General features: G+C 69.2%; 39 protein-coding genes and 3 pseudogenes (1 of these 42 running past the window's edge). 11 read left to right on the top strand and 31 right to left on the bottom strand.

Annotated elements, in window-relative coordinates:
* A protein-coding gene (locus IT780_RS28830) for a metallophosphoesterase family protein (protein ID WP_233413693.1) crosses the window boundary here: on the top strand, positions 1 to 1,631 show its 3' portion. It extends 79 nt beyond the left edge of the window; the window shows 1,631 of its 1,710 coding nt (coding positions 80-1,710); its start codon lies off the left edge, out of view; the stop codon is at positions 1,629 to 1,631.
* Between the two features lie 81 nt (positions 1,632 to 1,712).
* Here the strand turns inward: IT780_RS28830 and IT780_RS28825 are convergent, their stop codons facing one another.
* Entirely contained in the window at positions 1,713 to 2,549 is an 837-nt protein-coding gene (locus IT780_RS28825) for a PSP1 domain-containing protein (protein ID WP_199514941.1), read from the bottom strand.
* A gap of 522 nt (positions 2,550 to 3,071) precedes the next feature.
* Here IT780_RS28825 and IT780_RS28820 point away from each other — a divergent pair.
* A complete protein-coding gene (locus tag IT780_RS28820; RefSeq protein WP_199514940.1) occupies positions 3,072 to 4,424 on the top strand; it encodes a hypothetical protein in 1,353 nt (450 codons plus the stop codon).
* Between the two features lie 555 nt (positions 4,425 to 4,979).
* Here IT780_RS28820 and IT780_RS28815 read toward each other — a convergent pair.
* The 5 genes and pseudogenes from IT780_RS28815 to tmk all read right to left on the bottom strand — a co-directional run.
* Positions 4,980 to 5,597, bottom strand: a complete 618-nt coding sequence (locus IT780_RS28815; protein ID WP_199514939.1) for a hypothetical protein — start codon at positions 5,595 to 5,597, stop codon at positions 4,980 to 4,982.
* Positions 5,598 to 5,679: 82 nt separating this feature from the next.
* Entirely contained in the window at positions 5,680 to 5,976 is a 297-nt protein-coding gene (locus tag IT780_RS28810; RefSeq protein ID WP_199514938.1) for a type VII secretion target, read from the bottom strand.
* A 279-nt stretch (positions 5,977 to 6,255) separates the two neighbouring features.
* Positions 6,256 to 6,582 (bottom strand): YbaB/EbfC family nucleoid-associated protein, encoded by a 327-nt coding sequence (locus tag IT780_RS28805; protein ID WP_199514937.1) that lies wholly within the window; start codon positions 6,580 to 6,582, stop codon positions 6,256 to 6,258.
* A 350-nt stretch (positions 6,583 to 6,932) separates the two neighbouring features.
* Positions 6,933 to 8,123, bottom strand: a complete 1,191-nt coding sequence (locus IT780_RS28800) for a DNA polymerase III subunit delta' (RefSeq protein WP_199514936.1) — start codon at positions 8,121 to 8,123, stop codon at positions 6,933 to 6,935.
* A 686-nt stretch (positions 8,124 to 8,809) separates the two neighbouring features.
* Positions 8,810 to 10,903 (bottom strand): annotated as a pseudogene (gene tmk / locus IT780_RS28795) (dTMP kinase); the annotation flags it as partial.
* A 243-nt stretch (positions 10,904 to 11,146) separates the two neighbouring features.
* Here tmk and IT780_RS28790 point away from each other — a divergent pair.
* Positions 11,147 to 12,349, top strand: coding sequence for an amino acid deaminase/aldolase (locus IT780_RS28790; RefSeq protein ID WP_199514935.1), 1,203 nt, complete (start codon positions 11,147 to 11,149; stop codon positions 12,347 to 12,349).
* A gap of 7 nt (positions 12,350 to 12,356) precedes the next feature.
* Here IT780_RS28790 and IT780_RS28785 read toward each other — a convergent pair whose 3' ends face one another.
* Positions 12,357 to 12,986: a TetR/AcrR family transcriptional regulator gene (locus tag IT780_RS28785; protein ID WP_199514934.1), complete on the bottom strand. Its 630-nt coding sequence runs from the start codon at positions 12,984 to 12,986 to the stop codon at positions 12,357 to 12,359.
* Between the two features lie 184 nt (positions 12,987 to 13,170).
* Here IT780_RS28785 and IT780_RS28780 point away from each other — a divergent pair, with 184 nt between their 5' ends.
* Both IT780_RS28780 and IT780_RS28775 read left to right on the top strand, forming a co-directional pair.
* The gene (locus IT780_RS28780; protein ID WP_199514933.1) at positions 13,171 to 14,484 is read left to right on the top strand and encodes a D-arabinono-1,4-lactone oxidase; all 1,314 of its coding nucleotides are present in this window, start codon (positions 13,171 to 13,173) and stop codon (positions 14,482 to 14,484) included.
* 33 nt (positions 14,485 to 14,517) lie between these two features.
* On the top strand, positions 14,518 to 15,216 hold the full coding sequence (locus IT780_RS28775) for a helix-turn-helix transcriptional regulator (protein WP_199514932.1): 699 nt from the start codon (positions 14,518 to 14,520) through the stop codon (positions 15,214 to 15,216).
* Here the strand turns inward: IT780_RS28775 and IT780_RS28770 are convergent.
* From IT780_RS28770 to IT780_RS28740, 7 genes are all read right to left on the bottom strand, one after another.
* Positions 15,198 to 15,575 carry a VOC family protein gene (locus tag IT780_RS28770; RefSeq protein ID WP_199514931.1) on the bottom strand — a complete coding sequence of 126 codons (378 nt, stop codon included), beginning with the start codon at positions 15,573 to 15,575 and terminating at the stop codon, positions 15,198 to 15,200. The genes IT780_RS28775 and IT780_RS28770 overlap by 19 nt on opposite strands.
* Before the next feature lie 108 nt (positions 15,576 to 15,683).
* Entirely contained in the window at positions 15,684 to 18,512 is a 2,829-nt protein-coding gene (topA, locus tag IT780_RS28765) for a type I DNA topoisomerase (protein WP_199514930.1), read from the bottom strand.
* Positions 18,513 to 18,708: 196 nt separating this feature from the next.
* Complete coding sequence (locus IT780_RS43520) at positions 18,709 to 19,617, bottom strand: hypothetical protein (RefSeq protein ID WP_372443814.1); 909 nt, start codon at positions 19,615 to 19,617, stop codon at positions 18,709 to 18,711.
* 25 nt (positions 19,618 to 19,642) lie between these two features.
* Positions 19,643 to 20,173, bottom strand: a complete 531-nt coding sequence (locus tag IT780_RS28755; protein WP_199514929.1) for a hypothetical protein — start codon at positions 20,171 to 20,173, stop codon at positions 19,643 to 19,645.
* Between the two features lie 74 nt (positions 20,174 to 20,247).
* On the bottom strand, positions 20,248 to 22,614 hold the full coding sequence (locus IT780_RS28750; RefSeq protein WP_199514928.1) for a sodium-translocating pyrophosphatase: 2,367 nt from the start codon (positions 22,612 to 22,614) through the stop codon (positions 20,248 to 20,250).
* A gap of 737 nt (positions 22,615 to 23,351) precedes the next feature.
* Entirely contained in the window at positions 23,352 to 23,792 is a 441-nt protein-coding gene (locus IT780_RS28745) for an ATP-binding protein (RefSeq protein WP_199514927.1), read from the bottom strand.
* Positions 23,789 to 24,160 (bottom strand): STAS domain-containing protein, encoded by a 372-nt coding sequence (locus tag IT780_RS28740; RefSeq protein ID WP_199514926.1) that lies wholly within the window; start codon positions 24,158 to 24,160, stop codon positions 23,789 to 23,791. Before IT780_RS28740 ends, IT780_RS28745 begins: the two co-directional genes overlap by 4 nt.
* Before the next feature lie 296 nt (positions 24,161 to 24,456).
* Here IT780_RS28740 and sftH point away from each other — a divergent pair, with 296 nt between their 5' ends.
* Complete coding sequence (gene sftH / locus IT780_RS28735) at positions 24,457 to 26,814, top strand: DEAD/DEAH box helicase (RefSeq protein ID WP_307831449.1); 2,358 nt, start codon at positions 24,457 to 24,459, stop codon at positions 26,812 to 26,814.
* 117 nt (positions 26,815 to 26,931) lie between these two features.
* The gene (locus IT780_RS28730) at positions 26,932 to 28,671 is read left to right on the top strand and encodes a methyl-accepting chemotaxis protein (RefSeq protein ID WP_199514924.1); all 1,740 of its coding nucleotides are present in this window, start codon (positions 26,932 to 26,934) and stop codon (positions 28,669 to 28,671) included.
* Positions 28,672 to 28,678: 7 nt separating this feature from the next.
* On the opposite strand, the gene IT780_RS28725 is transcribed toward IT780_RS28730, so the two are convergent.
* The 11 genes and pseudogenes from IT780_RS28725 to IT780_RS28675 form a co-directional block, all read right to left on the bottom strand.
* Entirely contained in the window at positions 28,679 to 29,044 is a 366-nt protein-coding gene (locus IT780_RS28725) for an Rv3654c family TadE-like protein (RefSeq protein ID WP_199514923.1), read from the bottom strand.
* A complete protein-coding gene (locus tag IT780_RS28720; RefSeq protein WP_199515048.1) occupies positions 29,041 to 29,412 on the bottom strand; it encodes a TadE family type IV pilus minor pilin in 372 nt (123 codons plus the stop codon). The genes IT780_RS28725 and IT780_RS28720 overlap by 4 nt, the downstream gene beginning before the upstream one ends.
* An 83-nt stretch (positions 29,413 to 29,495) precedes the next feature.
* A complete protein-coding gene (locus IT780_RS42840; RefSeq protein WP_307831448.1) occupies positions 29,496 to 29,672 on the bottom strand; it encodes a DUF4244 domain-containing protein in 177 nt (58 codons plus the stop codon).
* A 41-nt stretch (positions 29,673 to 29,713) separates the two neighbouring features.
* Positions 29,714 to 30,367, bottom strand: coding sequence for a type II secretion system F family protein (locus IT780_RS28710; RefSeq protein WP_307831447.1), 654 nt, complete (start codon positions 30,365 to 30,367; stop codon positions 29,714 to 29,716).
* The gene (locus IT780_RS28705) at positions 30,301 to 30,501 is read right to left on the bottom strand and encodes a hypothetical protein (protein ID WP_199514920.1); all 201 of its coding nucleotides are present in this window, start codon (positions 30,499 to 30,501) and stop codon (positions 30,301 to 30,303) included. The genes IT780_RS28710 and IT780_RS28705 overlap by 67 nt, the downstream gene beginning before the upstream one ends.
* Positions 30,498 to 31,244, bottom strand: a complete 747-nt coding sequence (locus tag IT780_RS28700; RefSeq protein WP_233413679.1) for a hypothetical protein — start codon at positions 31,242 to 31,244, stop codon at positions 30,498 to 30,500. Before IT780_RS28700 ends, IT780_RS28705 begins: the two co-directional genes overlap by 4 nt.
* Positions 31,241 to 31,588: pseudogene (locus IT780_RS28695) on the bottom strand (TadA family conjugal transfer-associated ATPase); the annotation flags it as partial. The pseudogene IT780_RS28695 and the gene IT780_RS28700, both read right to left, overlap by 4 nt.
* Positions 31,589 to 31,926: 338 nt before the next feature.
* Entirely contained in the window at positions 31,927 to 33,747 is a 1,821-nt protein-coding gene (locus IT780_RS28690; RefSeq protein ID WP_199514919.1) for a TniQ family protein, read from the bottom strand.
* 79 nt (positions 33,748 to 33,826) lie between these two features.
* The gene (locus tag IT780_RS28685; protein WP_199514918.1) at positions 33,827 to 34,831 is read right to left on the bottom strand and encodes a TniB family NTP-binding protein; all 1,005 of its coding nucleotides are present in this window, start codon (positions 34,829 to 34,831) and stop codon (positions 33,827 to 33,829) included.
* 382 nt (positions 34,832 to 35,213) lie between these two features.
* Positions 35,214 to 38,183, bottom strand: coding sequence for a TnsA-like heteromeric transposase endonuclease subunit (locus tag IT780_RS28680; RefSeq protein ID WP_199514917.1), 2,970 nt, complete (start codon positions 38,181 to 38,183; stop codon positions 35,214 to 35,216).
* Positions 38,180 to 39,883: a TniQ family protein gene (locus tag IT780_RS28675; RefSeq protein ID WP_199514916.1), complete on the bottom strand. Its 1,704-nt coding sequence runs from the start codon at positions 39,881 to 39,883 to the stop codon at positions 38,180 to 38,182. The genes IT780_RS28680 and IT780_RS28675 overlap by 4 nt, the downstream gene beginning before the upstream one ends.
* 928 nt (positions 39,884 to 40,811) lie before the next feature.
* Here IT780_RS28675 and IT780_RS28670 point away from each other — a divergent pair.
* Positions 40,812 to 41,012 (top strand): hypothetical protein, encoded by a 201-nt coding sequence (locus IT780_RS28670; RefSeq protein ID WP_199514915.1) that lies wholly within the window; start codon positions 40,812 to 40,814, stop codon positions 41,010 to 41,012.
* A gap of 535 nt (positions 41,013 to 41,547) precedes the next feature.
* Here the strand turns inward: IT780_RS28670 and IT780_RS28665 are convergent.
* The 5 genes from IT780_RS28665 to IT780_RS28645 form a co-directional block, all read right to left on the bottom strand.
* Entirely contained in the window at positions 41,548 to 43,728 is a 2,181-nt protein-coding gene (locus IT780_RS28665; protein WP_199514914.1) for a protein kinase domain-containing protein, read from the bottom strand.
* Positions 43,729 to 43,754: 26 nt separating this feature from the next.
* Positions 43,755 to 44,543 (bottom strand): hypothetical protein, encoded by a 789-nt coding sequence (locus IT780_RS28660; RefSeq protein WP_199514913.1) that lies wholly within the window; start codon positions 44,541 to 44,543, stop codon positions 43,755 to 43,757.
* 20 nt (positions 44,544 to 44,563) lie between these two features.
* A complete protein-coding gene (locus IT780_RS28655; protein WP_199514912.1) occupies positions 44,564 to 45,403 on the bottom strand; it encodes a vWA domain-containing protein in 840 nt (279 codons plus the stop codon).
* Between the two features lie 137 nt (positions 45,404 to 45,540).
* Positions 45,541 to 46,383 carry a restriction endonuclease gene (locus IT780_RS28650; protein WP_199514911.1) on the bottom strand — a complete coding sequence of 281 codons (843 nt, stop codon included), beginning with the start codon at positions 46,381 to 46,383 and terminating at the stop codon, positions 45,541 to 45,543.
* A gap of 259 nt (positions 46,384 to 46,642) precedes the next feature.
* The gene (locus tag IT780_RS28645) at positions 46,643 to 49,339 is read right to left on the bottom strand and encodes a DEAD/DEAH box helicase (protein ID WP_199514910.1); all 2,697 of its coding nucleotides are present in this window, start codon (positions 49,337 to 49,339) and stop codon (positions 46,643 to 46,645) included.
* Between the two features lie 202 nt (positions 49,340 to 49,541).
* On the opposite strand from IT780_RS28645, the gene IT780_RS28640 reads away from it, so the two are divergent.
* From IT780_RS28640 to IT780_RS28630, 3 genes are read left to right on the top strand one after another with little or no spacing between them, the layout of a single operon-like run.
* The gene (locus IT780_RS28640) at positions 49,542 to 50,750 is read left to right on the top strand and encodes a restriction endonuclease-related protein (protein ID WP_199514909.1); all 1,209 of its coding nucleotides are present in this window, start codon (positions 49,542 to 49,544) and stop codon (positions 50,748 to 50,750) included.
* Positions 50,747 to 54,076 (top strand): pPIWI_RE_Z domain-containing protein, encoded by a 3,330-nt coding sequence (locus tag IT780_RS28635; protein WP_199514908.1) that lies wholly within the window; start codon positions 50,747 to 50,749, stop codon positions 54,074 to 54,076. The genes IT780_RS28640 and IT780_RS28635 overlap by 4 nt, the downstream gene beginning before the upstream one ends.
* Positions 54,076 to 56,736, top strand: coding sequence for a pPIWI_RE module domain-containing protein (locus IT780_RS28630; protein WP_199514907.1), 2,661 nt, complete (start codon positions 54,076 to 54,078; stop codon positions 56,734 to 56,736). The genes IT780_RS28635 and IT780_RS28630 overlap by 1 nt, the downstream gene beginning before the upstream one ends.
* A 178-nt stretch (positions 56,737 to 56,914) precedes the next feature.
* On the opposite strand, the pseudogene IT780_RS42210 reads toward IT780_RS28630, so the two are convergent.
* Positions 56,915 to 57,671, bottom strand: a pseudogene (locus IT780_RS42210) (IS5 family transposase); the annotation flags it as partial.

The raw sequence follows: 57,671 nt of genomic DNA, 5'->3' as shown, positions 1-57,671 counted from the left end.
TGCGGACGCTGCTCGCGGTGCTCTTCGGCGCCTATCTCGACAAGCGCGAGCTGCAGAACGCCATGCCCGGCGACTCCTTCGAGGCGCCGGGCACCGACGGGGAGCTCTGGCTCGACTATGTGGCCGACCTCGGCGACGGGTTCGACGCGACGTATTCGGTGGCCTACCTGCTCGCCCAGCCCGAGCTGGAGGTCGAGGGGCGGCAGCTGCCGCGCGGGCAACTGCTGCTGATGGGTGGCGATCAGGTCTATCCGGTCGCGAGCGGCGACGAGTACGAAAACCGCATGAAGGGGCCGTACCGGGCCGCGCTGCCGGAGCCGCCGGTCGACGGTCCGCGGCCGACGCTGTTCGCGCTGCCCGGCAACCACGACTGGTACGACGGGCTCACCGCTTTCCTGCGGCTGTTCGCCCGCCGGCAGGACGGTCACATCGGCGGATGGCGTACGCAGCAGCGCCGGTCGTATTTCGCGGTACGGCTGCCCTCGAACTGGTGGTTGTTCGCCATCGACGAGCAGTTCGGGGCGTACATCGACGACCCGCAGCTCGTCTACTTCGAGAAGGCCGCGCGGGCGCTCGGGCCCGACGACCGCATCATCCTCATGACGCCGTCACCGACCTGGGTCAAGGCCGCCAAGAGGCCCGAGGCGTACGACGCGGTCGACTACTTCATCCGGACCATCCTCGCGCCCAGCGGCGCCCAGGTGCGCCTTCTCGTCTCCGGCGACCTGCACCACTATGCCCGTTACACCGGCGCCGACCGCGAACTGATCACGTGCGGTGGCGGCGGCGCGTACCTACTGGCCACGCACCAGTTGCCGGGTGCTCTGACCGTACCGCCGAAAGAGACCCTGACCCGAAGCGCGAGCCGCAGCCGAACCTACGACCTGGTGTCCCGTTTCCCCGGCGCGGCGGAGTCGCGCCGCATGAGCTGGGGAGCGTTCCGCCGGATCCCCGCGCGCAACCCCGGCTTCGCCACGATGCTCGGCCTGATCCACACGCTGACGATGCTCGCGATGGCCGGCGCGGCCAGCCAGGGCGGCATCTTCCAGCGCCTGTTCAGCATCCCGCTGGTGTTCATGCTGGTGCTGATCCTGGTCGGCGCGGTCCTCTTCGCCCAGCCGCCCGGTGCGGGACAGCCGGACCACGTCCGGCACTGGATCTTCGGTCTGCTGCACGGCTTCGCCCACATCGCCCTCACCGCCGGGGGCACGTGGGCGTGGCTGCGGCTGCCGTTCCACGACTGGGCCTGGCCGGGGCCGCTCGTCGTCGCCGCGGTGCTCTACGGGCCGGTGATCGCGTTCGTCGCCACCCAGCTCCTCGCGCTGTACCTGGTGATCGCGGGCTTCTTCGACGTCAACGTCAACGAGCTGTTCGCGGGTCAGGGCATCGAGGATTCGAAGAGCTTCCTCCGCATGCACATCGCGGCGGACGGCTCGCTCACGGTGTACCCGATCGGCGTGGACCGCGTCTGCCATCACTGGACGGCCGACCCCGGCGGCGCGCCGGACAGCCCCTGGTTGCAGCCCGCGGACCCACTCGCGGTGAAGCTGATCGAGCCGCCGGTGCTGGTGGACGGCCCTGTCGCGGACGCACCTCAGGTTCCGGCAGGTGAAACGAGGGCCTTGCCGTAGCCGGTGCCGGCTCGGGGACGTCGCCGGCTGCGGCTCCCCGAGGTGCGTGGGCGCGGGTCGGGTCGGGTAGCGCGGGTCGGGTCAGGCGTAGTGCTCGTCGTGGGCCTGGCGGGGGCCGCAGACCGAGGCCCTGCTGCACGAGCAGCGGGAGCCGTCCGCGTCCATGCGCACCACCACGGCGTCCTTCGGCACGCTGTGCGCCACCACGCGCCCGTCGCCCTCCTGGGTGCTGACGCGGCTTCCGACGGCCGGCGCCGAGGCCTGGAACTTCTGGTACAGCGGGTGCTCGTACTTCAGGCAGCACATCAGCCGGCCGCACGCGCCCGAGATGCGCAGGGGGTTGAGCGGCAGATCCTGGTCCTTGGCCATGCGGATCGTGACCGGCTCGAAGTCGGTCAGGAACGTGGCGCAGCACAGGTCGCGGCCGCAGGAGCCGATGCCGCCCTGGACGCGGGCCGAGTCGCGGGCGGAGAGCTGCCGCAGCTCCACGCGGCAATGCAGGGTCGCCCCGAGGTCGCGGACCAGCGACCGGAAATCGACGCGGTGCGGGGCGGTGAAGTAGACGGTGGTGCGGGCGGCACCCGTACCCGCCTGGTCGAGGACGTGGTCGACCGCGACCACCTTCATCGGCAGGTCGTGCTCCTTGATCAGCTTCTTGGCCGCGACCTTCGCCTCGGCCTTTCGTTTTCTCAACAGTTCGTCCCGGCGCAGGTCGCGTTCGTCGGCGAGCCCGGCGACCTTGGGGAAACCGTCGGTGTCCTCGCTGACCCATTGCGCCGCCCAGACGCACTCCGCCACCTCTGGCCCGTCGTCGGTCGGGACCAGGACCCGGTCACCGACCTGCGGGGAGAACTCGCCCGGGTCGAGGTAGTAGAGACGGCCGTACCGGTTGAAGCTGACCGCGCACAGCATGCCCATGGGCCCAGCCTACGGCGACGGACCGGACGTGCGAAATGCCACAGAACGACATAGATCCGCGCAACCCCGCGCATTGAGCCTCGTTGGGCAGTCCCGTAGACGCCGCTCACTGCGGCATCCTTGGGGGAGGACTTCTTCATGACATCCGCCGTGCCCGTACGCGATGATCTTGCACAGCCCGCACCGCTCGCCGGGCATTCCCGGACGTGGATGGCCGAGGCGCCGGCAATCGTGCGATTCGACCGCGGACGCCGGCTCGGCCAGCTCGCCGCCGCGGCGGCCGTGCGGAAGCGGCCGGTCGCGGCGAAAGCGACGTTGAGCAGCGAAGAGCTGGCGGATCGGGCGGTGGACGGCGCTGGGTGCGCGGGTGGCGTCGCTTCCGCAAGCCGCGTGGGCTCAGTGAGCGGCGCGGGCTCCGCAACCGCGGGCTCAGTGAGCAGCGCGGGTTCCGCAACCGGGGGTTCAGTGAGTGGCGCGGCCTCCGTAAGTGGCACGGCATGTGCGGGCGGTGCGGGGACTGCGGTGGGCGTCGGCCGCGGCGGGGCGGGTTCGCGGCAGCGGCGGTTTCTCCTTGCGGCTGGGGCTGTCGGGGCCGTGGGGATGTTGGCGGTTCCACTCCCCGCCGGTGCCGCACCTGCACCCTGTGAGCAGGCCGAGCGTTACTCGGCGCAGTCCGGGAGCCAGATTCTGCGGCTGAACGCGCTGGGGTCCACCGGCGGCCAGGCCAGGTCCGAGGTCCATGTCGGCGACGCGAAGTCAGCCATGGTCGCGCAGGCTCCCATCAGCTCCGCGGCGGTGGCTCGGGTGATCGACGCCGTGGAGGACGAGGGGTCCCAGGAGCTTTCCGGTGCGCTCCAGCAGCAGGCACCGCCCACCAACAAGAGGCCGAACCGCCGCACCACCGGCGCTGCCGACGTCGGCCCGATCAGCCTGGGCGCCGGCACGTTGAGCACTCACGCCCAGTGGGAGGCCGGCATGGCCTGCGGTGTTACGTACGGTGAGGTGACACGGGCGACGGCTCGGCTTCGTGATGCTGGGATCGGTGCCGACGGTGATGCGGCGCTGGTGCGCGTACCCGGCAAGGTGCAGAGCGAGAGCACGACCGAACTGGAGCGGCACGGCGACGCTGCGGCGACCGTGGCCTCGGCCGGCCTCGACGTGGGAACGTTCGAGCTGCTCGACGGTGCGGTGAAGGTGGCCGTACGGAAGGCGCCGTCGCTGCGCGCCAGCATGTCCATCAAGGACGGTGGCGAGGTTCGCTACATTCCGGCCACCGTGGAGGTGTCGGGCGCCGGGTTCAAGACCGAACGGCTCGACACGGCGGGCGACGAAATCGAGATCACCCTGCATGACCCGAAGAAGGGTACGGGTGCCGAGGAGGCCGGGAACGCCGCGCCGGGGTTGCTCGGGGCTCTCGGCAAGACGCGGCTGCTGGGGGATGGGGACGGGGCTTCGCTCCCCGGCGTACCCGAATTGCCCGAGATCGCCGAGCCCAGGACCGAGACCGCGCCGGTCACCGAACCCGGCACCAAGGTCCGGATCTCGCTCGGCGACGTACGCCAGGCCGCCCGCGGCCGCGCCATCGCGGCCCGCGCGGCCGCACTGTCCGTGACGATCACCCAGGCAGCGTCGGACCACCGCACCAAGCCCGCGTACGGCGAGGGCGTGCTCGACTTCGACATGGGCGTCCTCGAAGCCGCGGCCGTGGCACCCGAAACGCCGGGCGCGGTGTCTGGCGCGGAAGCGGCGGGATCCGGCGGCGGCCTGCCCATCACGGGGCCGCGGGTCGACGTGATGGCATTGAGTGGGGTGGCTTTGCTGATCGCGGGTACGGCGGCGCTGATCTTCGGGATGCGGGGACGTCCTCGGCCGTGACGGGGGATGGTCCTGGGCGCTCGGCAGGCGGGTTGCTTGCATGACCTTCGGGATGCGGGGGCGCCGTCGGCCGCGGCGGGGACGGCCCTGGACGCGGCGGGGACAGCCCTGGACGCGGCGGGGACGGTCCTGGGCGCTCGGCAGGCGCCTTGCTTGGATGATCTTCGATATGGGCCGTCGAGCCGACCGGGGGCGACCGACGGCCAAGCCCGGGTACGCCGCTCGTGCCGTCCTGAATCGACCGAGCGGCCCATTCCTCGCCCGGGGAGGCGACAAAGCGGCCCGGGAGGCGTTGAGTGGAACTGAGCCTGCGGGGGGTGCAGGAAAGGCCACGGCGTCGCTCTCGGAACCGGTAACCGAGTGCGGCGCCGTTGCCATGTCCGGGGTTTGATGCGCGCCATCGGACCGCGACCGCCGCCCGGCCTCCCCGCATCCGCGACCGCCCAGCCTCACGGCGACCCCGACGGCGGAGTTCTGCCGCGACCGCCTGGTCTCACGGCGACCCGGATCGCGGGGCCTACCGGGACCGCCTGACCTCACCGGGACCGCCCGGCCTTACTGGACCCTGGTCGTCGGCTCGGCGAGGGCTGCCGTCGTGTGCAGCAGGCCAGCCGCTCGGTCGTATGCATCCGCCACAGTGCGCAGCACCTTCTCCGCCATTGTCGCCGCGGCTGCCATCTCCCTCGGTTCGGTGATGTCCACTTTGTTGCCCGCGAGGACCACTGCCTCGAGTGACCCGAGCGCGTCGGCGAGGACCGCGGCCACCGCCTCACGGGTCTGACGCATCCACGTGACCAGGTCGTCCGCAAGATCAGCGGATGCTTGGAGACGCTCATCGAGGCTGTCGTGGCCGCCGCTCAGATGGGTGGCCGTACGCACGCGCACCCGGTCGTACGCATCGGCAGCTATGCCCGACCACTCCCCCGGCGCCGGCAGCGACCCGGCCAGCACCGCATAGGCGCGCGCGTCCGCACGCAGCTCAGGGGCCGCGTCCGCGAGGTCGGCCGGACGCAGTGCCACGACCGCCCGCACCGCGTCCCCGGGAAGCAATCGTACGCGGCGCAGCTGCGTCCAGACCTCATCGCTGGGCGAGGCACCGGCGCCGGCGATCGTCGCGTCGACCCGGCGCAGGAGCGGCCCGGCCGTCTCGAGCAGTTCGTTCAGCCGATCCATCACGGCACTCGTTTCCCGGCCGCGCTCGCCCGCATCGTCGTGAACGGCCGGAGCATCCCTCTGATGGACACAGACAAGGTCATCAAATCCCCCGGCGTACGCGACGAGCCGCTTCGTCGTCGGTCTCCGCGTAGGTCTTGGCTGTCAGGCGTACGTCGGCAGCGAGGTCCGTCAGGCCTTTCGCCGTATCGGCGGCCTCGCGGGCACGCGCGGCGATCACGGCGGCCCAGCGATCGTGCAACTGCTTGCCCACGCGACCCGGCACGCCCGCGTCGTCCGCCGCGAAGGCGCCCAGGGAGGCGACATGCACGGGCAGCGAGCGGTCCACTGTGGTCAGTGCGTCGGCCGCGGATTCGAGGCGCTCGGCGAGGTGTTCCATCACCGCTCCTCCCGGCGGGGTGCGCAGAGTTCTGTCAGCGAGTGCACCAGTGTTGTCGGGCTGCCCATCAGCTGGCCCTCTGTGAGTTCACCTGTGCTCCCCGCGAGGCCATCGATGTTTGCTGCGGAGCCAGAGATGCTCTCCGCGAAGCCCTCATCGCACTCCCCGGAGCCGTCGACGCTCGCCGCGAGACCCTCATCGCACTCCCCGGAGCCGTCGACGCTCGCCGCGAAGCCCTCATCGCACTCCCCGGAGGCGTCGATGCTCGCCGCGGGACCATCAGTGTTCTCCCAGGGAGCGGAAGGCGCCGAAGATCTCGTCGTGGAGTTTTTCCCTGGCCCATCGGGCCGCTTCGGTAGCGTTCGTGACCACTGCTTGCACCTCTCGCGCCAGGTCTGTCGCGTTCCGGTTCTGCAGGTTGCCGCGGATGCGGACGTCCGTGATGTCGCCCGCCGCGGTGACCAATACTTCAACCGTGTCGTCCGGGGAGTGGACCGAGACGACATGGGCCGCGACCGCCCTGTCGAACTCGGCCCGCAGGACGTCGAGGCGGCGGTAGCGCTTGATCGCCTCATCGATCCACGCCTCGTCGATCTCGCGGGGCATCGTCGGCTCCTTACCGGGCGTACCGCCGTGATTGCGTTCCGGCACCGAACCGTACCCGGTCGGGCATCCGCCGCGCATCCCCTTCGGACGTCCCTTGTGGATAACTGCCCCGGCGTGCCGCAGTTGGCCGCTCTTGTGGATAACCCCGGTTGGGGGCAGCGGCCGTGGAAGACTTCGTGCGGGGACGGGCCTCACGAGGACTGACCGCCCCGGCAGGTGCGTCTGCCAGCCAGCGGCACCGCTGCGCGTAGCCATCACAGCCGACCGATTCGTAAGGACGCCGATGTCAGCCACCAGCAAGAAGCCCTGCACATTCGATGCGCCCCGAGGGACGCCGGCACTGGAGGAGGTCAGCCTCGCCAGAGGTTCAGCATCATCGCCTCCACGGCGATCTTCGGCTTGACGTTCAACTCGATCGCCTCGCGGCAGGCCAGCACCGCTTCGAGCCGTCGCAACGTGCTCTCCGGTGACCACTTGCCGGCGGCCGCCTCGGACTGCGGGGCGGTGTCGGTGTGCACGACGGGCACCGGCGCACGCAGGTTCGTGATGAGGACGTCGCGGTAGAAGCCGGCGAGGTCGACGAGCGCGCGGTCGAGGGCGTCGCGTTGGGAGCGGGTGAGGCGGGACTTCTGGCGCTTCTCGAGTTCCTTGAGCTGGCCGGCCGCTCCGCGCATCGCTCCGGCTGCGCCTCGGCCCGTACCGCCGGCTCCGAGGGCTTGTTCGAGGGCTGCGCGTTCCGTGCTGTCGGTTTCGGTCACGGTGGCCGCGGCTTCGGCCTCCGCGGCCTCGATGAGCGCCGAGGCGGCGTCGAAGCAGGCGCCCACGCCGGTGAGGCGGCGCGGGACGGTCAGGACCGCTTCGCGGCGTTTGCGGGCGTCCGGGTCGCGGGCGAGGCGCTTCGCGCGGCCGACATGGCCCTGCGCTGCTGCGGCGGCCCACGAGGCGACGTCGGGGGCGATGCCGTCGCGGCGTACGAGGACCTCCGCGACCGCCTCGGCCGACGGCTGCCGCAACGGTACGACGCGGCAGCGGGACCGGATCGTCACCGAGATGTCGTCGGGGTGAGTGGAGGGGGTGCAGAGCAGGAACACCGTACGAGGAGGAGGCTCTTCGATGGCCTTGAGCAGCGCGTTGCCGGCCGCTTCCGTCAGGCGGTCAGCGTCCTCGATCACGACCGCCTGCCACCGGCCGCCGGACGGGGCACTGCCGGCGCGCAGCACGAGCGCGCGCATCTCGTTGACGCCGATCGACAGGCCTTCGGGAACGACGTACCGGATGTCGGCGTGGGTGCCGCCGAGGGCCGTGTGGCAGCCGTGACACTCGCCGCAGCCGGCACCGTTGCGTTCGCACTGCAGCGCGGCGGCGAAGGCGCGGGCCGCCACGGACCGACCGGAGCCGGGCGGGCCGGTGAAGATCCACGCGTGCGTCATCGCCCCCGCGGCGACGTCGTCGCCGGCCACGATGCGCGCGGCGGCCGCGGCAGCCCGGCTCAGGGTGACAACGGCTTCGTCCTGCCCCACCAGGTCGGCGAACACGCTCATGGCGTCGATTCTCGCTCGCCCACCGGCGGTCGCCCACCCGCTCCCGGGCCGGCGTCACGGTCCGGGCCGCCGTCGCCGTCGCCATCGCCGTCGGCGTCGGCGTCGCGATCCGACCCGAGGTCGCGGTCCAGGCCGCCATCGGCGTCGGTGTCCCGGTCCGAGCCCGGGTCGCGGTCGCGGTCGCGGTCCAAGCCGGGGTCGCGGTCGCGGTCCGAGGCAGGGTCGCGGTCCGAGGCAGAGTCGCGGTTGGTGCTGGCTGGGGGCTCAGGCCGGGCCGGGGCAACCTCGTCGGCGACGGCGCGATTGCCGGTCATCTCCTCGAGCACCTCGAGCGGCGTCTCCGCATCCGACGTACCCGGATCCGGATCCGAGACGGAGGACCCAGCGAGCGACGAGGCCGCCACCGAGCCAGAGCCGGAGTCGGAGCCGGAGCCGGAGCCGGAGCCGGAGGACGATGAAGCGGACCCAGTCCCGGAGGGAGGGAGTACCTGCGTCGCGTCGGGAGATGCCACCACCTGGGTCGCCTCCGCGGACGGAATGACCTGGGTCGCCTCGGGTGACTCCGGCGGCTGTGGCATCCCCGATGACGGTGAGCCCGCCGGCAGGATCACCGCGGTCTCGTCCGGGCCTCCCACCGACCGCACCACGACCGTCTCCTCGGAATGCCCGCTGCCCAGCGGGTCTCCGGGCATCGGCATCGTCCGGGAAACGTCGCCCTCCGGCATCGCCATGGTCGGCGACGGGTCCGTGCCCGCCCGCATGACCTGGGTTTCGTCCGGGTCCGCTCTTCGTGCCGGTTCGGTGTGGTATTCCTCGCCGTTGAGCAGGGCGTTCACCCGGATCGCGACCGCGCCGGCGATTTCCTCCATCGGGCGGGAGGCGTCCAGGACCAGGTAGCGCTTGGGGTCTGCCGAGGCGAGGTCGAGGAAGGCGTACCGGACCCGTTCATGGAACGCGCGGGATTCGCTTTCGAGGCGGTCGGCGCCTTGGCCTCGGCTGTCGACGCGGCCCAGGCCGACCGTGGGGTCGACGTCGAGGAGGACGACCAGGTCCGGTTTGAGGCCGCCCGTGGCCCAGGATGAGAGCCAGGAGATTTCCTGGACCGGCAGGGTGCGGCCGGCGCCCTGGTAGGCGAGGGAGGAGTCCACGTACCGGTCGCTGATCACGACCGCTCCTCGTTCCAGGGCCGGGCGGACGACCGTGGCCACGTGGTGTGCCCGGTCCGCCGCGTAGAGCAGGGCTTCGGCGCGGGGTGAGGGGGCGTCGGCGTCAGCGCCGTTGGAGAGGACGAGGCTGCGGATTCTCGCGCCCATGTCGGTTGCGCCCGGTTCGCGGGTCACGACCACGTCGTTGCCGGCGGCGCGGAGCGCCTCCGAGAGGCGGGTGACCTGGGTGGACTTTCCCGCACCCTCGCCGCCTTCGAAGACCACGAAGATTCCCGTACGCGTGAAGGGCTCGGCCGGCGACAGCGGGCGCCCGCGGACCGCGCCCCACAGGTCCGCCAGGACCGGGACGCCGTGTTTGTCGTCCATCTGGCGGAACGCGCTGATGCCGGTCCAGACGCCGATGGCTCCCGCGACCAGGAGCAGCACGCGGGTGGACGAGATGTCTACGGAGATGTCGCCGGCGCGGACCGTGCGGCTGCTGCCGAGGCCGACGAGGACGCCGGCGAGGGAGATCGCGAGCAGCAGGACGAGCCGGGCGCCGATCTGGACGACGGCGAACACGCGGCCGCGGACCTCGTCGCCGACCTGGCCGCCGAGGAGGGTGACGCCGGCGAGGAACGCCATGCCCGCGCCCGCGCCCACGAAGAGCGCACCGAACAGGGCCATGGACAGGTGGAACGCCACCGACAGGAAGGCCACCGCGCCGCTGGCGAGCACGATGCTCATGCCGAACCAGCGGCGCCGCGACAGCTCCTTGACGATTGCCGGGCCGAGGCCGATGCCGATCGCGAGGCCGATGAACAGGGTCGCGAACAGCAGGTAGAACGCAGCGTCGCCCGCGCCGAGGGAGGCGGTGAAGAAGCGGGCCGTGCCGACGACGATGCCGGCGCCCGCGAACGCGCCGAAGATGCCGAGCACCAGGCCGCGGACGAACGGGGTGTTGCCGATGTACTTCCAGCCCTCGACGAACTGCCGGAACATGCTCTGCTCGGCGTTCTTCTGCTGGCGTTCCCGCCGGCCGGCGCTGATCTCTTTGATGCCGAAGAACACGACCGCGGCCGTCGCCGCCCGGGACAGCGCGTTGATGTAGAGCGCGATCTGCACCGGGGACGCCCAGGTGGGCAGGCCGCCGATGGGGCCGCGGACCACGCCGTCGAGGGCGGCGAGGACGAGGGCGGCGAGGATCGGGGTGATGCCGTACGTGGTGATCAGCGTGAGCTGGTTCGACGCCTCGAGCCGGCCCTTGGGGATGAGGTTGGGTACCGCGGCCTCCTTGGCCGGGATCCACATCAACGTGATCGTCTCGCCGATGAAGGTGGCGATCACCGTCCAGGTCACCGTGAACGCGCCGGAGTCGCTGATGAGGGCGACGACCGGGATGGACCCGTACACGAAGAAGCGCAGGATGTCGCAGATGACCATGGTGTAGCGCCGGTCGAACCGGTCGGCCATGACGCCGGCGATCGGCCCCAGGACCAGGGCCGGGAGCAGGCGGATCGCGATCGTGCTGCTGAACGCGCTGCCCTGCGCCACGCTGCCGGTGACCTGCTGCGAGGCGAAGAGGGCGGTGGCGAGGATGCCGATCCAGTCGCCGAAGGACGCGACGCTGAGCACGAGCCAGAGCCGCCGGAAGGGGCGGATCAGCAGGACGGCACGCAGCGCCGCGACCCCGGACAGGTCGACGGGGGCGGCCTCCGTCCGTGCCGAGCTCGTTTCGGTGTCGATGGCCCTTACCTCCCGGTCGCTGCTGCCCGAAGCACTCTAACGGGCGGCTGCAGCTCATCGTGGGTGCGCTCGTTCGGGTGGCGCATAAATGAAGGTGTTTCGCATTGCCCGTACAGCGGATAGGTTGCCCCTGTGACCGCCGGACGCGCATTACAGAAACGGCTCGACCAGGCCACCGCCCACCTCGAGACGCCGCTGGCCGCAGTCGACCTGGCGGCCTTCGACGCCAACGCCGCCGCGCTGTCGCTGCGCTCGGCCGGCAAACCGATTCGGGTGGCGAGCAAATCGGTACGCGTCCGCGCTCTGCTCGAACGCGTCCTCCAGCGGCCCGGCTGGTCCGGCGTCATGGCGTACACGCTGCCGGAGGCGATCTGGCTGGTCCGCTCCGGGGTGACCGACGACGTGCTGGTCGCGTACCCGACTGTGGACCGCACCGCGATCGCCGAGCTGACCGCCGACCCGCAGCTGGCCGCCGCCATCACCATCATGGTCGACCACCCGTCCCACCTGGACCTGGTCGACGCGGTGACGGCCCCGGGACGGCGCCCGGACGTACGGCTGTGCCTCGAGCTGGACGCGTCGTGGCGGCCGGCGGGGCCACTGCACGTGGGCGTACGCCGATCCCCCGTGCACTCCGCGGCGCAGGCGGGGGCCCTGGCCCGGCGGGTGGTGGCCCGCCCCGGATTCCGGCTGGTCGCGATGATGGCGTACGAGGCGCACATCGCCGGTGTCGGCGACGCCCCGCCGGGGCAGGCGCTGCGGGCGCGCGCGATCCGGATGATGCAGCGCCGCTCGCTGCCGGAGCTGCTGAAGCGGCGGATGGCCGCCGTCAAGGCGGTCCGGGAGCACGCCGACCTGGAGTTCGTCAACGGCGGCGGCACCGGCAGCATGGCCGCGACCGCCGCCGACCCGTCGGTCACCGAGGTCGCGGCCGGCTCCGGCCTGTTCGGGCCGACGCTTTTCGACGCGTACCGGGCATGGCAGCCCATCCCGGCGGCCTTCTTCGCGCTGTCGGTCGTCCGCCGTCCGGCACCCCGGATCGCCACGGTGCTCGGGGGCGGCTGGATCGCTTCCGGCCCGACCGGGCCGTCGCGCCAGCCGACACCGTGGCTACCGGAGGGTCTGCGGTTCCGGGCCGACGAGGGCGCCGGCGAGGTGCAGACGCCGCTGGTCGGCCCGGCCGCGGACGAGCTGCGGCCCGGTGACCGGGTGTGGTTCCGTCACGCCAAGGCCGGCGAACTGTGTGAGCACGTCAACGAGGTGCAGCTCGTCGACGGTGACACGGCGACGCCGGCCCCGACGTACCGGGGAGAGGGGCATGCCTTCCTGGGGTGAGCAGGCGTCAGGCGGGGACGTGGCGGTGCAGGTATTCGCGGATCAGCGCCTTGGCCTCGGTCAGGACGGCCTCGTCGCCGGTCGGGTCGCGGCGGAACGCGAGCTTGATCAGCGCGTCCGCCGCCTCGACGGCGATCAGCAGCGCGAAGCGCAGCCGGGTGCGGTCCATCAGCTGGAACTGGTCGACGAGCAGCTCGGCGAGCCGGTCGCCGATGACCGCGTTGTTGTCCCGCTCGGCGTCCAGCAGGTGCAGGTCCACCACGTCACCGAAGTGCAACGTACGGAAGCCCGGCACGCTGCGGTGCATGTGGATGTACGCGTCTATGGCCGCGTCCACGCCGTCCCACCAGTGGGCGAACGTCTCGTTGGCGAAGCGCGCCGACAGACTCTGCAGGTACGCGTCCATGTTGCGCATCGCCAGTGCCTGGACGATGGCCCGCTTGTCCGGGAAGAACTGGTAGACCGAGCCGATGGCTACCTCGGCCCGCTCGGCGAGCAGGGTGGTGGTCAGGCCTTCGTACCCGACCTCGTCCACCAGCTCGGCGCAGGCGTCGAGCATGCGCTGGACCCGGGCAACGCTTCTGCCCTGCACCGGGACGCGGCGCAGCGGCCCGGTGGTGACGGTTGGTGTCGACACGCGTCGCCACTCCCTCTCAGCGGTGATAATGAGCACTGTTCGCGACGGCGGATCAAGGGCCGCGGACACCACTCAATCGGAACGTTACTCGGATCAACGAGCGAGACGCATCGACGGGACGCCGAGGACACGCGGTATCCCCGGTTTTGTGCGACTGTCCGCTTGTCGGGAGGACAAGGCCGTTATGACCAGTGACAACGCAGCCCCTGTCGCTTCCCCCCGCTGGCGAAACTGGGGCGGCAACCAACACTCCGTCGCCGCCGACGTCCTGATGCCGGGGTCCGCCGACGAGGTGGCGGCGCTCGTCAAGGAGGCAGCAGCCGCCGGGCGCCGGGTCAAGGCGGTCGGCAGCGGGCACTCGTTCACCAGCATCGCGGTCGCCGACGATCAGCGGATGCTGCTGCACCGGCTGGCCGGCCTCGTGGCCGTCGACGGTGATCTCGTGACGGTCCAGGCCGGCATGCCCCTGCACCGGCTCAACGCCGTGCTGGCCGAGCACGGCCTCGCCATGCCCAACCTCGGCGACATCGACCGGCAGACCGTTGCGGGTGCGATCTCCACGGGTACGCACGGCAGCGGGCAGGCGTACTCGACGCTCGCCTCGGGCGTAGAGGCAGTGACGCTGGTCACTGGATCCGGCGAGGTGCTGCACGTCGACTCGTCGTCCGAGCTGTTCCCGGCGGCCCGGCTGGGCCTCGGCGCGCTCGGCGTGCTGGTCGAGGTGACGCTGCGGTGCGTACCGGCGTTCGTGCTGCTGGCCGACGAGCGGCCCATGCCCCTGCGGGAGGTACTGGCCGGCCTCGACGAGCAGATCGCCACCAACGACCACCTCGAGTTCTACTGGTACCCGTACACCGACCGGGCACAGCTCAAGCGCAACAACAAGGTGCCGGCGTCCGACCGTCCCCTGTCGCCGTTCCGCAGCTGGCTCGACGAGGAGTTCCTGTCCAACACCGTCTTCCAGGGCGCCTGCAAGCTGGGTCAGAAGCTCCCCGCGATCGTCCCGACGGTCAGCGCGGTCGCGGCGCGGGCCCTGACGGCCCGCACCTACACCGACCGGTCGGACCGGGTTTTCTGCACGTCACGCCGCGTCCACTTCGTGGAGATGGAGTACGAGATCCCGCGCGAGTGCCTGTCCGAGGCGCTGTCGGCACTGCCCCGGATCGTCGAGAAGTTGCCGTTCAAGGTGCAGTTCCCGGTCGAGGTGCGGTTCACCGGCCCGGACGACATCTGGCTCTCGCACGGGTACGGGCGGGACTCGGCGTACATCGCGGTGCACCAGTTCTCGGGCAGCCCGTACGAGCCGTACTTCCAGGCGTTCGAGGCGGTGTGCGAGCCGCTGGGCGGCCGGCCGCACTGGGGCAAACTGCATTATCGGAACGCGGATTCGCTGCGGCGCGCGTACCCCCGCTTCGACGACTTCGTAGCGATGCGTGATCGGCTCGATCCGAATCGTGTTTTTGCGAACCCGTACCTGGACCGGGTCCTCGGCGCCTGATTTTCTGTCGTACCCCGCCCCTAAGTTGGGGCCATGAATCGCACCGACCGCCTGTATGCCCTGGTCGAGGAGCTGCGCGCGGTCGCGCCCCGGCCGCGCAGCGCGCGCTGGCTCGCCGGCCGCTTCGAGGTCAGCGCCCGCACGGTCGAGCGTGACATCGGCGCCCTGCAGCAGTCGGGCGTGCCGATCTATGCCGAACCGGGCCGCACGGGCGGTTACTGCCTGGACAAGACGCGCACGCTTCCACCGGTCAACCTGACCCCGGGCGAGGCCGTCGCGATGGCGGTGGCGCTGCACGGGATGCAGGGCACGCCGTTCCGCGCGGCCGCGGGCTCGGCGCTGCGGAAACTGGTCGCGGCGATGCAGGCCGACGATGCCGCGGCTGCCCACGACCTCGCCGGCCGCGTCCATCTGCTCGGTGGACCGGGTCCGGCGACACCGATCCCCCGCCCGGTGAGCGACGCCGTGGCCGCTCGCCGCGTGCTCCGCATCCGGTACGGGGACCGCGAAGGCGCCGCCACCACGCGCGAGGTCGAGCCGCTCGGCTACGTCGGCAAGGAGGCTCACTGGTATCTCGTCGCCTGGTGCCGGATGCGCGATGCGCTGCGGGTGTTCCGCACGGACCGCATCACGTCGGTGGCGGTCACCGCCGAGGTCCCGGCGCCGCGCACGCTGAGCCGGGAAGACCTCGACATTCCGTACGGGCCGGTCCATCAGCTCACATTGGGCTGACCAGGGCTGAAGACCGCGAAGTGGTTGCCGGAGGGGTCGAGCAGATGCGCGAACGTCACACCGATCGGGTTGGTCTGCGGCGCCCGCTGGATCGAGCCGCCCGCCGCCTCGACGCGCCGGCACGCCGCCTCCACGTCGTCCACCAGCACGGTGAACACGGCGTAGTTGGGCATCTCGCCGCGGGTCGCGAAGAGGCCGCCGCGCAGGCTGCCCGTGGTGATCACCTGGTAGGCCGGATCCGTGCTCGCCGCGCCGTCGTGCGCGACGCTCCAGCCGAACACGTCGCCGTAGAAGCGCTCCGCGGCCGCCGGGTCGTCCGTACCGATCTCGAACCAGGCGATGCCGTTGATTCCGGCCATGTCATCCCCCTCAAGGAGTCGTGCCGGGCATCTCCCGGCACGACCACTCTCGAGGGCGGCGGCGACAACCCCCTGTCGGTGTTTCCGCAGGGAATCGCGCCGCGTGGCTCAGTCGGCGGCGGCCGTCGCCTTCGCGGGGGCCGCCTTCTTCGGCGCTGCCTTCTTCGCGGCCGGCGCGGCGTTGGTCGCCTTGCGGGCGGTCGCCTTCTTGGCCGGCGCCTTCTTCGCGGCGGCCTTCTTGGTGGCCGCCTTCTTCGCGGGCTCGGCACCGTCGGCGGCCTTCTTGGCCGGCGCCCTCTTCGCGGCCTTCTTCGGCGCCGGACCCTTCGCGCGCTTCTCGGCGAGCATCTCCGAGGCCTGCTCGACGGTCAGCTCCTCCGGCGTCTGCCCGCGCCGCAGCGACGCGTTGAACTCGCCGTCGGTGACGTAAGGGCCGAATCGGCCCTCCTTGATCACCATGGGCTTCTGGGTGGCCGGGTCGGGGCCGAGCTCGCGCAGCGGCGGCTTGGCCGCCCCGCGCTGGCGGGTCTTCGGGGCCGCCAGCAGGGCCAGCGCCTCGTCCAGCGTGATCGTGAAGAGCTCGTCCTCACGCTGCAGCGACCGCGAGTCGGTGCCGCGCTGCACATACGGGCCGAACTTGCCGTTCTTGGCGACGATCTCCGCGCCCTCGGGGTCCTTGCCGACGACCCGGGGCAGGGTGAGCAGCTGCAGCGCCTGCTCCAGCGTGAGCGTCTCCGGCGACTGGGTGCGGAACAGCGACGACCGCCGTTCCCCGCTCTCCACGTACGGGCCGAAGCGGCCGGACTTGAGCACCACAGACTCACCGCTGGACGGGTCCTCGCCGAGGTTCTTCTCCCCGCCGCCGCCGAGGAACAGTTCCTTGACCTTTTCCGGGGTCAGCTCGTCGGGCGCGACACCGTCCGGGATGGAGACCCGGTCGTTCGGCGACTCCTCGGTGGCCTCCGGGAGCTGGCGCTGCAGGTAGGGGCCGTAACGGCCGACCCGCACGACGATGTGCCGGCCCTCCTCGTCGTCGAAGAGCGGGATCGAGTTGATCGACCGCGCGTCGATGGCGCTGAGGTTGTCGGTGACCAGCTTGCGCAGGCCGCCCGCCTGGGCGATCGAGTCGTCCGGGTCGGCGCTCCGGCTGCCGAAGTAGAACGCGCTGAGGAAGTCCAGCGAGGCGTGGTCGCCCCCGGCGATGCCGTCGAGGTCGTTCTCCATCGCGGCGGTGAAGTTGTAGTCGACCAGCCGCGGGTAGTGCTTCTCCATCAGCCCGATCACGGCGAACGCGATGAACGTCGGGATCAGCGCCTGGCCGCGCTTCTCCACGTACCCGCGATCCTGGATCGTCTGCATGATCGAGGCGTACGTCGACGGGCGGCCGATGCCCAGCTCCTCGAGGGCCTTGACCAGCGACGCCTCGGTGTAGCGGGCCGGCGGGCTGGTGTGGTGGCCCACCGCGGCGAGCTCCTCGGCCGTCAGCGGCTGGTCCTTGACGAGGTTGGGCAGGCGGCGCTCGGCGTCCTCGGCCTCGGCGTTCTCGTCGTCGGACGACTCGACGTAGGCGCGCAGGAAACCCGGGTCGGTGATCGTCTTGCCGGTCGCGGCGAAGTCCGCCTCCTCCTGAGCGGTGGAGACCGCCCGGATGCGCACGGAGATCGAGTTGCCGACCGCGTCGGTCATCTGCGAGGCGACCGTACGCCGCCAGATCAGCTCGTACAGGCGGAACTCTTCGCCGGAGAGCTCGTTGGCCAGCTCGCCGGGAGCCCGGAAGGTGTCGCCGGCGGGGCGGATCGCCTCGTGCGCCTCCTGCGCGTTCTTGACCTTGCCGGTGTAGCGGCGCGGCTCCGGCGGGACGCTGCGCTCTCCGTACAGCTCGGCGATCTGCCGGCGGGCGGCCGCGATGGCCGTCTCCGACAGGTTCACCGAGTCGGTACGCATGTACGTGATGTAGCCGTTCTCGTACAGCCGCTGAGCGGTCCGCATAGTCTGCTGCGACGACATGCGCAGCTTGCGCGCGGCCTCCTGCTGCAGCGTCGAGGTGATGAACGGCGCGTACGGCCGGCGCCGGTACGGCTTCTCCTCGACCCGGGTGACCTGGAACGGCCGGTCCTCGAGCCGGGCGGCGAGCCCGCGGGCACCGTCGCCGTCGAGGTGCACGACCGCCGCGCCGGGCTTGATCCGCCCGGTGGTGGGCTCGAAGTCCTTGCCGGTGGCGATGCGGTCGCCGTTGAGCGCGATCAGCGTCGCCGAGAAGTTGCGCGGCCCCTCGACCTTGCCCTGCACGGCCAGCTGGGCGTTGATGTCCCAGTACTCGGCCGTGCGGAAGGCCATGCGCTGCCGCTCGCGCTCGACCACGATGCGCGTCGCCACGGACTGGACCCGGCCCGCCGACAGCTTCGGCATGACCTTCTTCCACAGCACCGGGCTGACCTCGTAGCCGTACAGCCGGTCGAGGATGCGCCGCGCCTCCTGGGCGTCGACCAGGTCCTTGTCGATCTCGCGCGGGTTGGCGACCGCCGCCTGGATCGCCGGCCGGGTGATCTCGTGGAAGACCATCCGCTTGACCGGGACCTTCGGCTTGATCGTCTCGACCAGGTGCCACGCGATGGCCTCGCCCTCGCGGTCCTCATCGGTGGCGAGGAAGATCTCGTCGACCTCCTTGGCCAGCTGCTTCAGCTTCGCGATCTGCTGGCGGCGGTCGGAGGAGACGACGTACAGGGGGTGGAAGCCGTTGTCGACGTCGACGCCGAGCCGCGCCCACGACTCGCCCTTGTACTTCTCGGGCACCTCGTCGGCGTTCTTCGGCAGGTCACGGACATGGCCGAAGGAGGCCTCGACGAAATAGTCGGGGCCCAGGTAACCGGCGATCGTCTTGGCCTTCGACGGAGACTCGACGATGACCAGACGGATCGTCCTGGCGTTACTCGGCACGGCACTCCCACACTTCGGTTCACTCGGCGGCCCGTCGCGGACGGCGGGCACGCGGACGTTCAACGTAACGCGCCGGACGAGCTGACATTCCCCGGGCAGACAGAAGTCGGATGGTAACGGTCCGGCCACCGCACGCGTCCGACGGCGACACCGTACACCGGGAACATGCCGTCGTGTCGTACACAATCGGGGAAGATCACGCAGCGGCGCTGCCCGGCCACAGTCGCGCCGGGGCCGCGGCGGGCCGTTCGCCGATCAGTTCGGCGAGCCGGGCGAGACGCCTGCGACCTGCGATCACGTACGCCGGACCGGCCTGGATCGTGCCCGCCAGCCCCACCCGGGCGAGAGCGTCATCAATGGCTTTGTCAAGCAACCCGTCGGGATTCAGACCGAGCGCGTACCCCTGCGGCCGGGGTGACCCCGCCGCGGCGACCCAGAGGCGCAGCCTCGGCCCGTTGAGGAACAGCCTGCCGGAGGGCGGCGGCCAGCCGCGGGCAAGACCGTTCAAGCGGCTGCTGTACGCGGTCCGCACCTCGAACGCCACCGGCGGCGCACCCTCGCCGCCCTGTCCGTCCTGTCCGTCCTGTCCGGCCTTGGGAGGTTCGTAAGCGAGCTCTGCGGGCTTCCCTCCCGCGGGCTCCGGCTCCACCACCGTGTCGTCCGCCACCTCCTCGACGGGAAGCTCCTCTACGGCGGGCTCCTCGGGGGCGGGCTCATCGTCGACGGGCTCATCGTCGATCGGCACTGCGATCAAATCCGCCGGCGGCTCGTCGCGCGACCCCTCGGCCACCGGGTGCCAGTTGACCACCAGGCCCCGGGAGACCAGCTCCTCCACCAGCACGTGCACCCGCCAGGCCGCGTCCACCCGGACGGCGACGCGGGCCGTACCGCCCATCCGGCCGAGCGTCCCCGGGCCGGCCAGCAGGCCCGCCAGGTCGGCCAGCGAAGGGTCGACGGCCTCCACCCCGAAGACCGACAGCTGCTTGCCGGAGGGCGCGGTGGTGGTGGCGGCCCGGCGGGACCGGACACGGGCGGGCTCGACCGGCGCGGGCAGCACCTCGCGCGGGATCAGCGGCCACCCGGGCTCGGCCATGATCAGCGGCACTCCGGCTCTGTGCTCTCCGCCATGATCAGCGGCACTCCGGGACTTCGTCGAAGGCTTCCTTGAGCTCGACCGACGAGAGGTTGCTGGTGTCGAGCTCGCTGGCCTTGTACTCGGTGTTCAACGTCTCGACGACCGTGCCGACCTTGGCGTAGAAGTCCTTCGACGGGCTGGTCTGCAGCCCCTCGATGCCCGTCCTGGCCCGGCCGTACGCGTCGCGCATGGCGCTCAGCGACGCCGTGAAGCTCTCCGCCACCTTCTCGCCCTGGTCGACGTCGGGCACGCCGGCCTTCTCCACCCCGGCGCGGGCCCTCTCGCTGGCCGACTCCGCGCCGCCGAAGAGCCGCATCAGGTTCTCCTTCGCCTGGGCGGGCGTCGTCGCGGCGGTCATCTGCTGCTGCGTGCGGGTCGCGAGCGTGCCGATCTCCGTACGCCAGGGGGCGAGCACCTTGCACACCGAGGTGGCCCAGGCGCGCGGCGCGGGACCGCTCGAGCACGCACCCAGCGTCACGACGAGCGAGCAGACGATGAGTAAGAAGGTGGAGCGGGCCGTGCGCATGGATTGCAGCGTACGGCCAACGTACGACGGAGGGCACCCGGCGAGCGCCGAGTGCCCTCCCAGACCGCTTCGGATCAGGCGCTGACCTTCTCCGAGGTGGACGCCGACGCCGGGGCCTCGTCGCCCATCGAGATCGGCTTGCGCTTGCTCCAGACGACCGCCGCCACGATGATCAGCGCTGCCACGACCGAGATCGTCACGCGCAGGGCGGTGTTCTGGTCCGTGCCGACGCTCCAGGCCACGACGGCCGGGGCGATCAGCAGCGACACCAGGTTCATCACCTTCAGCAGCGGGTTGATGGCCGGGCCGGCGGTGTCCTTGAACGGGTCGCCGACGGTGTCGCCGATGACCGTCGCGGCGTGGGCGTCGGAGCCCTTGCCGCCGTACGCGCCGTCCTCGACCAGCTTCTTCGCGTTGTCCCAGGCGCCACCGGAGTTGGCCAGGAACACCGCCATCAGCGTGCCCGCACCGATCGCACCGGCCAGGTACGCCGCCAGCGCCCCGGCGCCCAGGCCGAAGCCCACCGCGATCGGCGCCATGATCGCCAGCAGACCCGGGGTGAGCAGCTCACGCTGCGCGTCGCGGGTGCAGATGTCGACCACCCGGCCGTACTCGGGGCGCTGGGTGCCGTCCATGATGCCGGGGAAGTCGCGGAACTGGCGGCGTACCTCCATCACGACCGCGCCCGCCGAGCGGGAGACGGCGTTGATCGCCAGGCCGGAGAAGAGGAACACGACCGCGGCGCCGATCAGCAGGCCGACCAGGTTGCGCGGGTTGGAGATGTTCAGCAGGCCGAGGATCTCGCCGCCGATCCGGTCGGGGCTGATCCCGGCGTCGGCCAGCGACGACGACAGCGTGTTCGTGTACGAGCCGAACAGCGCCGTGGCGGCGAGGACGGCCGTCGCGATCGCGATGCCCTTGGTGATCGCCTTCGTGGTGTTGCCGACCGCGTCGAGCTCGGTCAGGATCTGCGCGCCGCGCTCGTCCACGTCGCCCGACATCTCGGCGATGCCCTGCGCGTTGTCCGAGATCGGCCCGAAGGTGTCCATCGCGACGATGACGCCGACCGTGGTCAGCAGGCCGGTGCCGGCCAGCGCGACCGCGAAGAGCGACAGCGTGATGGAGGAACCGCCGAGCAGGAACGCACCGTAGACCCCGGCGCCGATGAGCAGGGCCGAGTAGACCGCCGACTCCAGGCCGACGCTGACGCCCGCGAGGACCACGGTGGCCGCACCGGTCTGCGACGACTTGCCGATGTCCTGCACCGGGCGCCGCTGCACCTCGGTGAAGTAGCCGGTCAGGGCCTGGATGGCGGCGGCGAGCACGATGCCGATCACGACCGCGCCGATGGCTACCAGGCGCGGGTTGCGGTCGCTGGCGACGACACCGGCGTCCAGGGAGGCGTCGTTGAACCCGGCGAACGTGGCCGGCAGGTAGATGAAGCTGACGATCGCCACGATGATGGCCGACAGCACGGCCGAGATGTAGAACGCCCGGTTGATGGCGGTCAGGCCGTTGCGGTCCGAGGCGCGCAGCCGCGTGATGAAGACACCGACGATGGCGATGACCACGCCGACCGTCGAGACGATCAGCGGGAAGATCAGGCCGTCCTGGCCGAACGCCGCCTGGCCCAGGATCAGGGCGGCGACGAGCGTGACCGCGTACGACTCGAAGAGGTCGGCCGCCATGCCGGCGCAGTCGCCGACGTTGTCGCCCACGTTGTCCGCGATCGTCGCGGCGTTGCGCGGGTCGTCCTCGGGGATGCCCTGCTCGACCTTGCCGACCAGGTCGGCGCCGACGTCCGCCGCCTTCGTGAAGATGCCGCCGCCGACCCGCATGAACATGGCGAGCAGCGCGGCGCCGAAGCCGAAGCCCTCGAGCACGGTCGGGGCGTCGTCGCGGTAGATGAGCACGACCAGCGCGCCACCGAACAGGCCGAGGCCCACGGTGAGGAAGCCGACCACGCCACCGGTACGGAACGCGATGCCCATCGCCTTCTCGCGGCCGCCGGACTCACCCGCGGCAGCGGCGACGCGCAGGTTCGCCCGCGTCGCCAGCGCCATGCCGGCGCCACCGATGAACGAACTGAACACCGCGCCGACGACGAAGAACAGCGACCGGCCGATCTTCACCGCGGTCTCGTTGTCGCTGTCCCCGTGCACGGGCAGCAGGAACAGCAGCACGACCGCGATGACGACGAAGATCGCCAGGGTCTTGAACTGCCGGAACAGGTACGCGGACGCACCCTCCTGCACAGCGCCCGCGATCTCCTGCATGTTGGTGGTGCCGCGCCCGGCCTTGAGGACCGACTGCACGAACATGGCGGCGAAGGCGAGCGCGACGAGCGCGAACACCACCGCGACGATGACGAACGTGACGTTCGAACCGCTGAGGGACGCCCCGCCGCTCTCCGCGGCGAGGGATATGGAGGTCCCGGACATCAATGTCCTCCTGTACACCGACCGCACCCGGTAGTGGACGAACCGGGCGCATCCCCGCATCCGGGGAGACGACAAACCGGGTCCCGCGGCCGCGGGACCAGGGAGCAGTAGCTGATTACCGGCGTACTGTAGCGGCCAGGGGTGGTGGTGGTCACACCTGGCTCCGGCCGTGTCGTGGTGATGTTTACCGCTGTGTTAGCGGTTGGCGTTCGAACGGGTGACGGCCTAGGCTCCGGGCTCCTAGCTGGGCTTTCCGGGGCCTTGCGCCGAACGGCGTCCTTTTTGCGCTGAGTGGTGTTTGCGCGGGACTCTCGGCGGAGGCTTCCCCTTCGTCCGGCGCCGTTCGCATGGCGTCGTTTCCGGTCGCCCCCCGGCCGGCCCAGGCGCCGGTGTCCATTATGTCCTTCTGGGCCGCGGTCCAGCGGTCCGGCGCGCGGGAGAGCTCGCGGTCCGTCCGTGACCGGCCGGACTTGCCCGGTCTTCGCGGCCGCGCCGACAGCTACGCAGCGCGGGCGGCAATCAAGCCGACGCGGACGGCAGTCAAGCCGACGCGGGCGGCAGTCAGGCCGACGCGGGCGGCGTCAGGCCGACGCGGGCGGCGTCAGGCCGACGCGGGCGGCGTCAGGCGGACGCGGGCAGCGGTCAAGCCGACGCGGGTGGTAGTCAACCGGCGTGGCGGCGTTCAAGCCGACGCCGGCCGCGGTGGAGTCGGCGCGGGTTGGGGTGGGGTGGGGTGGTCAGCGGCGGTGGACCGGCCAGACCATGCGGACCTCGGTGCCCGCGCCCTCCTCGACCGGGCGGACCTGCAGGTCGTCGACGAAGCCGGCGAGCAGCGCGAACCCCACGCCCGTGGTCAGCGCCTCGTCCGTGAGCGACTCGTCCGCCAACTCGTCCGGCGGCAGCTTCGTCAGGCCGATGCTGGCCTCGATCGGCGCGCGGTCGATCACCCGCACCGTGTACGAGTCCGCGTCGGACATCTCGACCATGACGAGGTCGGGCAGGTTGTACTGGTTGTGCAGCGCCACCGCTCGGGTGCAGGCCTCGCCGATCGCCAGGCGTACCTCGTCGAGCAGGTCCTCGGCGACCCCCGCGCGCCGAGCGACCGCCACGCCGACCAGCCGGGCGGTGCGGACGTGCACCGGCGCGGGCGAGAACGACAGCCGTACCGTCGCCATCACGCCGTCGGAGGGGTGTCGTCGCGTTCGCCGGACGCCGTCGAGGTGGCCGCCTCGATGGAGGGGTAGATCGGGAAGACCTGGTCGAGGGCGGTGATCCGGAAAATTTTGAGCAGCGGTTCCTTCGAGCAGACCAGGCCGAAGGTTCCACTGGCGGCGCGTAGCCGCTTGAGTGCGCCGACGAGCACGCCCAGCCCGGTGGAGTCGAGGAAGTCGACCCGGCCGAGGTCCACCACCACGTGACGCGATCCCCCGTCGACCAGCTCGACGAGACGTTCGCGCAGGCGCGGGGCGGTGTAGACGTCGACCTCCCCGCCGACGTCGAGCACCGTGTGCTCGCCGACGGTCCGGCTGGTCAGCGACAGCTCCATCGGTCCTCCTCCCTCCGGGCAAGCCCTCAGGCAGCCGATCTCCCCAGCGAATCTAACCACCGACGGTCATCCCCCGGCGCGCGGCACCCACCGTCGTACCCGTTTGGGGTTCGGGGCATACCGATGTCACAGTGCAGGACGTGAGCTCGACAGCACCGGACATTTCGGCCACTGTTCCGGGCGACCCCGCGGCGGGTCAGGGCAAACCGGCCGTTCCCGCCGCCCGAACCGACGAGCCACCTGCGCACTCCGTCGCCCCGGCGAAACAGGCGGACGTGCCAGCAGCGCGGGGGGACGTGCCGGCAACGCGGGCGGACAGCGGGCAGGGTGGGCTTGCCGCGCTGGGGCCCGCGGAGCTGCTGCACCGGCTTCGGGCGCGGCGGGCGTCCGTCGAGGATTCGCCGATCACGCATGTCGAGCGGGTCGCGGCACGGGCCGGGCGTACGGTGCCGTGGCCGGAGTGGGTGCCGCGTCCGCTGCGGGAGGCGTACGCCTTCGAGCCCTGGGAGCATCAGGCCGCCGCCGCCTCGCTCGCCCACGCGGGGCAGCACGTCGTGCTCGCCACGGGCACGGCCTCCGGCAAGTCCCTCGCGTACCAGATGCCCGCACTGAGCCGGCTGCTCGAGGATCCGCGGGCGACCGTGCTGTATCTCTCGCCGACCAAGGCGCTGGCCGCGGACCAGTTGCGGGCCGTCGCGCGCCTCGGGCTCGACGGCGTACGGCCGGCCACATACGACGGTGACACGCCGCGCGAGGAGCGCGAGTGGATCCGGCAGCACTCCCGTTTCGTGCTGACGAACCCGGACATGCTGCACCACGCCATGCTGCCCGGTCATGCCCGCTGGGCCCCCTTCCTGCGCCGTCTCGCGTACGTCGTGATCGACGAGTGCCACACCTACCGTGGCGTGTTCGGCTCGCACGTGTCGCACGTCCTGCGCCGCCTGCGCCGGTTGGCCGCCCAGTACGGCAGCTCCCCCACGTTCGTCCTCGCGTCCGCCACGTCGGGCGACCCGCAGGACGCGGCGTCGCGCCTCACCGGGCTTCCGGTGATCGCGGTGACCGAGGATGCGTCGCCGCGCGGGGCGGTCACCTTCGCGCTGTGGGAGCCGCCGCTGCTGCCGCACGAGGATCCCGATCTGCCTCCGACGCGACGGTCCGCCCTGAGCGAGACCGCGGATCTGCTCACCGACGCGGTGGTCGCGGGAACCCGTACGCTCGCCTTCGTCCGTTCCCGCCGCGCCGCGGAAGTCGTGGCGACCATGACGCGGCGTTCCCTCGACGAGGCGGTCCCCGGGCTCGGGCGGCGTGTGGCGGCGTACCGGGCGGGTTATCTGCGCGAGGACCGGCGCGCGATCGAGCGGGCGCTGATGTCGGGTGATCTGCTCGCCCTCGCGTCGACGAACGCCCTCGAGCTGGGAGTGGACCTCGTCGGGCTGGACGCGGTGCTGATCTGTGGTTACCCGGGCACCCGCGCGTCGCTGTGGCAGCAGGCCGGTCGCGCGGGCCGGGCCGGCGGGGAGGCGCTCGCGGTTCTCGTGGCCCGCGACGACCCGCTGGACACGTACCTCGTGCACCATCCCGAGGCGCTGTTCGGCCGCCCGGTCGAGGCCACGGTGCTCGACCCGGCCAACCCGTACGTGCTGGGCCCGCAACTGTGCTGCGCGGCCGCGGAGGCCCCGCTGCGCCCGGCGGATCTGGAGATGTTCGGTGGCCGCGCCGCGCGCGACGCGGTGGAGGGTCTGACCCGGACGGGAGGACTGCGCAAACGCCCGACGGGCTGGTACTGGACCCACAAGGGGCGCCCGGAGGTCGACCTGCGCGGCACGGGCGGCGCCCCGGTGGCGGTGGTCGAGTCGGCGACGGGCCGCCTGCTCGGCACGGTCGACCAGGGCTCGTCGCACGTCATGCTCCACCAGGGCGCGGTCTACCTGCATCAAGGTGCCTCCTATGTGGTCGACGACCTGGACCTGGACGACGCGGTGGCGCTCGTCCACGCGGCGGAGCCGGACTGGTCCACCCACGCCCGCGACGTGACGGACCTGTCGGTGGTCTCGGTCCGCGAGTACGTGGACGCCGGCCCGGTCGGCCTCTTCCTGGGCGAGGTGGACGTCACCAACCAGGTCGTCTCGTACCAGCGGCGCCGCATCGGCACCGGCGAGGTGATCGACACCCGTCCGCTGGACCTGCCGCCCCGCGAGCTGCGGACGGTCGCCGTCTGGTTCACCGTCTCGCCACGGGCCCTGCTCGCCGCGGGCGTCGAACCTCCGGACGTGCCGGGCGCCCTGCACGCCGCCGAGCATGCCGCGATCGGCCTCCTGCCGCTGATGGCCACCTGCGACCGGTGGGACATCGGCGGCCTGTCGACCGCCAACCACGCGGACACGCAGGCGCCGACGGTCTTCGTGTACGACGGCCATCCGGGCGGCGCGGGCTTCGCGGAGCGGGCGTACGGGACGGCAGCGGAATGGTTGCGGGCGACCCGGGAGGCGATCGCCTCGTGCGGGTGTGATGCCGGCTGCCCGTCGTGTGTGCAGAGCCCGAAGTGCGGTAACGGCAACAACCCCCTCGACAAGGCCAAGGCGGTCTCGGTCCTGGACGGGGTGCTGGCCGCCCTCCCGGAACGCACCTCCGCGGACGAGCCGACCGCGGCCTGAGAAACCGGCAGCGCAGTTCAGCGGCCGACTCCGGCCGGTTCCGCCGTGGCGCGCCGCCACCTCGGATCATCGCGGGGAAGCCCGGACACCATCACTCTTTTCGGTCATATTGGTCCTATGAACGAGTCGCGCGACGATCTTGCGGCACCGGCGACGTCATCGGGCGCCCCCGAGGGGTCCCTTCCCGTCCCGCGCCCCACCATCGCGTTCCTGGCGATCGGCGTTCTCGTGCTGTCGGTGATGTGGATCCAGACGGTCACCGGCGCCGGCCGGGACAGCGACATGTTCGCGACGTGGTTCTTCAACGCCGTGTTGCTGTGCGGCGCTCTCGCGTGCATCATCACAGCCGTCCTCCGGCCGAATCATCGCCTGATCGCCGGGGTCATGGGCGCAGGCCTGCTACTCGACGCGATCGGTGGCCTGGTGGCCTGGTTGATCGAGCGGAACGGCGAGCTGTCCACCCCCTCCCTCGCGGACGCCCTGTGGCTGTCGATCTATCCCGCCGAGTACGTCGTCCTGCTCCTCCTGATGCGCCGGCGCATCGGGCGCGCCACCGTGACGGCCAAGCTCGACGGCGTGCTCAGCGGGCTCGCGATCGCCTCGGTGGTGGTCTGTGTGTCCCTGCCCGTCACGCTCTCCGACGACAGCGACGCGGGATTCTGGGTGAACGCCACGAACCTGTCGTACCCGATCGCCGACCTGATCCTGCTCGGGGTCGTGGTCAGCGCGCTGTCGCTCAACAACTGGAAAGTCGACCGCCGGTGGGCCGTGCTGATCTGTGCGGTGCTCGCCTGGGAGACCGCCGACCTGCTGTACCTGGGCATCGTGGCTTACCTCGACCGCTTCGGCGACGTCCTCGTCCTCTCCGGCGCCCTCGGCGTTGCCACCGCGGTCACCTGCTTCACCGACAGGCCACTTCCCGAGAACGACAGCGACCGGGGCCTGCTGTCGCCCGTCATCTTCTGCCTGCTGCCGCTCGGCGTGCTGGTACTCGGTGGACCGCTGCAGCTCACCATGGTCGGTGTCGTCCTCGCCGGGCTCGCCCTCCTGGTCGCCCTCGTCCGGATGGCCATCACCCTCAAGCAGAACCAGCGGATGATCGCGAGCAACCGCGCCCAGCTTCAGGAGCAGCGGCGTACTCAGGAGTCGCTGCAGGCCACGCTCACCGAACGGAACCAGCTCGACGAGCAGATGCGCACCCTGCTCGACGACCAGCGCGCCGCCGAGGAACGCTCCCGCGTACGCGCCCAGCGCCTGCTCAGCGAAACGAACACCCTCGTCGCCGGGCCCCTGTCGCGAGTGGTCGACCAGGTCCGTACCGTCGAGCAAACCGCCACGTCGATCGACGGGCAGGTGTCGACCGCGGACAACGTCGCCGCCGGTGTCGTCGAGCAGGCTCACGACGTGGACCGGGCGGTGGCCGTGCTCGCCGAGAGCCTGCAGCGCATCGGCGGGGTGGCCACGGTGATCAGCGGCCTCGCCGACCAGACGAACCTGCTCGCGCTCAACGCCACCATCGAGTCGGCACGAGCCGGGGAAGCCGGCAAGAGCTTCAGCATCGTCGCCGCCGAGGTCAAGGAACTGTCCCGGGACACCGCGAAGTTCACCGACGAGATCGCAGTGATCATCGAATCGCTGCGGACCGACGCCGGCGCGGTCACGAGCGCGATCACGTCGATGACCGCGGGCATCAACCGCATCAGCTCCGTCACCGCCGTGATCCGCAACGAGGTCGCCCAGCAGCGCGAGGCCCTCGGCCACCTGACCCGGCAGGCCCAGCAGGCGACCGCTCAGGCACGACGGATAGGCGACGAGGATCGGGACTCGGCCGGCGCCCACGTGGGCGCCGCCATCTGACAGCTGCTCAGCGGTCGACCGGGCCCGCTCTGGCCGTGGCTGATGTGTGGCGCCGGGGTCCCGGCAACGGCTCGACCGCGGTTTCCGCCACGACCACAATGTCCCGCCCCTCCAGCCGGCATCCGGTCAGCCGGCCTCCGTTCGCCGCCACCAGCTGGGCGGCCCGTGCGCAGGCGACTTCCTGTCCTTCGACGGCCCGCATCGCCCCTGCGAGGGCGCCCAGGTCGGCCGCCGTCCGGGCCTGGTGCCGCCCGACCCGCGCGGCACCGACGGCCGCGCCGGCCACACCGCCCGCGACGAGGACGAGGCCCACCGCCAGCACAAGGATCGACGCGGCGCCACGATCACGGACGGTCCGGTCGTAGCGGGTCACCGGGTCATCTCCGGTTCGCGTGCTGCCGTGGCGCTGCCTTCGACCGTCACCGCGGGCAGGCGTGCGCCGAGGACGGCCACCGGAGCTCGTACGGTCACCGTCACCGTGTCGCCGCCGTCGATGAGGTCGACGTCGGCACCCGGGGGCGCGGCCCGGATCGCCTCCGCGGGGCCCGCACCACCGCGGGCGGCGATGAGGGCGCCGTCGCGGGCGGCGTCCACACATCGGCCCTTGGTGGTCACGGCGGTGACAGCGGTGAGACCGGAGAAGAGCAGAAGCATGAGCGCCGGCAGCCCGGCCGCGAGTTCGGCCGTGAACGACCCCCTGTCGCCGAACCGTACGAGTCGTCGCGCGCGGCCGTGAACCAGCGAACCTCCGGGACCGTCCTGAGCGGACGGGCCACCCGGACCGGCGGGCGAATGTCGAGGGCGGCCGGACCGCCGGCGCTCGGTCACTTCAGCGCCTCGTTGATCACCCGGGTCAGCGACTGCTGAACGGTGGGGCTGGTCAGGACCTTGAGCAGGACGCCGGCGAAGGCGACGGCGGCCAGGGTGCCGACCGCGTACTCCGCGGTGTTCATGCCGTCGTCGCGGCCGGCCTCGGCACGGAGGGTGGCGAGGCGGGCGATGAGTCGGTACACGGATGCTCCTTCTTGTCGTGGTTGATGGGTCAGAGGACGTCGCCGAGGACGGCGACGACGACCGGTACGAGGCCGGCGAGCAGGAACGCCGGCAGGAAGCACAGGCCCAGGGGAAGGACGATCAGGACTCCGGCGCGCCGGGCGGCCGCCTCCGCGGCGATGGCCCGGTCGGCACGCAGGTCGTCGGCGAGACGCGTGCATGCCCCGGACAGGGCCCCTCCGCTGGCGCTCGAGCGGACCGCCGCCGCGGTGAGGCGGTCCGCGCCCGTGACGCCGGCCAGGTGGGACCAGGCCTCGGGCGGGTCGGCGCCCAGGCGGAGCGAGCGGGCGACGCGGTCGAGGCGTTCCGCGAGCGGACCGCCCAGCGCCTCGGCGACGGCGGAGGCGGCGTGGTCGACCGGTGCACCCGCGCGCAGAGCCGCCGCCAGCAGGTCGGCCGCGAGCGGCAGGTCCGCCTCGGCCCGCGTACGGCTGGCGCGCACGTCGGCCGGCTCCTGGCGTTTCAGCCATCGGTCGATCCCGTACGCGACGACCGCGGCGACCGGGATGCCCCACCAGTGACCGGCGTACCAGAGGATCGCCGCGCCGCAGGTGAGCGCGACGACGATCCGGCGGATCATGCGGCGGCCCGGCGAATCACGGCGGGGCGGGTCAGGGCTCGCAGGTCGGCGCGCAGGGGGCAGGCGACGGTGGCGGGAGCGGCGTACGGCATCCGCGAGGCTCGCAGCAGGACCGCGACGCAACAGGGCTGGAGCGGGATCTGGACCGGGCCGCCGACGCGCAGGATCGCCTCCGCGCCGCAGGTGGAGGCCGTCATCGCGCGGCTCCGGCGGTCAGGCGGCCCGCCCAGGTCAGGCCGGCGCCCTGCAGGAGTGCCGCGCCCGTGGCGCACGCTGCCCCGATCGGGGTGTGGAGCAGCACCCGCAGCGGATCCACCCCGATGAAGTAGCCGAGCGCGATCCCACCGAGGGGCAGGGCAGCCAGCAACAGCGCGGTTGCCTGCGCGCCTGCGGCTTGGGCTACAGCGGCGGCTCGGGCCCGGTCAGCGGCACGTGCGTCGGCCTCGATGCGATCCACGAGGTCGGCGGTCGGTGCGCCCGTACGGTCGGACAGCCGCTGCGCGGACCCCGCGAGCCGGCCGAGGCGCCCACCGATCGCGGGCATCGCGGAAAAGCCCAGCCCGGCCCGGAGATCGGCGGCCAGGGCACTCAGCTCGTCGAGGCTGCGGGACCGCTCGACGGCGGCCTGCCGGTCGGTGAGCCGCCGGGTGAGCTCGCGCGCCCCGAGCGCCGCGTACACCGCGCCGACCAGCGCGGCCACGGGCCCGCCGAGGACGAAGCCTGCGACGGCGACGGCTGCGACGGCACCGATGAGGGTGCGCCGAGGTCGCCGGGCGAGCAGGGCGCGTACGGCAGAGCCGTTGACCGAGGCCAGCGGGGACCGAGGCGGGGCCAGGCGGCGCAGCGCCGTGCGGGCCGGCCATGCGGCGACCACGGCGGCGGCGACCAGCAGTGCCGCCGCGAGGAGCCACGGCCAGGCCGTGGGCGGGGCGGCCGTCATCCCTGACACCCCAGAACGGGCGGGACGGCCACCCCGCGCTCGGTCAGCAGGCGGGCAAGGGCCGGTGCGCCCGGGCCTGCGCCGCGTCCCCGCTGCCAGGCGGGGATGACGGTGGCGAGGTGCTGCTCCCCCGTCGGCAGCAGCACCCCGACCGAGTCCAGGACGCGGCCGCGGTCGATCCGGCGTACCTGGAGAATCACCTGGAGGGCCGCCACGGCCTGGGCGTGCAGGGCGGCCCTCGGCAGGCCACCCAGCATGCCGAGCGCCTCGAGCCGGGCCGGTACGTCCACCGGCGCATTGGCGTGCAGGGTGCCGGCGCCCCCCTGTGGCTCGCCAAGATTCATGTCAGTAGGCAGGCGTCCTGGCCTGCGTTCTGACATGTAGCAGAAAGTCAACTCTGCAAGATCATCGGCAGATAGATGTCAGTAACGGAACAACGGCACGCGTGACAGCTTCACCGATTGCGCTTGCCCCACTACTCAGGTCGAACGCCGTGCCGCGACCTCGAGTCGCTTCAGCTACATGCCTCAGGCGGATTCCTGTCAAGGGCACCCGACGACGGCCCGGTCGTCAGGATGGCCGCCACACCTGGCTGCGGCGGCGACATCTTCGCCTGCGGCAACGCGGCGTTCACACGGCACTAACCCCGACGTACCAGTGCCGCAAACCGGGCACGGGGAGGCTACTCGCAAAGGAAAGGTGTTGATTCGACCGCTCCAGTGAGCCGGTGGCGCCTGAGCAGCGTCTGGGCGAGCTTCCTCATGCCCGTCTCGATTTTCGGCAATTGTTGCTGCTGGAAATATATGTTGTAGCGCTGGGTTGTGAGACGCCGTTCCTTCGCCGGTAGTTGCGCGAGACCGAGGGATGGGGCGTGGTGCCAGTCGCCGCCGGTGAGGGTGGCCCACAACCATGCAGCGGCATGCACCCGGTGCCGTTGCCATTTTGGCGAGTGCGGGTCGAAGCCGTGCGCGTCACAGACGTTTGCCCAGTCTTTTCCGGGCACGTCGGTGAGCGACGTGAGCGCGCTGCGCCGGCGGCGGTAGTCGATCGGCTTGGTGCGGCTGTTGAGCGTCTCAGTGAGTGCGGTGAGGCGGTGGTGGAACAGCTCGCCGGTGCCGTCGGCGCGCATCCTGTGAGTAAGCAGGTAGCAGTGGGCGGCGACGTGCTCCGGGAGGCCCAGGGCTGCGGCGGCGGTAGCCCAGTCGTTGAGCGCTGGCTCGACAGTGCGAGCGAGCGCCAGGGCGCAGAAACGGCGGCTCGGAATCTCCCATCCCGCCCGTAGAACGTCGTCGCTCAAATAGGAGTAGGCGTCAGGCCACATCAAGGCGGGCACGTGTCGGCTGTCGACACGGGCGGTGGGGTGGCGGCGTTGAGACCGGCCGTCGAGAGATGCTGAGACAGCCCAGAGATGCCGGTCCCGTGCTTCGCGCAGCGAGTACGCAAAGCGGTCGGGTGGCCGCCAGAACTTGTCGAGCTGACGCCATCGAGCCTTGCAGTCCGGCATCTCGCCGCTGGCCTGGTCGACAAACCGCCTGCAGGCATCGGCAACGTTGTCGGCGAAAGCCAACCGTCCGGCGACGGTTACTGCGGCGGCGATTAGCAGCGGGTCGGAGGGCGGCAGCGTGTAAGAACGGTACGCCTCCTGCGCCTGGCTTCCCTTCCGTGGTACCTGCGCGTCGCGCACGGCAACATGTCGAATGAATCGGTCCCGCAGCAGAGGGTCAGCGTCGCTGAGCATTCCAGGTACGCCGATGTAGAGCACGAAGGTGAGCAGACTACGTAGTTCGGTCAGACGTTGCCGAGATTTACCGCGGGTATCGCTGTCGTTCGCCGAGTCGAACAGCATGTCGACACGCCGCTGCAAAAGGACAGCGTCGCGGTCGGCAGGCTGTTGCGCCGCTTGGCCGATCTCGAGACCGCAGATGTCATTTGTGTGCCGACGTCTGCGCGGTTTTCCGTCGACGCGGCCTCGACCGGTCTCAGGTACTGATCCACAACACAGATGCTGCTGCCGACCATCGCGGGTATTGGATTGCAGCCGTGCACCGCAGTCAGGGCAGATCGCGATCAAGTAAGCCTGATGATCAGGGCAGACGAAGGCCCACGGCGTCTTCCACCTGAGGTGCCATACGCCGGGGGAGTCACGCAGGCACGCCGGGCAGGCACGAGAAGCCCAGATGTACGCCCACGCGGTTCGAGCCCACGCGGCGACCGTGCGCCGGTCGTTCAGATCAAGCCGGGCCATATCCATCGCGGTGCCGGCGTATCGGCTCAACAGCATCTGGTCGATAGTGACCTCGGCAATGCCGGATGCCTGCTCGACCATCGTCCGGACGTTGGGCGTGAGTGTGACGCCGTACGCCACGGGCATCTCGGCGACGTCTTCGATGAGTCCCAGGTGGTACCACATGTGCCTGCGTTGCACACCGTTGATGGCCGCCGTTCGGTCGACCCAGCTGGGAAGCGACTCACCGTGGGCCGGTTGCGCCCGTACGGCGAGCATCCGCCGACTATGCGATTGAGACGTCACCTGCGGCTCCTCGAGCGGATGGCTAGGTCGATACGCGGACAGACGAAGAGGATCAACTCACCTGAAGATGCCCTGACTGGGCCCGTTTCCGGGCCTGACCGCTCTGGCTCTTAGTGAGCTGCCGATAGGCCTCCATCGAATACACGTCGATCTCGATGGTGTCCAGCATGTTCCGTGTGATCTTCTCGCTGCCGTCGTCAATAGCCCTACCTGCGGCGAGGCGGATGAGTTCCGAAAGGCTGGCGATACTGCCGCCGGTACGGTCGTGCATGTAGCGCCAATGTTGAGTGGCGAGGCTGCCCGATTCATGCTTGAACAAGGTGAGCGCATGCTCCATTTCGTTGATCACGGACGCCCATTGCCGTTGATGCGCGACCGTGTTCACTTGGAAAGGTCCGATATTGTGATACGAATTCCGCATGGAAGTCTGCGTCGGCCGCCTCTTGGCAAATCCTTCAAGAAACATACCCGACGACCTCAAGTCGTGACCGGCGAAAACGAAGGTGGCCGGGCAATAATTTGAGAGATGCTTGATGTGGTTATTGACAGACTTTCCCTCTTTCGATTCCATGTTGAGGAAGTGATACTCGTCGACGACTATGAGTTCCGTACCGCACGCATTAAGGATTTCGATCACCTTCTCCGTAGCTTCGGATTCGGTCACGGCGGAACGGAATGGCTGATTGAACCAATGCGCAATAGCGAGAGAGAGATTTTTGGGAGTGGTGTTACTTTGCAAGCCGACCAGCACGAATGGGGTGTAGTCAATCAGACGGCCATCCTGGACGTACTGCGATGAGAACCGCTCCGGATACCTGCGACGCAGGGTAAGCTCGAACTTCGCACCAAAGGTCTTCACCAAGGTTGATTTACCAACGGTGGGTTGGCCGTCGAGAACGAAACCTCGCCTGGGTCCTGTGGTTTGATGCTTGTTGGCCCGCATTTTCTCAGCAATCCGGGCATGAACCCGCTTCATCACCGGAGTTTTGACGATGACAAGAGCGCTATGGTGATCGTGTCGCGCCTCGTTGAAGTCTTCCCGCACTTCGGCACCCATGCGCCGGTATATCGCATAGCTGGGCATGTCGGGTCTCGGCGGAGGTTTCATATCTAGGTAGGCCCGCCACTGTTCCTTCGTGCGGGGCTCGGCGAGGCTAGGGTGCTTCTGGTTTTGCCACGGCAGCATTCGGTTGTTCCCTCTCAGGAGGATCTCGCAGCGAGTGTTCGGAGGTAATGTCAGGCTGCAGCGGCTTCCGCTGCAATGGCGGCCGCGCTTGACGGCCGGCGTCCAGTCAATGCAGCATTCAAGGCGCCGTCGGCCGACAACGGGACCGAGATCGTCCTGGAGCTACGGGCGTTGTTTCTCAGTGGCGAAAAAACGAGCGATCATGGTTGTGATCTGTCAGGTGAAGGATTGTCAGATTTCAGCATCGGCGCTCCTAATCTGCTTGGGGATCCCACACTCCGAGAGGCTCCAGGTCAGCGAGGTCACTCAAATCGATATCGTCTTCTGATACGGGAGTCGTGTATAGAGCGGCGGGTTCCGTGTGTGTCTCGATCGGTGGATCGGCGTTGGCACGGTCCCTGGCAGCGGCGCGGGCCCGCTGCGCATCCTTGAGCTGTGCTCGTCTGTCGATGCGCAGCCAGGTCTCCGGGGCATCAGTGCGGTTCTGCAGGTCCAGCAGCGCCTTCGCGATCAATTCGCTGTCGGAGTTGTCCAGGCCGCGTACGGCGACGAGCTTGCGGGCGTTACGCAACATGACGTCGGTGAACGGCAGGTGGGCGGGACGTCCGTGTATCCAATCGAGCAGGTGCCAGGTGTTGTCCCGAGGGTCGAAGAAGTAGGCGTGCCGCAAATCTCTGGGGTCGTACCGCACTGCCCATTTGCCGGCGTACTTGCCGCTTTCCGGGGAAGCGACGTGACGCAGCTCGTGCAGCACGTTGCCGAAGTACCGCAAACCGTTGACGTCAACGCCGTAGTCTTGGATCTTGCAGCGAGCGATCGGCAGCAGTTCGTAGTACATGGCGCCGTTGATCGGGCAGACCACGTAGCCGGCGTGTGCTACGGCGTGCTCATATGCCTGATTCGGTGACATGTGGACGCCCGGGAACCCGGGCAGGTGCAACCCGCCTGTCGGCCGTTGTTGGTAGACGGCAATGACGTACTCGGCAAAGAAGTCATCGAGCTCCTCCAGCGTCCAGCGGGCGAAGGCTTCGGGGTTGCTAGGGCGGTGCGCGACGTCATAGCTCTTGCATCCGGCGACGTGCTCGCTGAACTGCATGCGCACTGTTTCGAATGATCGTTCGATGTTCGCCTTGTCGATTGGCCGGGCTTTACGGGCGTCCTGAATGCTGATTCCTAGCCACTGTGCAGCACCCCAAAGCACCTTCGACTGGTACGGCTTGCCCAGGTCGACCAGTAACGTCTCGGGATAGATGACCGGCCGGGCGGCTGCCTCGGCAAGGCGCTCGTCGAGGTCAAGTAACCGTTGCTGCGGCAGGCGCATCATGGTGAACCGCAACCGATCATCCCAGCCCATGCGCATCGGTAGCGGCGCCATCATGTCTGCCAGCAGCAAGCTGACGTCGATGCCTTTGGTGCCTGCCGGGGTGAGCCGCCACGCCAGCAAGCTGCGAGTCGCCAGATCTAGGGCGTAGGTGAGTTCCACTGCATGGGTAAGATCCGCCGCGGGCTCGTAGGCAATGACATCTAGCCGGGTCGTATCAATCATGACGACTTCGCCCGGCCGCGAGGCTCGCAGGACTTCGAACGCGCGGTCAGGTTTGTTGGCGTCATTCTGGCGCCGGCTCGTCGGCCCGGCAGGCGACAGGTGCAGCAGATGCTCCACGGCTCGATAGAACGTACGAGCCGGCGGTAGCGGCACGACGCCGGCGCCGTGAGTGGCGTCGAGCCGGTTGCGTACTCGACGCATGAACCGGCCACCGATACGGGCGCCGCTTTCGAAGGTTTCAGCGGCGCACTGGTCCTCGATGGCTCTGATCGCCCGGGAGTCCATACTGTTCAGCGGTGACAGGGCGCGAAGCTTGCGTCCGTCGACGAGACCCCACCGGCCAGCGTCTTGGTACGCCTGCAGAAGCCGGTACAGATGCCGTTCGGTCATTCCGGTCTCGGCGGCCTTCGCCCGCAGTCGCGCAGTGAGTGTTTGTCCGTGCGTGTAGGCGGGGCGCGGTTCGCCGGGCAGCGCCTCGTGGGCTCGGCCGCTGCGGTACCCCGTGAGTACCTCTTGCAGGTGGCCTTCGAGTTCCACGATCCGTTTGATCTCGGTCTCCGGCAGCTGGTCGACTTGCGCGGCCATGTCTCCGGCGACGGCGCGTGACATCGGCTGGCCCTCTGGTGCAGGCCGGAAGCTCGGGTCGGCGACAAGCTCCGTGACTGCGATGATCTGGCGGCCACCGCTTTCGGACATCAGCCGCACAAAGGAGCCGTGCAGTCCGAGGACTTGGTGAGTCTCCTCTTCGAACTCGATGTTGGCGCCGACGGCGAGCCGCATGGGCCTGTCCATCCGTGCTCCTTGACTACGGCTGATGCCGCTCTGACGTGCGATGGGGTTGGTGGGGTGATGCCAGCTGACCGGCAGATCGCTGCACCGCAGGTGAGTGAGGCGGCTGTCGTAGCGCAGCGGCTCGGCCAGGTCGAGCTGGATTTGCTGGCGCCAGCACAGGTGCAGCAGTACCGCCCGGGCCAGCTCGGGCGCTTCCATGAACCGCATGACCTCGGCGATCGACGTTGGTTGTCGCACCAGCTCGAGTAGTCGGTCACTCATGGTCAGTAACGCCGCCGGCTTCCGGCGATAGCCGGCAAGGAAGGAGACGTTCGCCCAGAGGACGTCGTCGATCTCTTTGACGAACCAATAGTTCCAGCCCACTACCTCGCACCACCGTGCCGTTCTGCGGGCCAACCTGATCTGCTTCTTCTCCTCAGCCAGGAACGGGGCCTTGACGTCGATGACGTGGCCGTGGCCGTCAGCCGTGCGCGCGAAGAGGTCAGGCACGTGTTCGAAGGGGCCATCTCGGTCATGGCCGACGAACCTCAGTGGCTGGCTGCTGAACGCCACCACTGCGGGATCGAAGTCCAGCATCGTCATCCACTTTGACTCCAGGAAGCTTTCGTACTCGAGCAGCACCGAGCCGGTGGCGGACCAGTACCGGCCGGGTGTGTGCGTGCTGTTCTTGTAGCGGGGTATGCGCCGCGCCGGGTGCGCCTCTTCCAGCGGGAGGTCGCAGGCGTCGTCGAGGGCCACGACGGTGGACGTGCCGGCTGCGTCAATCCACGAAACTCCACCGTAGATGCCGCCACCGGACGACTGCTCCCGCGAAGGATGGGTATTGCGCAGCCTCATGTCGACGATGTCGGCGTTCGCGACTCCGAGATCTCGTCGGCCAGTCATCGCGCGCCCCGTACGGCGAGCAGCTCGGTTGCCCAGGTTCGCAGCGGGATCATCTCGGATGGTGCCGACCAGCGCAGGAATTTTCGGTACCCCTCGCGGGCCGACTCCGCCTGGATGGGTGTGCTCTGGTACGCCGGAGCTTGCCCGGCGTCACCGCCGGTCAGGTGCTGCCATACCCACGCCGCCGCGTGCACGCGTCGCGGGAGGGTCACCGGCGGCGGGCCGACGAGTGCCACCACGGTGTGCGGAACCTTGAATTGTTCGTTCAGCGCTGAACGCCGGGCGGCGTAGTCGATCAGCTCCCGAGACGCCATCCGCGCGGCGATCTGCTCGATCGCTGCCCAGAACGCGTTTGGGTCTGCCACCCGGCGTACCGCCCGATCAGCCAGCCGGGCGGTAATCGACGGGTCAGCCTCGATGGCGGAACCGGCGTGCATCCATGACCGCGCTCCGCACAGCCGGGCGATCGCCACCGCACCGAGCTGCCGGCCCAACCGCGCGGCCACACCGGGCAGCTGCGCCGCCAGCAGCTCCTGGTAATCCTCCGCACTGATCAGATGGGGAATGTTGCGGTACGTGAACGGTGCCGTGGTAGCCGGCACCGCACCAGCGATTCGCGAGGCGCCCGGAGTAACCGGGCGCACCGCTGCGGCAATTGCCTGCGGACACGGAACGCCCCGTAGTGGATCGTGCCGAATCTGCCGGCGTCGGCGCACCCACCGGTACGTCAGCGGCGCCAGCGCCTCCCTGGCAGCATCGGGATTCGCCGCACAGAGCACCTCGTGAACCGACACCAGGATGGCAACGGCCGCGGCGGCAGTCGCCGGCATGGTCGTCAACCGGGCGGACATCCCAGCCGGCGCGTTTGCCCGCGCCGTCTGCTCGTCGGCGAACGCCTGCGACACCTGCGACATCGTTGGCACCAGTGCGTGCACATCCTCCGGTGTCGTGGTGAATCGCACCAGTGCGGTGAGCCAGCGCATCGCGGTAGCCCAGAATCTGGTCGGCACGGACTGGCCGGACCACCCCTGGCTGGTGCCGGATGCCAAGTCCAAGAACGTCTGCTGTGCCAGCACCACGAGTTCCGGCACGGCAACCGCCGGGGTTTTGTCCACCAGTGCCGGGCATCGGCCGCTCGGTGTGTAATTGCCGCACTCGCGCGGGTCGAGCACATCCACTCGTGACAGCCCACGCGGGCGCCTGAGGTATCCCCTGCGCAGCGGCACATCGCAGCCTGGGCACACATCCACGAGCAGCACCGCATGACGGGGGCAGACCGCTGCCGCGCCCAGCCGCCACCACGCCGGCCACACCGGTTCCTGCGCCAGGCAACGCGGGCACGCTCGGCTACCGTGAAAGTTGGCCCATTCCCGACCCAGCACCGGCTGCACGGTCCGTTCGTCATGCAGGTCGAGCGCCGTCAGGTCTAACACCGTCCGCCCGAAACGACTCAGTAGCATCCCGCCGACTGTCTCCGGCAGCAGGCCAGTTGCCGTGCACAGGTCTGTCACGGATTGCTCGGACGCGGTGATGCCGTACAGCACGGGACGTACATCGTTGCTGATGTTCCGCAGCGGTAGGCCAAGGGCCTGTACCAGCAGGCCACGAGGCACGCCGTAGTAGGCGGCCTGCCGATCGACCCACGACGGCAGCGACTCACCATCCCGCGGCGGTAGCACTACCGGAAGTCGACGGATCATGTTCGGACCTCTCGGGAGGAGGCCGTGCCCGCCCAATCTGCAGCTGGAGAAACCGAGCGACGGGGATGGAGGGAGTTCCGGGACGAGACGCTCGATGGCGGAGTCGCAGCGGATGAGGTGTCCGCGGATTTGCAAGCTTTCGTTTCGGACAGGAGCAGCTTCAGTTTCCTCGCCCTCATCGCCTGGCGGCGACCCGCGGACGACGGAGCGCTGCGTCGCGAACGGTATGACTGAGTACGGCACCCGACGTCGGGGCACACAAGGTCGTCAGGGTACGGACCTGGCGCGATGCGCTGAGCCGATGCCGTCAAGACCGCCCACGGATCCGAGGACGCACCTTGCAGGCAGGCGATCTTCAGACTTGGCGGTACAGCGCGACTGGCACGGCGCCCTGGCTGGTGTCGACAGCAAGCGCTTGTGCTTCCACCAGCGGCATGCCGTCGGCCCTTGTCACTGATCTGAGAAACCTTCGGCGCGACGTGCCGAGCGAAAAGCTGAACCACAGTCGCATGCCCTCCTCAGCAAATCGGCAGGCGCCGAGTATCAGCTGAGGAATAGCGAGTAAGAGACGCTGCCGTCGGCGTGTCGCCACTTAGAAATGGGCGCCATCCGTCGACTACGGCATAAAGGAAATTTACCGCAGCATGCCCTTACCGCAAATTTATCTATCCACCAGGAAGAGCGAGTTCAGACTGTCACATCGGGCCGTTGTCCGCAACTTATGCACACCTGTCTGATTCTGATAATGCTCGACGGCCTTCGGACGTCAGAGTTGATCATTGCGTCTGGCTGGACCTCTAGGCGCGTCCGATCCATCTGGATGCCCTCCTGGCGGTGACCGTTTTTGATTTCACTCCAACAGATCAACTTTATGCGAGATTGGGCACACAAGCCCGCGGCGAGGTCGCCGCCGACGCGTCAGCGACGCGTGGCCGTCGACGGCTCTCTTGGCATCCTGCGACAACACATCTTTGGGGAGCGATTTCCGCTGGAACAGCCACCGGCGGCCGAGGGCGCGTTCGACCGTACAGATCTCACCGAGGACGGGCCGCCGCTCGTCGCGGCCACCTACCGCTTGGCGAGCGACATCATGCAGACTTCGGACACCGGGAGGCGGCGGTCCAAATGACTTCTGAGGGAGTGCTACGGCAGAGTTCCGGTCACCGCAGCTGCATGGAGCACGCCTACGGGCGCAGGCGGACGAACGCAGGCGTCGCGATGACCGACGATGCGTCGAGGGCTTTTGATCGGCGCCGAGCAGACGCACACAGAACGCGGCTCGCCGGTCGATTTGACGGCCCGCCGCCGGAGCACTGCATACAAGCGTTACCGCTGTTCAGCGGCGGCTATTCGCCTCGGACAACGCGCACGTACGCCCTCGTGTGGACGATGCTTGGGAAACCTGCCGTTCTTGTTCAAGGTGAGGGGCCTTCGTTGGCACGAAGGACAGGTGTGCCCGCTGAGCGGGCGTGCGCACCTGCCCACCTGCCGGTCGGCGACGTATCGAGTGGTCCCAGAGCCGTCGCACAAGGGTTGATGCAATGGTGACAGCCAACCACCTGAGGTGTGTCTGGCTTTGCTCGCGAGTTCGGGGTTCTGTCCCGCGAAGAGTGATTGATCTTCGGGTTCAGCGGGCTGGGTGAGGCGGCCGATTACCTAGCCGATCAAGCCGTCCATGACGGGGCGGATCCGGCGGCAGCGCGCAGGTACCTCGGCATGGTGGCCCGCTTCAGCGGAGTGAGAGCGGCGTCGCGTTGGGCAGCGTCACGTCGGGCGGCCGTGACAGCGTTCTGCGCCCCGACGGCACGCCGCTCGAGGTTGGCGCGTTTCGCACCGAGGTCGGCCTCTACGTCGCGCTGCTGCTTGTCCAGCCCCGCCTGTGCAGCCTGTTCCACGCCCTTAGCGTGATCGATAGCGCCCCGAGCTTGCGATTTCGCCGCATTCTCTTGAGCGTTGAGTCCGGCATGGAATCGCTGGAGTTCAGCGGCTACCTCACCGCGCTGTTGTGCAGTGAGTGACCGGGGAGCCTGGGCCTCGGCACGAGTCTTGACGGCCTCGCGCCATTGAATCAGCGACTGTGCACGCGTCTCCCCGATGTTCTCCACGTACGTGCCGTAGTCAGTCCCCGTGCGCTTGATGTAGGTCTTGGGGTACTGGCCATGCCCGGACACGGTGCGGTACTCGACGAAGTCAGCGGCAGTGCGGAACCCGTGTGCGGCAAGCGCGCCGGCAAGCTTGGCATGAATCCCGGGTGGCGGGTTTTTCGCGATGACGGTGCTGGCCAAGACCCGCTGAACGTGCTCGGCCGCGATGACCTCGAGCCGCTTCTGCTCTCTGGCCTGCTGGCTGTTGTGCCAGTTGGAGCGTTGCTGCTGAAGAGCTTGCAGCGTCTGTTGCAGGACCTGCTGCGCGTGCCCTGTCGCGGCGTCGCGCTGTCGGACGGCAGCGGTACGCTGCTGGGCAATGGCCTGCCTCTGCGCCGCTCCGCTAGCTTCGAGTTCTACGACGAGGTGCTGTGCGTTTCGTACTTCATTCTCCGCGGCCACGACGGCGCGCCGCGCCGTCACGCAATCGGCGGCCGCTCGCCTGCGGGCCGCAGTCAGCGGATGGGTCCAGTAGGTGCTCGCAATCACCGCCGCCGCGACCGCGGCCGCGAGAAGCCATCCGATGAGGGGCACGACCGCCGCCGTCGTCCAGCCCAGGTAGGCCGCTGCACCTCCTGCCGTCATGAGCAGCGCGAATGCCGCGGCGATGCGGGCCAGGATCAGATTCCGGCCGGCGAACGAGTACGTCACCGGTTGCCCGAACGCGCCGGCGGGAGCCGACGTCGGCGCGGGCGACGCCGTCGTGTCCAGGTGATCAGCGAGCCAGTCCGGGACTTCAGCGGCCTGTGCCGCGTGCGCTACCGGTGTTGCAGAGGTGGTCTTGCCGGCGGTGACCGACTCGAGTGGGGGCAGCTGGGCGGGAAGCATCCGGGTGAAGCTCATCAGATGGTCGGCGAGTTCGGTGAGCTGAGCCGACCCTGCGGTCCGAATTTGTTGGAAAGCGTCGGAAGCCGCGGGATCGAGGTAGTCCGCGGAGGCGAACAGCAGCTTGGTGTCGTCATCGCTGGCACGGAGGCGTCGCCACAGATTTGGCCGCGTGGCCAGGGCAATCAAGCTGGCGTAGATCACCCAGGCGGAGAAGCGGTCCAGGCCGGGACCGTAGTCGCTGTCGGCGCGACGAGGATGCTGATAGTTGGCGAGCCCTTTCTCGTTCGCGGGCAGCCCGGCGAGCTGGGGGACGAACATGCCGTCGTAATCGATGAGCTTTAGCTCGTCGTTGGCGGTGATCAACAGGTTTCCGTGTTGAAGATCGCCGTGGGCGATGCCCGCGCGCTCCAGCACGGCGACGACGTCGGCGAACTGCGCCGCGACGGATAGGACTCGGTCCGGGAAGGACAGGTGAGACTCCAGCCAGGACATCAGACCCTGGGCTTGCACCCACCGCATCTTCAGCAGCGGGTAACGCACGCCCGCCACCATGACCCCTTCGGCCTGGTAGTCGAAGTCCACCAGGGCCGGATGGTGCAACGCCTGCAGAGCGGTGGCGATCGCGTCGTACCGGCGGTGCCGGTCCGCGTCGGGACGGACGAAACACTTAATCGCCCACTGCTCACCCACGGTCCCGTAGACATGGAAGACGGAGGCGAAGTTGCCCGACACCGGTTCCGGCATGCCGAGGTCGTCGGTCTTGACCGTGCCGGCCCGCAGTTGCGGGTCAGAGAAGGCCAGGCCCGGCGCTTGCAGCGCGTCGACGTAATCGCCGCCGGTCGGGTACCGGGCCGGTGATCTCTGCTGGGTCACGGTGGTCGTCCTCGCTCGTCAGCGGTTCACAGGTCGATGCGCAGCAGCGTGGTGTCGTCGTTCTTCAGCGACCCGTTGGCTCGGCAGCCGTCAACGAGTGCGGCGAACCCGCCGATCTCGGCGTCGGTGCCGAGATCGGACAGGGTGCGCCACGGTGTCCCGCCGGCCCGGGCCTGGGCCAGGAACCACTGGGCGAGCGCGTCGCTGGCCAACAGCAGCTGATCGCCTTGCCGCCACTCGGTGGCCCGCGCCACCACGTGTTCGCCGATCTTGGCGGGGTCGAGCGGCCGGGACGGGGCCAGACCGGGCCGGGTGTCGAACTCGTCGGGGTCGTCGATAGGGAATGCGGTGATCAGCTCGTCGTCGCGCACCTGGAACAGGCAGGCGTCGCCCAGCGCGGCCACCAGCAGCGGGCCCTGACGGTCGGTGCGCCCATCTAGCAGATGTGCGCCGACGAGGGTGGCGTAGGCGCCGCGACGTAGGCCATCTTCCTCGTACCAGGCGATCGGCTCGCCGGCATCGTCGCGGACGCGTCGGTATTCGGCTTCGACCGCGTCCCAGCCGGTCGCGGCCGCGAGGATCGTCGCGGCCAGGTGCTGCCCGGCGGGCGCCGCCGTGAACGTGGTGGTGAGGTGTCGCGCCCAGTGTCCGGCGAGCATGGCCTCGCTGGCGCCGTCGGCGACCGCGGCGGCCAGCCACGGCCCGATGACCTCTGCGTCGTCACCGGCCGCAGGTCGCACGTCGCTGGCGTCCTCGTACTCCTCGTTCGTCGAGCCGGCCTTGGGCACCGCGAACGTACTGATGAATGCGCGCATGACCGGTGCGGTTCCCGGGCTCAGCGCAGGTCCGTGGCGCGGGTGCCGATGTCGAGGAACTGCACGACGGTGATCATGTCGGCGTTGTAGACGAAGCCGCGGCTGGTGCCATCGACGGCGATACCCTGCTGGGCGGCGTAGGCGCGCATGTGCGGCGGCAGCGGCGAACTCATCGAGAACAAGGTGCGGGCGTACTCGTCGTTCAGCTCGGCCGACGCCCCCGGGAAGATTGTCGGCGTGCCACCCTCGCTGGACACGTGCAGGTTGAACAGCAGCACGTTGCCGTCGGTGGACGCCAGCTCCCGCACCGCTTCCGCGGCCGGGCGCGGATCGCCGTCGGTGGCCTGGCCGTCGGTCAGGTTCAGCACCACCGGCGGGAAGCAGTTCTCGTTGGTCGCCAGGAACGTGTTGGCCAGGACGGTGGCCTGGCGCAGCGCCTCGACCATCGGGGTGCCGCCATTGCCGACTGGGTCCACCCAGACGGGGAACTTGGTCGGCTGCTCGACCAGCCCGCCGGCACCGTCGGGGACCTTCTTCGTCCGTTCTTCGACCCGGGCCGGGTACTTCGCGACCTGCGACAGCGGCACCAGGTCGCGACCGGCGAGCTCACCTTCGAGCAGCGATCCGACGTGTACGCCGTACCCGATGACCGCGACGTGGAAGTAGTCGCGGACGCCTCCTTCCTTGGCGCACTTGACTGCCAGCTCGCGCAGCAGCCGGTTCAGTGCGTCGGCGACAACGTCCGCCTTGCGGCGCACCAGCTCGCCTTCGGTGATCTCGTCGAGCATGGACGTCGACTGGTCAATTAAGAAGATGAAGCAGCTGGGGTTCGAGCGGCTGATCTCGGCGGTGTACGCCACGGCGGTTCCTTCCGGGTTCGGGTCATGCAACGGGGCAGGTCACGTTCCTAGTGCGGCGTGACGACGGCTTGTTGGGGGCGAATGCCTACCGAGGACGGCTTCGCCAGCTCGGACACTGTTCAGGCGTGGCAGCGGTGTTACGGCGCCTCGTTCCACCAATCCGTGGTGGACGGGGCGACAACCGGAGGCGGTGCGGTGGTGTTCGCCGTTGCGGGGCTGGCGGAAGCCGCGGGCGACGCCGGCACAGAATGTCCGGCCGCGGGGACGATGGGCTGTGAACGTCGCCGTGCCCGCCGCGAAGACCACACCGTCATCAAGTGGTGAAAGCGCCGGGCCGTGGCAAGCCGTGTCAGCCGCGGCCGCGCGGAAGTGACCGACTGGCCGGGGATCGCGGCGATCGGCACCGTCAGCGAGTCAGCCCACCGGCCGAGCGCGTCGCGGTCGACGACGCTGATGTGACATCGCCGGGCCACGTCGGCGGCCTGAGCGGTGAGGTAGTTGTTCGTGACCATCAACGCGACATCCGCGCCGTGGATGTGCCGGGCGGTTCCGGCGAATCGCTGCACCTCCGGGCTACCGACCTTCGTGGCGTACCGCTTGCACTGCACCACAAGCCGTCGGCCGTCCGGGGCGAATCCGGTCACGTCCGCGCCCATGTCGCCGGAACCGCCGGACACCCGCACACGCCAGCATCCGCTGGCCCGCATCAAACGGGCCACCCAGTGCTCGAACTGCGAGCCGGACATGGCGTCGGTGACGGCGACCGTTAGCTCCTGGCGTGCTAGGCGCCGAGATCGCCGAAACCACAGCCATCCCGCCCCGCCCGTCGCACCGATCACAGCCACCGTCATCAGCGATGCGGCCGCCGGGTGCTGCTGAGCGAACTGGACGACAACACTGACCAGCAGGAAGGCTCCACCGGCCAGCCACCAGCCGTCCGTCGTGGTGGCGGGCCGTGTCCTTCGCCGTCGTCGAGCCATCCTCACCCTCCAGCCGACCTGGCAGCCGCCGTGCGTAGGCAACTGCTTGCGAACTGTAGATGGAGGGTCTGACACTCTGACCGAAGTTGATCTATGAGCGGGTTGTCAGAAACGCGACATCATCGCCCCGCTTCACGGCTTGCGCAGCCCAGGCAAGGCAGCGGCAGATGCCGTCGGGTGAGGAGGAGGCGTCCACGCTGACGGAAAAGGATCAACGTAGGCCCACGCTCGGGCCGCTCGGCGGTCAGACGAGCTGCGCTCAAGATCCACGGATGGGATCCGCGCTCAGACGCTCACGCACCTGCGTCGCCAGCACGCGATGTTCCCAGAGCACGCGCGCGATATCGGTGTGCAGGACGTCGCCTGCTACGCCTTTGGCGATGCCTCGCAGCTCCTTCCACGCCCGTACCGTGTCGTGAGCGATATCGAGGATGAGCTTGGGTGTCGCCAGGTTGACCTGCGGTGCCGCGATGGGCACCGCGTCAGGGTCAACCACACTGCGCGGCGTCACGATGACGGAGATGCTGCCCTCCGGTGCGTATTCGACGCCATGGTCGGCGGCCAGCGATGCGAGCTGCGTATTGGTCTGCCGCACATAGTCCATGCTGAGCAAACCCTGAGGCTCCTGCTCACTCTTCGCCTCCAGGGTGATCCACAGCTGAGTCCATACCCACGCCGCATCTGCCCGTCCTTGGCCAGGCGGCTTGGATGATGCTGCGCCGAGAAGCTCTCCAAGCTTGACGAGTCCTTGTTCGTATCTGGTGGCGTTTTTCTGTGCCAGGTCGGCGAGCATGGTGGACGCTTCGCGCTCGAACTTCACCGGCGAACTCAGCCGTCCCTTGAGCAGGGTGGTGACGCCCTCGACAGCTTCCTCATCCCGCGGGTCGGAGTCGTACGTCGTGGCCGGCAATGGTTGAACTTCCTTGAGCCAGGTCGTCCCGACCGCGGCACTGTGCGCTTTGCGCAGGAGATCTGCGCTGCGCAAGGCAGCCGGCGAGGTGTCGTCTGATGAGGCCAACGCGGACCACGCGCTGCCCAGGTACGCCCAGAGGGCGTGGTACGGCCGCAGGCTCGGCGCCTTCAATCTCTCCAACACCTCAACGGCTGTACGGGCTGCGGACTCCCAGTCTTGCTGCCACGCGTAGTTCCACGCGCGGACTTCGAGCAGTGTGCTCGCCGCGAGTTCGGCGACGTTCGGCTGGGGGACGCGGGTGGCCTCTCGGCGCAGCCTCGCCAGCTCCGGTTCTGCGTCTTCCTGCCAGACCTCGTCTTGTCGCAGCGCGCTCTCGGCGAGCAGGACAAGATCGTCCGCGGGTGCCTGGCTTTGCTCGAGGCCGAAGGTGATCTCGGCCTGTAGCTCGACCGGCAGCGACTTGCGCACCTCGGCGTAGGATAGGAACCGCAGAATGTCCTCACCGGTAATCACAACCACTGCCCAGTCCTTCGGGCCGCGGGTGCATCGGCCGGCGCCTTGAAGGACACGAGTACGAATTCGCTCTTGTAGTACCTCAGGGGCCCGCAGCTTGGTGTCCAGGAACCTGTCCTGCAGGTGAGACGCTGCGGGAAGACCGGCCATGAGCATGATGCGGCAGGCATTGTCCGCCAGGTCCATGCCGTCGTACCGGTTCGGCGCGAGTAAGGTTCCGCTCTCCGCGTCGATGAACGGCTGGATTCCGGTGTCAGCGTCCTTGGCGGTAAAGCGCTCCCCGGAGGGAACACCGAGCAGGTCGGCGATACGGATCGCTGACTTGTTGTCGGGAGTCAGGATGAGTCGCTTTCTGCTCAGGCCGAGCAGTTCACCGACCAAACCGGCCTCTTCCTCCTCGGGTTCCTCGTCCTCGCCGGTCTCGTTGGTCGCGGCGTCAGACGTCGGCGGCTGACTCTTACGGAACTCAGGCTCCGGAATCTCACTTTGCTCCTGGACCTCGGTCGGCGGTCCCGCCAGCTCCGGGAAGACGAAGAAACGGCGCCCGCTGCCGGTCCTGTCCCACGCAGGGGGAACGGGTACTCGCTTGATGCCGGTGCGGCCGAAAGCCCGTTCCAGCTCGCCGGCGTCGCCGAGCGTCGCGGATAGGTACAGCCGCTGACTCGGGCCAGTGAACGCCTCGTGTTCGAACGTGGGCGGGATCATCGGACGGATGTAGAACTCACGGCGCGACACGTAGAACAGGCACGAGCTCAAGTTCGCTCGCAGCATCTTGACTCGGTAGGACTTGTCGCCTTTTAGACTCGCGAGGACGCTGTCGATGGCCTCGGCGTGACGCGCAACCGCTCCGATGGGAATGAGTCGCACCTCGCCGGGGTCAGCCGCCGGGCCGTCAGGCGCGACCATCCGCGCGACGAACGATGGTTCGACAGCGTCGGCGAGCGCATCGAAAAGCTGGACGTATTGATCAAGATCAGCGCCGACACTCAGGGCCCACGCTTCGGCGACGTAGCTTTCCGCGGCGTGAGCGTCGTCGAACACCAGCGTCTGAGCGTCGTCGAGGTAGGACCGAAGGGCGAAGATCGCGCTGTAGGTGGTGACAGCGATCGCCTCACCGCGGGTGTACCGAGAGAGTTGCGCCTGATCCCAGTTCCCGTGCGGCCCGATCAAGAGGACCGCCGGGATGCCCTGCGCGTTTGCCTTATGCAACACCTGACGGGCGAGCTGTTTGGTTGGGCAGGCGTACACCACCCGCTGTGCGAGCGTCCGGCGTCTCCACTCCGAGACCAGCAGGCCCACCAGCGTCTTGCCCGAACCGGTGGGTAGTTCAAGCGCGACGTCCGCCGTTGTGGAGTGCTCCTGCGCGTATGTCCGAAGCTGGTCGGCCTGGTGCGACCACAACGCGCCGACGCCGCTAGGAGTTCGGGGAAGCTCGCCGAACAGCGACTCCGGATCAGCCGCACCAGCCACCGGCTCGGTGCGCCGCCGGAACCGTGGGCGAGCGCGCCGCTCTTCGTCGTTCGTCGTCACAACGACATCCTCTCGCATCGCCCAGCCCACGACCGGTTCGACCGTCGTGCCAGACACACGGCCCACGATCGAGTGACAGCCTCCGATGCCGGTGAATGAACTGACCAGCGCAGATCTGACTCGCTAGTCTTCAGCCGCCGACTTTGTCGTACCCGGGGTGTTTACTCATCCGGCACTTTAGACACGTCGGAGAAGGCGAAGAATGAAGACAGTGCTGCACCACGATCACGAGGCAGAGCCGACGCTTGCAGATTACGATCATGGCCCGCTGCGGGACGACTACCTCACGGTAACGCTGCTGTCGGCGGGACTCGCGCAGATCCTGCAACGCCGCACGCGCGCCGAACGCGGTGAGCCGAACGATGAGGCGCTGCTACCGGCCGCCTGGAGGGTCGGCTTCTCGCGGCTGTGGTGGCGCTGCGCCGCACAGGGCGAGCCACCAACATGGAACGACCTGCAGCTGCTCGCCTTGTGCGCGCAGCCGCTGATCACGTGGCCGGTGCAGCTGGACCTGTCGGAGTCCGACCAGCAGCACGCACTGCTGGTGGACAGCCGGCTGTCGGAGTTCGCGGAGCAGGGCGCCCGGCTTGCACGTACCGATGTGGAGGCGGAGTGGGTCGAGAACCGGGTCCACGAGGCCCTGCGCACGGCGGCCTCCGCAAACGGCAGCACCGACCGCGAGGTGGAGCTGGCCTACGCGTACCTGCGCCGGTACCTCATCGACCACGCGGTGATCGCGGACCGAGAGGTGCTGGCGCTGGAACGGCGGTTCCCCGCCACGGACAACGCGGAGCGAGCCCATGTACGGCGGCTGATCGAGACGGCGTACCGTGCACGTCCCGCGGCCGGCCCGCAGCGGTACCTGCTCTGCGCCGGCTGCCGCAACATCGTCGCTGAGACGGCGCCGCAGTGCGGCACCGCCGGCTGCCCGGGCGGCGAGCCGGCCGCGCTGCTGCTCGAGCCGCTCGCGGCGGTGTACGAGCAACACCGCGCGACGCGGCTGTTCATGCATGACCCGGGGCTGGTCGAGGCGCGCATCATCGACGCGCTCAGCGACGACGACACGCTGGCGGGTCGCGTGCGGGTCACGCCGTACCCCGGCGTCGACCTGCTCGACGTCCTGATCGAGTTCGTGGCTCCCGGCGGCACGGAGCCCGCTGTCCTGGAGACCTGGGGTGTCGACGCAAAGGACCAGCTCAGCGCCCACCTGCTGGGTCGCGGCTTTGTATGGCCGAGGTCCATGATCTGCAAACGACGGTTCCTGGCGTTACCGACGCACCGGGCGAAACAGCCCGGCTACGTCAAGGACCTGGAGACCGAGCTCGACGGCCGCGTCGCCGGCATTGAGGTCGTCGACGAGACCACCCTCGTCCGACGAGTCCGCGCCCGCGCGAAGGAGCTCAACCCGTGAGAGACGGATCGTCGTGGCGCGCCGCACTTGCGACGGAGCTGGAGGATGCGGGGTTCCCCACGCAGACGATGGACATCGGGGCGTTCTGCGCGCTGGAACTGGGCCTGCACTTCCTCAGTACCTACGTGCCGGGTGAGCCCATCGGCGCGCTGCAGCCCTTATTGTCCGGGTACGTCCGCGTCGGCGACGCCCTGGAGCCGGTCACCCGCAGGGTGCGGCATCGCATGGGCGATGTCAGCCGGCGCGGCTACTGGCGTGGGCTGCTGAATCAGTACATGCGCCTGCCCGCCGAGTGGCGGTACTTCGACCGCCTTGACGATCCGCAGCATCGGGTGAGCGACAGGACGATCTTCGCGGTCAAGCGCAGCCCTTACTGCCCCGAGCGCACCGACGTCTACGACCAGGCGATGACGCATCCACTGACGTACCAGGCCACAACGTCGTACCCGCCGGCGCAGGCCGGCAGGCGGTACTGGTTCGCCCTCGACGACGACCGGGTCGAGTACGTGCAGTTTCCCGACCGGCTCCCGACCGGGCCAGCGGTCACCGCGCTGCAACCACCTCAAGCGCGCACCCGCCCCACCTGGGACATCTCCTTCAGCCAGGACCTGGAGCGAACCGCCGCGTGGGTCGACGAAAAGCTTGAGTCGCGGCCGGATGTCACCAACCGCAACTGGGTCAAACGGCTCCGGGGGAACATCCGGTTCAACACCGTCGACCCGCACGGCGCGAACCTGATCGACAAGCCGGACACGTTCCGCATCGACGGTGTCGCCCACATCGTCGGTCTGATGAACTCCGGCAAGACCACTCTGACCGACCTCATCGCGATCGACCGGGTGAAGCACCACAACAACCGCGTCGGTATCGTCGTCAGCTCGGTCGGCGATGTGCTCGCGAAGGTTTCCTTCCTACGCATTCTCGGTATCAAGGCGGTCCCGATCATCGGCACCAGCTCCCGGACGGAGCACGTCGGCCGGTATTGGCGCACCCTGATCGAGGACGGCGCCGAGCTCATTCCCGACGACGGCGAGACGGCCGACCCCGCCGCCGACTACGCCACCATCTCCTGTTTGCTGGAGCCGCTTCGCACCCACAACGGGCCGGGGTGGGCTCCCCTGGAGCCGAGCACGTCGCCCTGTCGTGGGCGGCTGCGGTCGGACGACGACAGCAAGCGTCGGCACGACTGCCCACTGCTGACGGTCTGCCCCGCGCAGCGCGCCTGGCGCGACATCGGGGACGCCGAGGTGTGGGTGACCACCCCTCAGGCGATGCTGGCTAGCCGCGCGGATCCGGCCACCGCCGCGGCGCGCTGGTTCGAAGCAGCACAGTGGCAGCTCGATCTACTGATCATCGACGAGGCCGACGCGGTCCAGCAGGTGTTCGACTCCAAGTTCGTGCAGACCGAGGATCTGGTCGGTGCCCTCAAAGGCTGGTCGCACCGCATGGTCGAGTACACCAACCAGGCCTTGGCGCGAGACAGCATGGCCCCGGCAGCCGACGCGGACGTGCGCCGCTGGAACGAGCTGTTGCAGATTCACGAGCATGCGGTGTTCAACCTCAACAGCCTGGCCCTGTCCCCACCGGGCGAGCAGCTCAAAGAACTGCTCGGCGACGCCCCGTTCACCGCACACTCCCTGTGGCGGCGCGTGGCACGCACACTGTTCGGGTTGCCGAAACGCGGCGAGGGCGACAAGCAGCGCGAAGATCTCGCCGACGACTTCTACCGCGAGAACTTGCAGGACTACACCGAGCAACCACTCGAGGCGGCGCCATCCGCCCTCGAGCCCGTGCTCACCGTGCTGACCGCACAGACCCGGCGCGACGAACTCGTCACCTCGACGCTGAACACCTGGATCAACGAGCACATACCCGACGACCACCCCCACCCGGCACGACTGGAACGCGACCGTGAACTGCTTCGCCTGACCATCGAGGCGGCAATCTGGGCCGGGCACATCACCACGACGTTCTTCGAGATGGCCACGAAGTACCCCTCGATCCGCGCCAAGCTGAACCTTCCGGACGAGGAGACGTTCTGGGCCGACCAGCCGCCGCGGGACTACCGAACCCTGGTGCCCGAGGCACCGATGGGCAACATTCTGGCACTGCGCTGGGCAGCCAGCCGCAACGGCGGAGCATCCCTGCAACTGCTGTGGGTCCATGGTGTCGGCCGCTGGTTGCTGCACCACGCTCATGACCTGCTGGCTTGCGAAGGTCTCGACGGCCCACACGTCATCCTCACCTCAGCCACGAGCTGGGCGCCCGGGTCGTCGTTTTACCACATTCCGGTGACCCCGACCGCGGTGCTGCTGCAGCCTGACGAGGACCGCCAAGCGCTGATGACCTCCAGCATGACGGTCGTCAACCCGAAGACCGGCGTCGACGCGATCTTCGTGTCCGGCCGGCAGAACACCGAACGCCACGACAGCCTGCGCCAGCTGGTCACCGCTCTGTGCCTACCCGTCGGCGGGCGCCACCGCAGCATCGTCGACGAACTACGCGCCCAGCTGCCACCCGACCGTCAGCAGGTGCTGTTCGTCGTGCTGTCCACAGCCGAGGCGCGCACCGTCGGGGAGCACATCAACAACCGCACGCCCCTGCGAGCCCGCATCGTCGTCCCGGACGCCGCCGACCCCGGGCGCGACGGCATCCTGCGCCGACTCGTCGGCTCCTTCGGCAAGGGATCAGACGACATCCTGGTGGCCGCCGAGATGTCGATCCAGCGCGGCTACAACATCCTCAACTCCAACGACACCGCAGCGCTGGGCGCCGTCGTGTACCTCACCCGATCTCACCCGCCACCGTTCGACCTGGCCTTTCCACTATCGCTGATCAGCCAGCTCGCGATCACACACCTGCAGCGCCCGCCACGCGTCGACACACCGAGCCGGCCGGGTGAGGTCGCCGACCTCGTCCACCAGTTGCGGGCGGACGCCCGCAACATGTGGTTCGACGTGATCGGCCGGCCGGTGCAGTTCCGCGGCCTCGATGACGCCTACATGCCGGCGTTCATCGGCAACACTCTGGTACCCATGAGCCAGACCATCGGACGCAGCATCCGCGGCAACCAGCCCACCCGGGTGTTGCTGTGCGACGCCGCGTTCGCCCCTCGGCTGGCCCGCAACGACACGGCCGCCGACACCGCCGCGACCAGCATCGTGGTCGCGACCGACGCCTACCTGACCCGGTTGCTCACCGCACCGGCGGCGACCGCCCCCGCCGAGCAGCACGGTCTGCACGCCATCAACACCGCCGTCTGGAGCCTCATGGGGCACCTCGTCGGCGGCAACGACCCCCTCGGATCGCACCGGAAGGCACCGTGATGAGTGACCCGAATGACGCCAACCAGCCAGCGAAAACCGCTCGCAAGCCCGTCGGCGACAACATGACGCTGACCGCCTTCGAAATCGCCGAGGGCGCCGAGTGGATACAGGAGTGCCAGGTCACCACCATGCCGGCGCCGTGGCTCGCGCTGCTTCGTAAGGAGTATCGCAAGCAACCGGGCGTACGTGACGGCTGGTCGTTGCCGACCAGAGGCCTGGTCGAGATCCTCATCGGCGTCGACCCGGCCATCATCCACGTCGACTGGAACCCCGAGTCCGACACGTTCATCGTCGCGTTCGACGGCGCCGACACGTCCGTACTGACCGCCGCCATCGCCGCCTGGGCCACCACCGAGATCAGCGGTGACGTCGACTGGTTCACACTGCTCAACCCCACCGACCTGCGCTTCACCTCCCAGCGGTTCAACATCCTCGAACACGGACAACGCACCAACGGCACCGCCGCGGTGGCTCCTCACGTGTTCAAAATGCTGCCGACCTTCATCGCCAAACACGTCGTCGACAACGGCCTGACACTGCTGGACACGCCCCGGCAGCTGATCCTCGGCCCGCCGCAGCGCAACAACCGCCGCGACATCGTCCTCTGGCCCCCGGTCCGGCTGCACAGTGACGACGCCGGAGAGGCCCTGGTCACCGCGAAGATCACCATTCACATCGAGACGGTGCCCAACCATCCCCGTCCGCACGTGCACGCCGACCTGAGCATCAGCCGCTTCCCGCTCATGCCGGTCACGTACGTGCCGGCCCGCGGCGACGGACCGGCCGGCGGCACCCTCTGGCTGCATGCACCCGACGGGTTCATGCGTCCCCACGAACCGCACACACTGCTGTCCGCCCCGATCCGCCAGGCGTGGAGCCGCGAGAAAGGCACCCAGTGGAAGTGGAAACCAGGCCTGGCCCGCGCCCTCGCCAAACTGACCCACCTGCCCTTCCCCGCCCCCGACAAGGTCCTCGCCCAGCCGGCCACCGCCGCCGACGAGGGCGCCATCCGCGCCTTCTTCCTCTACAGCGAGGGCACGAAGAGCCAGGCCGCCGACATCGACGAGCCTGACGGCGGCGACCCGGACGGCTCCGGCAGCCGCAGAAAGTCCAAATCACTGCTGCACGCCGCCAAGACCGGCTTCGTACCCGGCGACCACATCGAGGTGCATCGGCAACTCGGCACGCTGCTCGCACCCTTCGGTATCATCCCGACCGGGAACAACGGCCGAGTCGGATCCAAAGCCGCCCGCAAGATTAAGGTGCAGTTCGACCCTGACGACACCTACACCATCGAACTGTGGACCCACACCGAGATCACCCGGAATGCGGTGCTGGCTACTCTGCAGCATCACTTCGGGCTCACCCGTGCTGACGACGGCACCGACCCCACCGAAGCACACTTCACCGGCGACCTGAACCTCACCGTGCTGTTTCGCGACGGCACCGACCTGGCGGCCGGTGTCAGCCGCAGGTCCGACGACAAGCGACCCGAGTCCACCATCCGGGGCGCCTACGCCAACCAGGTGCTCCGTGAGCTCGGGGTCTGCACCGACCGGCACGCGGCCGTCCTGGAACTCGACGACGACCGGCACTTCAGCAGGATCGGGCGCATCGACCCCAAGCCGGCACTGAAGAAGGCCTTCGGCCGCTCCAGGCGACCGCTGCAGTGCCTGCGTCCGGCAACACTGTTCAAACCGCCGAAGACCTGGCCGGAGAAGTCCAAGCGCAAACCTCCGGCGCCGTATCCGGGCACCGAGTTCGGCGCCAGCACCATCCTGCGCTGCGCTGCGGCCGTCAACGACGCCCTGCGCCAGCTGGGCCGGCTCGGCTCGTACACGATCCCAGCGACGCTGCCCGACATGGAACACATCGGCATCTGGCTGCACCACGACGGCAAGACGTGCATTCCTCTGGTCGTGCGGCACAGCGGTGACGCCGAGCCCACCGCCGTGCTCGCCGCAGCCGACGGAACCGCCGGTGAGATCCCATACCGGGACCTGCCGTACGCGCTGGCCTCAGGTCGTGGCCGCATCGGCCCCGGAGCGCAGCAGAAGGCGTTGATCGCCACGTTCCTGACCAACGTCCTGGGCATCGGCGCGGCACCGGATGTTCACGACAGGGTGGCGTTCGTGCGCGCCGGCAGCTTCCGCAACTGGGGATGGGACTGGTTGCAGGACAAACACCTCACCCCCGACGACCTCATCGGACCGGGAGTCGAGCTGGGTGAAGACGGCAGGCCGGCACCACTCGGCCCGGCCGACTGCGGTGGGCTGCGGATAATCCGGGTGCGGGACCGCTCGAGCAACATGGAGGTCGCGCGAGGTTTCGCCTCCGACACCGACATGTACGCCGAGCGGATTAGCGGCCTGTTCCGGTTCACCGAACGGGTCTACTACGCGATCAACCCACGCTCCGACCAGATGCAACTGCCCCTGACCGTCACGAAGCTCGACCCGGACCTGCACCGCAACTTCACCGCGACGGCCGCCAACCCCGTGCCGCTGGAACTCTGTGTCGCGTTTCAGCAATCAGGCGACGATCCAGAAACCCTCGCCACCCTCGCTGCCCAGCTCAGACGCGCACACGCCCACACCGTCCAGGACACCCGGTACCCCGGCGTACTGCACCTCTGCTCACTCGCTGCCGAATACCTGTGAGACATCACCCAGGAGCGCGTCTACATGCGGTTCACCGTTCCACGGGACCAAGCCAAGGTTGAGCTCGACTAGCAACTCGCTGCCGTCGCGGCGTACGCCAGCGCTGCACCTGCCCGGTCAGCCGGGCGTCGCCGCCGGCGGCACGGCAGGCCAAGCCCTAGGCCGTGTCGTCAAAGGGCTACAGCCATTGGAGCAGGGCTGCGATGGTGATGGTGGCCTGGAACGATGTGTGGGTTTTGTCGTAGCGGGTGGCAAGGCTGCGGCATTGCTTGAGTCGGTTGAAGCAGCGTTCGACAACGTTGCGGTGGCGGTAGATCGCCTTGGTGAAGGCCGGCGGTCTGCCGCCGCGTGACCCGCGCCGGGCTCGGCCAGCCTGCTGGTCGAGGCGTTCGGGAATGGTGTGGCAGATGCCGCGGCGTCGTAGGTAGGCGCGGATGGCTTTGGAGCTGTAGCCCTTGTCGGCGATGACGTGATCGGGTCGTGTGCGGGCCCGGGCGGGGCCGAGGCGGGCGACGTTGATGGCGTCCATGACCTGCTGGAAGCGAGTGCAGTCGTTGACGTTACCGCCGGTGATGACGAAGGCCAGGGCCCGTCCGGCGCCGTCGCAGGCGAGATGAATCTTGGTGGTCAGTCCGCCTCGGGATCGTCCGATGGCGTGATCCGAAACGTCCGTTTCCGGCTGCCCCCTTTAGCCGCGCCGGCGGCGTGCTGATGCGCGCGCACGATTGTGGAGTCCACGCTGACCAGCCAGTCGATGTCGCCGGCGGCGTCCGCGTCCGCGTGGGCTCCGGCCAGCATCCGGGTGAAAGTGCCGTCCAAGGCCCACCGGCGGAAGCGGGTGTAGATCGATTTCCAGGAACCGTAGCGAGCGGGCACGTCACGCCACGGCGCACCGGAGCGAATCTTCCAGACGATGCCGTTCATGACTCGGCGGT

Source organism: Nucisporomicrobium flavum, assembly GCF_016464385.1.
Taxonomy (GTDB): domain Bacteria; phylum Actinomycetota; class Actinomycetes; order Mycobacteriales; family Micromonosporaceae; genus Actinoplanes; species Actinoplanes flavus_A.
Note: the sequence above shows the minus strand (reverse complement) of the source record. Positions and strands in the feature narration are given on the sequence as shown.

Coding starts and splice junctions, on each gene's coding strand:
- IT780_RS28740 (WP_199514926.1), bottom strand. CDS start 24,160: ATGGAGCTGTCGCTGACCAGCCGGACCGTCGGCGAGCACACGGTGCTC.
- IT780_RS28800 (WP_199514936.1), bottom strand. CDS start 8,123: ATGAGCGTGTTCGCCGACCTGGTGGGGCAGGACGAAGCCGTTGTCACC.
- IT780_RS28815 (WP_199514939.1), bottom strand. CDS start 5,597: ATGGATCGGCTGAACGAACTGCTCGAGACGGCCGGGCCGCTCCTGCGC.
- IT780_RS28680 (WP_199514917.1), bottom strand. CDS start 38,183: ATGACTGGCCGACGAGATCTCGGAGTCGCGAACGCCGACATCGTCGAC.
- IT780_RS28705 (WP_199514920.1), bottom strand. CDS start 30,501: ATGACGGCCTCCACCTGCGGCGCGGAGGCGATCCTGCGCGTCGGCGGC.
- IT780_RS28810 (WP_199514938.1), bottom strand. CDS start 5,976: ATGGAACACCTCGCCGAGCGCCTCGAATCCGCGGCCGACGCACTGACC.
- IT780_RS28700 (WP_233413679.1), bottom strand. CDS start 31,244: ATGACGGCCGCCCCGCCCACGGCCTGGCCGTGGCTCCTCGCGGCGGCA.
- IT780_RS28825 (WP_199514941.1), bottom strand. CDS start 2,549: ATGGGCATGCTGTGCGCGGTCAGCTTCAACCGGTACGGCCGTCTCTAC.
- IT780_RS28805 (WP_199514937.1), bottom strand. CDS start 6,582: ATGCCCCGCGAGATCGACGAGGCGTGGATCGATGAGGCGATCAAGCGC.
- IT780_RS28675 (WP_199514916.1), bottom strand. CDS start 39,883: ATGATCCGTCGACTTCCGGTAGTGCTACCGCCGCGGGATGGTGAGTCG.
- IT780_RS28755 (WP_199514929.1), bottom strand. CDS start 20,173: ATGCGCACGGCCCGCTCCACCTTCTTACTCATCGTCTGCTCGCTCGTC.
- IT780_RS28780 (WP_199514933.1), top strand. CDS start 13,171: ATGACCAGTGACAACGCAGCCCCTGTCGCTTCCCCCCGCTGGCGAAAC.
- IT780_RS28630 (WP_199514907.1), top strand. CDS start 54,076: ATGAGTGACCCGAATGACGCCAACCAGCCAGCGAAAACCGCTCGCAAG.
- IT780_RS28660 (WP_199514913.1), bottom strand. CDS start 44,543: ATGCGCGCATTCATCAGTACGTTCGCGGTGCCCAAGGCCGGCTCGACG.
- IT780_RS28685 (WP_199514918.1), bottom strand. CDS start 34,831: ATGGGTGCCGAAGTGCGGGAAGACTTCAACGAGGCGCGACACGATCAC.
- IT780_RS28775 (WP_199514932.1), top strand. CDS start 14,518: ATGAATCGCACCGACCGCCTGTATGCCCTGGTCGAGGAGCTGCGCGCG.
- IT780_RS28650 (WP_199514911.1), bottom strand. CDS start 46,383: ATGGCTCGACGACGGCGAAGGACACGGCCCGCCACCACGACGGACGGC.
- IT780_RS28690 (WP_199514919.1), bottom strand. CDS start 33,747: ATGCTCGCCGTACGGGCGCAACCGGCCCACGGTGAGTCGCTTCCCAGC.
- IT780_RS28750 (WP_199514928.1), bottom strand. CDS start 22,614: ATGTCCGGGACCTCCATATCCCTCGCCGCGGAGAGCGGCGGGGCGTCC.
- IT780_RS28640 (WP_199514909.1), top strand. CDS start 49,542: ATGAAGACAGTGCTGCACCACGATCACGAGGCAGAGCCGACGCTTGCA.
- IT780_RS28770 (WP_199514931.1), bottom strand. CDS start 15,575: ATGGCCGGAATCAACGGCATCGCCTGGTTCGAGATCGGTACGGACGAC.
- IT780_RS28730 (WP_199514924.1), top strand. CDS start 26,932: ATGAACGAGTCGCGCGACGATCTTGCGGCACCGGCGACGTCATCGGGC.